We start from the raw sequence: 56991 nt of genomic DNA, 5'->3' as shown, positions 1-56991 counted from the left end.
TCACATTTCTCACACCGACCTGTGGAATTTAATCTTTCACACAAGAATTCCAGAGGTCTGTTTTCTATGCCCTGATTTTCAGATTTAAAGAAAAATGTACTTAAATTTTAACACTTATTACCCTTTATTCAACCAAAAACTTTTAAATTTAGGTTGATTTTTAACAGTGGGTGGAATTTAGTCTTTCATACGGAATTTACTTTTACAAGTCAGCAATTCGAAATCTTTTTTCAATTTATTTATCCATTCCCGTTGCAATACACACAAAATAGACTTTTTCAACTCCTGCCATAATAAGAATTTTGCTACAGGCATCTATTGTGCTTCCTGTTGTATATATATCATCCACTAAAAGCACATTTTTATAATTACTGATTTTTTCAACATCCACTGCAAATGCATCTGACATATTCATCTTGCGCTGTTCATTGCTAAGTCCCTTTTGAGGTATTGTGTCCTTTATTCTGATAAGGCTTTTGTTGTCCGTTTCTATTCCCGTATAAAAACCTAATCTGTTTCCAAATTCTTCCGCCTGATTGTATCCTCGTTTTTGTTTCTTCTTATCATACATTGGAACCGGTATAATTTTATCTATCTGCCACCTTTTAAGTAATTCTCCATATTTTTCTGCTGCAATTTTCCCATAAAAATCTCCATATGCTTTCTGATTTCCATATTTAAACCTGTAAACGGACTCTTTCATTTCTTCCTTATATTCAAATACGGCTACGCCTTTTTCAAAAGTATGATTAATTTTTCTGCAATCACCACATAATATTTCATCATTCCCTTTTAAAGGCTTTCCGCATTTATAGCACCTATTTCTTCCTATAAGAAACTTTGATATGTCGCATTTTTCGCAAACATCCCCAGAAGATTTTATTACTCGCTCACATAACGGACATACCTTCGGAAAAAATATCCCCATTAATTTTTCTTTCATATATTCCCTTTTACTCATTATAGTAATTTATAATCTGCCACTTAAGTCCTGAATACCTTTTATGCTGATCTTCATTAGCTATCATGGCTTCAAACATTTCCTTTCTTCCTACAATGCACACGCACTTCTTTGCTCTGGTAACTCCTGTATACAAAAGATTTCTGGTCATAAGCATCTGCACTCCCGAAACTAAAGGCATAATAACTGCAGGATATTCACTACCCTGAGACTTATGTATTGTAATGGCATACGCCAGCTCCAATTCCTCTGCCTGTTTTGTATCATAAGTTACATATCTGTCATCATCAAAAACAACTTCTATATAATTAGTAGTATTGTTAATTTTAGTAACAATTCCCATATCTCCGTTAAATATGCCACTGCCGGTATCAAATATTCTTCCTGAAGCCGAGCGTTGTTCCCAGCTAAGCTGATAATTGTTTTTAACCTGCATAACCTTATCACCCTCCCTGAAAATTGTCCCTGCAATTTCCTTTTCGCTTTTATCAGGAGAAGGAGGATTAATAAACTTCTGAAGTTGTTCATTTAAGGAATTGACACCTAAAATACCGTTTCGCATAGGTGTTAAAACCTGAATATCCTGTTCTTTTGCCCCTACATATCCCGGAAGCTTTGTTTTAAGAAGACCAATAGTTGCATTTAATGCCATTTGTGCATTTTCTCTTTCTATATATAAGAAGTCACCGGTACTGTTATCCAGCGCCACCTGCTGTCCTGCATTAATTTTGTGGGCATTTACAACTATTCCACTTTCTCCCGCCTGTCTGAACACCTTCGTCAGCTTAACCACGCTAAACTGTCCCGAATCAATAATATCCTTTAAAACATTTCCCGGTCCCACACTTGCCAGCTGATTTACATCCCCCACAAAAACAACTCTTGTTCCAATGGTAATGGCTTTTAACAGTGCATGCATAAGAAATGTATCTACCATGGACATCTCATCTACAATAATAACATCTGTTTCCAAAGGATTTTGTTCGTTTCGTCCAAATCTTGCAGACAAATCATCTGCTGTTACCTCATCACCACCACCGGATACTTCCAACAGTCTGTGAATAGTGCTTGCCTTATGCCCTGTAGCCTCGCTCATTCTCTTTGCAGCCCTTCCTGTAGGTGCTGCAAGGGACACTTCTAAGCCATCTGTTTCAAACATTTGGATAATGGCATTAATAGTAGTGGTCTTTCCTGTTCCGGGACCACCGGTAATAACGGAAACACCATTATTCTGGGTTTCAATAACTGCCTTTCTTTGCAGTTCATCTAACTGAACCCCTGTCAGCTTTTCAATGGTATCTAACTTAATTCCCATAATATAGTCATCTTCCGTTGTTTCTATATTAAGCTCTAAAAGCATTCTGGCAATATTCAGTTCTGTATAATAGAAAGTTGACAGAAACACCCCTTCAACATCATCTATTTCTTTTAAAATCAGTTTTTTTTCAAGAATCAGTTCTGTAAAGCAGTTGTCTAACAAATCCATATTATAGGTTCCGTCAGCACTCATGTACTGATCTCTAAGTCCCAAAAGATTAATGGTTCTTTGTGCCAGCTGTTCCTTTGGCAAATAGGTATGACCTGAGGTAGAAGCATCTGCCAAGGCATAACACATACCGCTTTTTATTCTGACGGAGGCATTTACTTCCACTCCCGCCCTTCTTGCTATTTCATCTGCTGTTTTAAAGCCAACTCCTGCCACATCATCTGCAAGACGGTAAGGGTTGGTTTTTATGATGTCATAAACCTTAGTTCCATATAATGTGTATATTTTATTTGCCAAAGCCGGAGATATACCGTAGCCCTGAAGAAAAATCATAATATCTCTCATATCTTTCTTATCTTCAACCTGCTTGCATATATCCATGGCTTTTCTGGTGGTTATTCCTCTTATTTCCGCTAATCTTTCCGGTTCTTCTTCTATTATTCTGATGGTATCTTCCCCAAAACGTTCCACAATTCTGTCTGCAAGAACTGCACCTAAGCCCTTAATAGCTCCTGAGCCCAGATACTTTTTAATAGAGAACTCATCCGTAGCAGGAATTATTTCATAGGAAATAACCTTAATCTGTTCTCCATAAATATCATGAAAAACCTCTTCTCCCTCTATTTCCACATATTCACCTTCACCTATGTATCCAAAAGTTCCTGTACACTTAATTTCCTTTTTTCCACTTAATAAAGTAAGAACAGTGTAACCGTTGTCCTCATTTCTAAAGGTAATATTTTCTACATATCCACTGATATTTTTCATTTAATGTTCCTTATCCTAACAAGGCTGTCCAAAAATGGGACAGCCTTTAGATTAATATTTATTATTTTAATTTTTCTGAATTTTCCTCGTCAATATATTCCAGATATTGTCCGGTTCCGATGGCAACTGCCGTCATAGGATCCTCTGCGGTCATGGTGTTAATGCCGGTTTTCGCCTCTATCAGTTCATCCAGTCCGTTAAGAAGACAACCACCGCCTGTTAAAACTATACCTCTTACTGCTATATCTGCTGCCAGTTCCGGAGGAGTCTGTTCCAAAACCCTGTGTACTGCATCAATAATACTTGTTGTAACATCCCTTAATGCTTCTTCTGTTTCTTCCGATGTTACTTCTATGGTTTTTGGAAGACCGGTAACTAAGTTTCTTCCCCTTACTTCCATTTTCTGATTTTCAGATTTGTTATAGCATGTACCAATTCCAATTTTAATTTCTTCGGCAGTTCTCTCTCCAATAAGAAGATTGTGTTTCTTTCTCATATATCTGACAATAGCTTCGTCAAAATCATCTCCTGCCACTTTAACTGATGTGCTGACTACTGTTCCTCCCAATGAAATAACTGCAATATCGGTAGTTCCTCCACCAATATCCACAATCATGTTACCACAAGGCTTCTTTATTTCTATGCCGGCGCCTATGGCTGCTGCTAAAGGTTCTTCCACCACAAAGACCTCCCTGGCTCCTGCCTGAAAAGCTGCGTCCTGTACTGCCTTAGTTTCAACTTCTGTAGCTCCACTTGGTATACATACACATATACGTGGTTTCTTATATGAACGTTTTCCTACCGCTTTTTGAATAAAATATCTAATCATCTGCTCAGTAACTGAATAATCAGATATAACTCCCTGCTTAAGAGGTCTTACGGCAACTATATTTCCCGGAGTTCTTCCTATCATAAGACGGGCTTCCTCTCCGACAGCTTTTATCTTGTCAGTATCTCTGTCAATGGCAACTACTGAAGGCTCTTTTAAAACAACACCTTTTCCTTTTATATAAACCAATACACTTGCTGTTCCTAAATCTATACCAATATCTGTGTTAAACATTTGACGCTCCTTATGTGTAAAAAATTTTGTTTTCATCCTTATATATATTTTAGAATATCCATACTAAACTAAAGTATAACAACTTTTTCCCATTCTGTATATGTTTTATTTTTAAAAAATTTCCATTTTTTAGATATGTTTTTCCATTTTTTTGCCTTCCTTTTCAGATAAATCGTCCTTTTTCAACCTGTTTTTTATTTTTTTTCATGTTTTTTTGTATTTTTCGTCTTTTTTCGATATTCTTTTACATTCCGTTCATATTTTGTTCATAAGTACCCTTTATTATAAACAATGTACGAGTTATTAAGTACTTTTTGCGAGTGCTAAGAACTTGTGCATATAGTTTGTATACGTCATACCCTATAATGGCGTATTTTAAGTTTTTCATACTCAACCTAGTGGGTGAAACTCCCACTAGGTCCCCCGTAAACAACAGCCTTACTGATTTATCAGTTAAGGCTTTTATTTTTTTCATATTTAGCCTTTGTTGCAAGACCGCCACGTATGTGACGTTCTTTTTTATTTTTGTCTAACACCTCTCTTACTTTAATTGCCAGTCTCTGATTAATTTGCGGAAGACGTTCAGATACGTCTTTATGTACTGTGCTTTTGCTGATTCCAAACTGTCTGGCACACTGTCTTACCGTGGAATTGTTTTCTACAATGTAATTAGATGTTTCAAGTACCCTCTCTTCAATATATTCTTTCAAAAAAACCTCTATACAACTTATACTTTGTACATTTTATGCAATGTTTTTTTATGTTATGAAAAATTAAAAACTGCCACAGTATTTTACTCCCATGACAGTTCTTATATCATCTTTTTTAGTGTGTCTTATACTTTCTAAATGGTATTTCCACATTATTTTATATTTCTGCTTTTTCCCAATACAATCTTATAGTATGCCTTACAGTTTTTAGGTACCTTAAATACTGACTTACCTGAAATTTTGCTGAAAGCTCCTTTGTTAATTTTAGCTCTTTTAGCCTTAATTGTTATGTTCTTAAGTTTCTTATCTCCCTTAAAGGCGTTCTGATAAATAATTTCTACCTTTTTACCAATATATACCTTTGTAAGATTTTTGCAGTTATAAAAAGCTGACTTTCCAATAAAGGAAACATTATTACCAATTGTTACCTTCTTTAATTTTTTCATTTTTGCAAATGCCTTTGCCTTTATGCTTATAACCTTATATGTGACATTTTTAATTTTAACCTTAGAAGGTATATTTACGGCTTTAACCTTGCTGTTCTTTGCCCCTACACACATAACAGTTTTATTTTTATCTTTATTAGTTAAAACCTTGTATTTGCAGTTTTTAACTGTATATACATTTCCAATAGCTGCTGTTTTTTTGTCAACAACTGTTACCTGACATCTGATAGGATCTCCATTATTTGTATAAGCATATACTGTGGTTGTTCCCGGCTTTAATCCATAAACCACGCCTCCATCACTTACTTCAACAACAGAATCATCTCCCACAAGGAATTTGCAGTTTTCATCAAATACTGCATTCTCCGGTTGATATTTAACTCCTAAATCCTTATATTCGTTTACTCCTATAGTGTAATCATATTCAGGAAATTCATAATATGCCTCCATAGGCATTTCGTCGCTTTCCCCATCAGTACATACATGTACTTTACAGGTAGCTGTTAATCCACTAGCGGTTTTAGCTGTTATTATTGTATCTCCCGATTTTATAGGAGTTACACTGCCATCCATAACCTCTGCCACTTCCGGATTAGATGATGACCACTGTATTTCGCTGTTTGTTGCATCAAAAGGAATAACTGTTGCCTTTATTTCCCCTTCATCACTCCACTGGTTCAGTATCATGTATTTTCTGTTTAATATAATCTTTCTTTCCTTAACATATTCCCTTTCAGAAATGTATTTAGCAGTAAGGGTAGTATCTTTAACTAATATATCTGATGATGAAAATTCACCGTCAAAATCATAGCCGTTCTTTTTAAGATTCTTTATTTCCTCAGGCTCCATAAATTCCGACAAATCCTCTTCCGTACTACCTATGTAACTTAAATACTCTTTAAAATTCATATGGAAATGAGCATTCCATCCTACAAAAACATAGCCTTTTTTCTTAGGTGCCGTTGGAAAACTGCTTATAGTTTTTCCAATGTATTCATCCTTTGTAGCAATGACCTTATTGTCCGCCATAAACTTAACCTTACAAGGCTGTGGAACAATAGATGCTACATTCTTATCAACCCATTCTGTTCTTTCCTTTATCCAGCCTCTTAACCTTTCTATTTCCTGGTCGTAAGTCAGATAATTATTTCCCTTAGAATCTTCTTCCATATCATCCTGTCCTAAATCTGACATTCCCCATTTTTCAAAGTTATATGCTGCTGTCTTAACCATCTCATCTTTGTATTTGTCAAGCTGACCACCCGGCATAATCAGTTCATTAACTTTTTCCTTTATTGACGGCCATGCATCAACTATAGCCCGGGCAAATGTTTTATCTTCAAACAATTTGTCAAACCACATATTTGTGTTTCGGCTCCAGCCTGTAACAGAGTTTCCGGAATATTCTGTTGAACCCCAGGCAACATAATCAAAGTCCCAAAGAGGCCCAAAATATAATTTTCCATTTCTTGGTTTATACAAATATGTACTTGGAGAAACAAATCCATCCCCATTCATGGAGAATTCCTGCATCCAGTAATAATATACTGCTGCATTTAAATCCATATATTCCGTATAGGATGTTCCATTAGAATCCTTGAAATTCTTTCCGTATATTGCATCTTCCGTTTTTTGAACATAATCCTTTATATAATTAAACTGTGTTTCATTGTAATAATCTTCAAACTTAGGACTTTCTAACTTAAATTCAACATTATTATTAGTTGAAAATGTCTGATGTTCAATTCTCTCATATGGAGAAAGTGCCAGCAAATATCCTCCTGATATAATGGCAGAATCCGTAGAGTTCATTGTTTCCTCCGACTCTTCCAAATCATCAATATCTACTCTTGTGCTACCTACCCTTACCTGCTGCGACAGGAAATAACTTCCGTAATATTCTCCATTCATCACAACATCTACAGGTTCACTTTTAGGAGTAAATGCCATATTAAGCTGCTGTCCTAACCAATATGTAATCTTATTTCTAAGAAGACTGTTATCATAATAGTTAGCAAGCAATACCCAGTGTTTATTCTTTCCCATTCCAAGAAGGTCTGCTTTTTTATCAAGCTTAATCTTGTATGGCTTTTTAGGAGTAGCCCATGTAGAATTTCCACGTCCTCTTATGTATTCCATATTGTAAGTTCCACCTGTTACTTCCTTGCCTGTATACTCAGAAACAAAGCCATCCGGAACCTTTATGGTCATACTCCCGTAGCACTCTACTGAATGGTCACTTGAAGCATTCATTTCTGCAATAGTTCCATCTTCTTCATTAATATTAAAGTATATTACAGGAACGGTACTTTCAACAAATTCCACAGCTCTTATAAGGAAGTTTACCTTAGATGCTGATGTAGATAATACTTTAAGGGAAACTGTATGTTCTCCTGTAAGTTTTAATTCTGACACATCAATTGAACTGTCCTTTGTGTATGTCCAGTCATTTTTCTTTCTTTGTTTATATAATTTAAAAGTTCCAACCGGTTTGCTTCCACCATCAACGAAAACTCCAACGGTTATATCGCCTCCCCTTTCGGCTATGGCGTCAAGACTTAATCTTCCTACAATTTTTCCGTCAAAATTCAACTTTTTATCAATTGTGATTTCACTATTTAAAATATCCTTATCTTTTCCTGAAACAAGAACACCCTTTCCCTTTTCATTTTCAGTAAGGGTAACTTCTGAATTGCTAGTCTTTAGCTGATTATTCTTAAGCAAAACTGCCATATTTTGTCTGAAATAATCACCTTTAATACTTTTTCCGTCATCCTTTCCGTTATCATTTCCGGTTTGTGTTTTTTCTACAACATCATCTGCTTTAACATTTGTGTGATAAACGCCTGCTCCCGGAACTACCATGGACAAAGCTAACAGAATGCTAAGGGCAGAACTGCATAGCTTTTTCATTCCCTTTCTCATATACCTCTCCCTTCTGCCTTATAGGCAAAAAAATGCTATCATCAATTGTGATACAATTTTGATAACACTGATGATAGCACTATATACAAAAACTTACAATACTGTTTTTTTAACAATTGAGATATTTCTTTAACCATTTTTTAACATTTTCCTGTAAATGTTTGGACAATTTTTCATACACCATTTGGCTATACTCTCTTAATATCTCCTTTTCTTTTCCATCTAACATGTCCATGTCAATTAATTCCATATCATAAGGAACATAGGTGAGATTTTCAAAGCATAGAAATTCTCCAAAATCCGTTTTTTCCTTCTCTTTACACAAAATAAGATTTTCAATTCGTATTCCAAATTCATTGTCTAAATAAACTCCCGGTTCATTTGACGTTATCATTCCCGGCTCAAATACAGGATTTAATTCTGGATTTTTCATTATTCTGTATCTAATGGCATTAGGTGCCTCATGAACACTTAAAAGATAACCAACTCCATGTCCGGTTCCATGATTATAATCAAGTCCCATATCCCATAGAGGCTTTCTTGCAATATAATCAAGAGTCGTTCCGCTACAGCCTTTTTTAAATATTGCCCCTGACAGCTTTAAGTGTCCCTTAAGCACTGCCGTATACATTTTTTTCATTTTTTCCGTAACATTTCCTAAACTTATGGTTCTTGTAATGTCTGTGGTTCCCTCCAAATAATGTCCACCACTGTCTATAAGTACAATACCTTCGTTTTTTATAACTACATTAGACCCCTTTGTGGCACTGTAATGTACTATTGCACCATGTTCGTTATATCCCACAATAGGTGCAAAGCTTGGCTCAATATAGCTTTCTGCCCGTTTTCTAAAATCCTCAAGCCTGTCTCCTAACTTCAGTTCATCCATATATTCCTTTCCCACATTGGTTTTAAGCCAGTACAGAAAATTTGTCATTGCCACACCATCTAAAATATGAGCTTTTTTCTCATTTTCTATTTCCGCTTCATTTTTAACTGCTTTAAGTTGCAAGGCAGGAGTCAGCTTATTTATTATTTTATTATCATTATTAATTGATTCTATGACAGCATAATTGGCGCTGGATTTATCAAGCCAGATTCTTTTCTTTCTTATTTTTTCTAAATCTGCATACACGATGCCATAATCCCGTATTTTGATATCACATTCTTTTAAGTATTCTTCTATGTTGTCCTGTAACTGAATTTTATTAACGTAAAAATTAATCTCATCTTTGGTTATAATCAAAAATCCCATAAATACAGGCGTATACATTATATCATTGCCTCTTAAATTAAGAGTCCATGCCACTTCATCTAAGGCTGAAAGAAGTAAAACATCTGCCCTTCTCTCCTCCATCATGTTTCTTATTTCATTTATTTTAGTAGCTGTATTTTTTCCCGTATACTTATCATCCAGCTTCCATATTGGCTTATGGCTGATTTCCGGACGGTCCTCCCATATTTTATCTATTAAAGCCAAATGACCATCCACTGTTACATTTTCAATATTTCTTATATTTTCTGCCATATCAGCAGACATCATTTTTCCGTCAAAGGCTACAGTGATATTTGTTTTTGCAATATTTTTAATATATTCATATACTGTATAAACTCCTGCTTCTCCGGATTTCATTAATTTAACTTCAGTATTTTTCAATTGATTTTCTGCCTGAAGAAAGTACCTTCCATCAGTCCACAGACACGCCTCTTCCATGGTGATTACCGCTGTTCCTGCAGAGCCTGTAAAACCTGTTATAAACTCTCTTGTTTTAAAATAATCCCCTATATACTCGGAGCCATGAAAATCACAGGTAGGTGCTACATATACATCCACTGCTGTTTCCTTCATTATTTCCCTTAATCTTTTTATTCTGTTATTTACTGTCATATTAAAACCTTCCCTTATAACAAACAAGAAAAGTGTAGTCGCACATAAAAACCTAACAGTTTCTTAATGCAAATACACTTTATCTTAAATATTATAATACTATTTGATGCAATTGTCCTCTATACCGTATGTTTTATTGTATATATCAATACATTTGTAAATGATTTTTGCAGCATCAAGAGGCCCGCCAAATTCATCTACCTTTGTTTCTTTTCCCTCTAATGTCTTATATATATTAAAGAAATTCCTGATTTCCTCAAAAATATGAGCCGGTAACTGATTAATGTCTGTATAACAGTTGTATGTAGGATCACCATAAGGAATGGCAATTATTTTATCATCCATATCACCACTATCCACCATGTACATAACACCTATAGGATAACATCTTACCAAAGACATGGACTCTATAGGCTCAGAACATAATACCAGTACGTCTAACGGGTCACCATCCTCATCAATTGTTCTTGGGATAAAACCATAATTAGCCGGATAATGTACTGATGAGTACAATATTCTGTCTAATATAATAAGTCCTGTTTCCTTATCTAATTCATATTTTTTCTTGCTTCCCTTACTAATTTCAATAGTTGCGATAAAATCCGAAGGTGTAATTCTCTCCGGATTAATGTCATGCATAATATTCATAAAACCCTCCTGATTAAATTTTACGTTAGAATCATTTTTGATTCTCATACTACTTAATAGATTTATTATATTTCAAATCACCGGCATTTACAATATATATTCCTGCACATACTAAAGCTAATGCAATTATAATCTGCACCTCCATATGACTGTTTTCATGCAAAAACAGAAATGACAGCAGTACCCCGAATACAGGATTCATAAATTTATATGCCGAAATCCTTGATACATTGTTGTATTTAAGTAAAATGCTCCACAATGTATAAGCTGCCGCTGAAATAAATCCCATATAAATCAATAGTAAAATACCTGCAAATCCCTCAGGTCTTAATTTTCCTCCAAAAAGAAGACCTATAACCGTCATTACCACTCCACCGAAAAAGAACTGATATCCGCTAAGCATTACCACATCACTGTTTTTGGAGAATTTTTTAATAAATGCAGAGGAAAACGCCGATGATAAAGCTGATAGTACAATAAGACCTTCTCCTAAGAAGCTTACTCCCAAATCAACGGATGTTCCGGCAACATTTACTATTACAACTCCTAAAAATCCCAATACGGTTCCTATCATCTTTTTACCTGTTAGTTTTTCCTGTCTAAACAAAAGGCAGGATACTAACACTGTAAAGAAAACTCCTAAACCGTTAATAATAGAGGATTTTACTCCTGTTGTGTGGGCTAATCCCACATAAAAAGGAACATACTGTAAAACTGTCTGAAAAAGACTTAAGGTAGCAATTCTTTCAGGCTGTGCCGGTTTTATGATTTTTTTGTTCATAATACTAAAAGTAACTATAACCATGACGCCTGCAAGAATGAAACGGTTTCCCGCAAATAATATCTGAGACATTGTATCTTTGCTTTCAATATTAAATAATTTATATCCGATTTTTATACAGGCAAAAGCCGACCCCCATAGCAGACAGCATATCATTGCCAAAAAAACTACCACAGGGGTTTTTGTCATTTTTTCTTTCATAATTAATCTCTTTGTATAATTCTTACGTTATTATATTTCTCTAAATAATCAAGGCTTATCTCCCTATATGTCTTAAGGGTATTTTCTTCAAAGTTTTTATTCATAATTCGGGAATTCATATACCGCTCTCCAAAAAGCTTTCCCTCCTTAAAATCCTTTATCATTAATTCAGGTTCTCTGTCAATAAAAACTATCTCATCTGCCCCTTTTATAAAGCGGTTTGGAATGGTTGTTTTTATCCCTACCCCTGTTGCACTTCTAAATATAGGATTCACTTCCTCAAATCTTTTTAAATTAGCAGAAGTTAAAACACTGATATTGTTTTTTATAAATGACTCTGCCACATTATACAAAAATGTATGCTTTCCAATTCGCATTCCCAGCTCATCTAAAACCACAATATCCGGTTTCATTTCTATTATTTCTTCTATGCTCTCTCTTCCTTTAAGAGGATGAATAGTAACATTTTCATTGCATTCAAAAGGCATTTTAGAGGAATCCCTATGCTGTTTGTTAATAAAAGCAATAACGACCTTTTTCCCATTTCGGCTTTCATTCATTGCTTCCTCCATCATTGCATAGCTTTTCCCTGCCCCGGGAGTATAACTGGTAAATATTTTTAACATAACTATTAATAGCTCCTTATTGTGTCTGTGTCTTCCTCACCGGTGTTTTCTATGGATTTTACCACTACATAATAACTGTAATTATCGTTTACCTTTATTTCCACCCGGTCTCCAACTTTATGTTTCATAAGTGCCTTTCCTATAGGAGATTCATTGCTGATTCTTCCTTTAACGGAATCACCCCGCATGGTACTTACAATTTTAAACTTCTCCGTTTCATCGTCTTCCTCAAAGTAAATCTCCACAGTTTTGTTTAATCCTATTTCATCATCCTTTGATTCATCAGAAATAACAGTTGCTGTTTTTAAAATTTTCTCTAAATACCTGATTCTGCTTTCATTTTTATTTTTATCCTTTTTAGCTGCGTGGTATTCAAAGTTTTCACTTAAATCTCCCTGAGCTCTTGCCTCCTTAACGGCTTCAATTGCCTTAGGTCTTACAACTAACTTTCTATGTTCAATTTCTTCTTTTATTTTTTCAATATCACTATTTGTTAATTTCATAATTACCTTTCATCAATGCTCTTATAATCATTATAATCACATATGCTAACATATGCAGGTCTCATGATTTTATCCGCATTTACCAACTCTTCTATTCTATGAGCACTCCATCCCACAATTCTTGCAATGGCAAACATCGGCGTGAATAATTCCTCCGGAATATCTAACATACTGTAAACCAGTCCGCTATAGAAATCCACATTGGCACTAACGCCTTTGTAAATCTGTCTTTCCTCACCAATAACCTGTGGTGCTAAAGTCTCAATCATGCTATACAGGGCAAAATCATCATCTCTTCCCTTTTCATGGGCAAGCTTTTCTACAAAACTCTTAAAAATTTCTGCCCTTGGATCAGAAATGGAATATACCGCATGACCCATTCCATATATAAGCCCTTTTTTATCAAAGGCTTCCCTGTTAAGTATCTTTCTAAGATACTCCTTAACCTCTTTTTCATCCTTCATGTCTGATACATTAGCCTTAATGTCCTTAAACATTTTAACTACCATAATATTAGCCCCTCCATGTCTTGGTCCCTTTAAGGAAGACAACGCCGCCGCTATAGTTGAATATGTATCAGAACCTGATGATGTAACAACTCTTGTGGTAAAGGTTGAATTATTACCGCCTCCATGTTCCATATGGAGAACTAAAGCTAAATCAAGAACCTTTGCTTCTAACTCCGTATATTTTTTGTTAGGTCTTAACATTCTTAATAAGTTTTCGCTGGTGGACAAATCATCCTTTGGCCTATGTATATATAAACTTTGATTTTTCTTGTAATGATTATATGCATGATATCCATACACTGAAAGCATAGGGAACACTGCTATTAACTGAATGCACTGTCTTATTACATTCTCTAATGATGTATCTGACACGTTTTTATCATAAGAAGCTAATGTCAGTACACTCCTTGTAAGGGAATTCATAATATCCTCGCTAGGTGCCTTCATAATAACATCTCTTACAAAATTTGTTGGAAGCCTTCTGGAATATGCCAGCATTTCCTTAAATTCATTTAACTCGTCTTCATTAGGCAATTCACCAAAAAGAAGTAAATATGCTACCTCTTCAAAACCGAATCTTTTATCATCCATAAATCCCTTAACTAAATCCTGGATTTTGTACCCTCTGAAATACAATTTTCCTTCACAGGGAACACTTTTTCCGTTAACTATTTCTGAAGACTCAACTCTTGAAATATTGGTAATTCCTGTTAATACACCCTTTCCATTTAAATCACGAAGTCCTCTTTTTACACCATATTCCGTAAATAACTCCCTGTCTACGCCGTCATTATTTTTACACACCTTTGCCTTATTTTCCGCAAATAATTTAACATCTTCTCTCTTTAATGCCATAAAATCCCCTTTCTGTTCTCAATTATTAATATATAAAGTTAATAGCGTCATGTAAAACCTTAAAGTTTACCACTGCCCTTCCTTTTTCCTTCTCACCGTCAAGAGACCAGTCTATGTCTGAGCAATCGGTAATTCTTGCTGATTTTATCTGTGCCAAAGTGATTTTTCCTGTAAATTTCTGTAAAAGTACCTGACCGCAAAGCCTTACAAACTCTGCAAAGTCTCTTGGATACTCAATAAGCATCAGTTCAAATTCACCATCGTTAAATTCCACTAAATCCTTGTCTAACTTCATTATGCCACCTACTTTTGTAGCATTGTTTATTGCCACAAAAATATATTTTCCCACATAGGTTTTATCATCAAGTTCAATTTTCAGGCGTAACTTTCTTATGTGAAATAATTCTCTTGCACCACGAAGAATGTAGGCAAAATGTCCTAATCTGTTTTTTAATTCCTGAGGTGTTGAATATGAGGTCTTAGTAAAAATTCCTGCTGATGCAGTATAAACAAAATGTCGTCCGTTAAAATCTCCTATATCAAGAGGTCTTGCCTCATTAGATATAATATACTTAGCCGCCTTTTTAGGATCAGATTCTAATCCTAAACTATTGGCAAAATCATTAGTAGAACCTGCCGGAATATATCCTAAAGGTGTTTTTACATTTCCTTCAATCAATCCCTGAATTACTTCATTTAATGTTCCGTCTCCTCCCATACATACCACAAGGTCTACTTCACTTCCGTATTTTATGGCAATGTTGGTTCCGTCTGCTCTTCGTTTTGTATATTTAATTCCTACTTTGTATCCTGCCTCTTCAAAAACCCATACAGCATCATCTATAAAATTCTTATTTTTCTTCAGTCCGGCTTTCGGATTAACAATAAATAATATTTTTTTCATGAATACTCCTTCGTATAAATTATTCAATATTCTACAATATTTTTACTTTCATTGTATTAATTAAAAATTAAGAAACTGTGAACTGCAATTCTTCCCTGTATCTATTTGGGACAATATACATATATTGTAAAACTATCTCACCTGTCCGTTGCCATATATCTTGTATTTAAAAGACTGCAATTCCGGCAATCCAATAGGTCCTCTTGCATGAAGCTTCTGAGTGGAAATACCTATTTCTGCTCCAAAACCGAACTCTCCTCCGTCAGTAAATCTTGTACTGGCATTTACATAAACTGCTGCTGAATCTACCTTGTTTAAAAACTCCTCAGCAGCTTCCTTATTTTCAGTAACTATACATTCGCTGTGACCTGTACTGTATTTATAAATATGATCCACGGCTTCATCTAAGGAATTTACTATTTTAACAGACATTTTGTAGTCAAGATATTCTGTTCCCCAGTCCCTTTCCGTTGCCTTCTCTATTCCCTTCGCTATATCAACTGCTTCCTCATCTCCAAAAAGTTCCACAGATTTTTCATCTAATTTTGCCTTTATTTTCGGCAATGCTTCCTTTGCAATATCCTTATGTATAAGCAAACTTTCTGCTGCATTACAAACTGACACCCTGTTAGTTTTGGCATTATATACTATGTCAGCTGCCATATCCACATTGGCATCCTTATCAATATATATGTGGCAGTTTCCCACTCCGGTTTCAATTACCGGAACTGTTGCATTTTTTACAACTGCCTGTATCAGTCCTGCACCGCCTCTTGGTATAAGCACATCCACATATTCATTCATTTGCATAAGGGCATTAGCGCTTTCCCTTGATGTATCTTCCACTAACTGTATAACGTCTTCACTAAGACCTGATTTTTTTACAGCCTCTCTCATTGTTTTAGCAATGATTCTGTTAGAATTTATTGCTTCCTTTCCTCCACGTAAAATAACGGTGTTTCCTGACTTTAAGCACAAAGCTGCCGCATCTGAGGTTACGTTAGGTCTTGCTTCAAATATAACTCCTATAACTCCTAAAGGTGTAGATACCTTTTTTATGTTAAGTCCGTTAGGTCTTGTAGTTTCACTTAAAACCCTTCCCACAGGATCCGGCAGTAAAACAACATCCTCAACGCCCTTTGCCATCCCTTTAATTCTGCCTTTGTCTAACTTTAATCTGTCAAGCATTGCTTCTGACATTCCATTATTTTTCCCATTTTCCAAATCAATGGTATTTGCCTGTATTATTTCATCTGCATTTTCAATTAATGCCTGTGCAATGTATTTTAGAGCCTTATTTTTCTGCTCCGTGGTAGCTATCATTAATGTTTTTTCTGCTTCTTTTGCTTTCTTTCCTAATTCCGTAAGCATTATTTTTCCTCCCTTTATTAACATTTCTTATTAAAGAAAAACAGCCATGCCTAGCGTGACTGTTCTTTGTCTTTTGCTACGAAGAAGGTTCCTACCTGGTGTCCTTCTAATATTTTATATAAATTCTCCGGATCTCCACCGTTCATAATAACAGTATCTATTCCCGCTTCCGTTGCAATCTGCGCCGCCTGAAGTTTAGTTATCATACCACCGGTTCCAAATTTTGAGCCTTTTCCACCGGCAAGTTCAAACAATCCCTCAGTTATTTCCTCTACAACCGGTATTATTCTTGCATATTCATTTTCATTCGGATTGGCATCATACAACCCATCTATATCTGTAAGTATAAACAAAGCATCTGCCTTTATAAGCTTTGCCACTATGGCTGAAAGATTATCATTGTCACCATAAACTATTTCTTCTACAGCTACAACGTCATTTTCATTAATAACCGGTATAGCACCAAATTCAAGGGTTCTCTCAAAGGCATTTATAAGATTATCTCTGCTTTCCAAATTATCCACATCTCTTTTTGTAACAAGGAACTGTCCCACCTTATGACCGTATTCTCCAAACATCTTGTCATACATAAACATAAGTTCACATTGTCCTACAGTAGCTGCTGCCTGCTTTCCTGCTGTGGTAACCGGTCTTTCCTTAAGACCTAATTTCCCCACACCTACACCAATGGCACCTGAGGATACCAATGCTACTTCAATGCCTGAATTAACTATATCGGATATAACTGTCACTAGTCTTTTCATTTGTCTTATATTTGTTTTTCCCGTACTGTGTGTTAAAGAAGATGTTCCCACCTTTATAACAATTCTCTTTACGTCTTTTAATGTTGCCATAACTTCCTCCCAAAATAAGCACTATGTCACTTATTTTAGAACAACTGCCTTCATTTGTAAACATTATGCTTTATATTTCTGTCTTAAAATGGTCTTTAAATCCCTGTCCAAACACTTCATTTGCCGAAGATACTATCATAAAGGCTCCACTGTCTGTTTGTTTTAGTATATTTCTTACCTTAACCAATGTCTGTTTCTTCATTACGCACATAATCACTTCCGTAGTTTCGTTACTGTATGCACCCTTTGCCTGAATCATGGTGGCTCCTACATTTACTTCCTTCATCATGCGTCTGGCAATAAGTTCTCTTTTTTCACTTATTATATATACAAGAGTGGCTTCATCTCCTCCGTATATTGCCCTGTCCATAACCACCGTGGACACATAAATAGCAATAGCCGCATACAACGCCACCTCCACATCCTTAAATGCCATGGCTGACGCTGCCAAAATAACCACATCCAACAAAAAATATATCTGTCCCGTTTTTAAATGGGGTTTCTTTTGTTTTATTATTTTTACAATAATGTCCAACCCTCCTGTTGTGGTATCCAATCTGAACATTAATCCCATTCCCAGTCCAAATGTAGCTCCTCCAATAACAGATGCCAGCATTTTATTATCTGTAACACCATTAACATTAAAAACTATTGGAAGAATATCTATTAACACTGATGATACAATCAGACTATACATTGTTGACAGAATAAATTTAATTCCAAACTTTTTAATTCCCACTGCCAGGATTGGAATATTTATTAATAAAATAAGCATTCCCACTCCCGGAAGTCCCGGGAACATCTTTTTTAATATAATGGCGATTCCTGATATTCCTCCCGGTGCCAAATTATTGGGATTTAAAAATAATGCGATTCCCACTGCATACAAGGCAGCAGTAAATGTAATGAAAACATATCTGAATATTTTTTTAACAACCTGCTTTTGCTTCATAGTAATTCCTTTTAAAATTTATGATGTAAGTAACAAAATTTGCCACTTGCAATTGTGCTTGCACAAATAAGCAATTATGCTTTTGCCACTTACATCATATTTATTCATTACTATTTTCTCTTATTTACAGGCTGTTATTCATTTTTTGTTAAATTTCGTCATCCCCCGGAAGTTCTTCTGTTGGTGCACAGCATGGCATAGGATTAATTGAACAGTCTGCACATCCTCTTATTACTTCCTTTCTCTTTGAGGACTCAACATTTTCATCAACCTTAAGATTAATGTGTCCGTCCCCTTTCTTTATACTTCCATCTAACATTGCTACAATGTCATCTATCATTTTTTCTTTATCACTCATGGTAATACCTCCTGTTTTCTAATTGTTAAAAGGGCTAATAAAATTATTCCTATGTCAGTAGATTATACCATAAAATATCCATCTTGGAAATTAATTATCACTGTTTTTATTCTTTGTCCATGTGTGCAACCCACATCCAATGCACAACAAAACCAGAAGAAGTAAACCAACAGTAACCACTTCTATGCCATATTCCACACCCAACAGTGGCAAAAAGAAATCCTGCCACGAACCAATGTAACCATATACCCAATCCGGACCCGATAATAATCCGCACAAAGCCATTACCGCACTAACGAAAATATAATACATATGAATAATATTTCTATCTCTCTGTGTTCTCTCCATTCTTACTGTCATTATCACTGCAAAAACACATGAAATAATAAGAGACATATTCCCTTTGTAAATATTGATAATAACAGCAAAATACATCCCATAATCATAAGGAATATATGAAGTAATTTCATATATTCCGTTTCAAAATATAATTCATTAAGTAGTTTTACATCCACCATTTTACCTCCCATACATATATTTTTTTCCTGTGTTTGTTCCCTATCTTAACTGCTTATCATTGTTATACGACACACTATTCCGTAGGATATTATACCTGCCATATGTATAATATTTGTATCGTATAAAAAAATATATAAGGGATTCCCCCATGCCTGACAAAGAGCCAAAAAAACACCGCATCCATGATTTAGTCACAGATACGGTGTTGTAAGTTTTTAATTAATATTAATTAGTAAAGTCCTGACCAACCTTCACCCTGATTTGCTGAACCTGATGTATCAGCTGAAAAATTGTTATCAGGGCTTGTAGTAATAACGTCCTTTGTATCAAAATCTACTAATTCAACTTCAGGACTTGTATATACTTCTCTCATGTTAATCCTCCCCTGTTATTTAATAAATGAAGCTACTACGTTTAACTCATCAGCACTAAGGCCGTTGTTAGCATCAGCTATTACTCTTGAAGCAACCTGGCTTACATTTCTCTTTTCAGCAACATTTGAATAATATGTTACTGATTCTCCGTTAGTATATGTAACTGTTATATAAGCTCTTGCTACAAAATCTCTTTCGTAGTTTGCTTCAACAATGTTAGCAACTGCACCAAAATATGTAAGAGTATCAGCATTAGCCCATCCTTCGTTTACAATGTTAAGAACTTTGTAAGCGCTTGTTAATGACATATCTGAATCATTATTTTCAAACAGGTCATTTGCTGTAATTAACATACCTGTTGTGATTGCATCTGACTTAACAGCTTCGTTATTATCTGTTGTAACTTTAGCCTGGAACTTAAGTCCTGTAGGAGTAGAAGTCTTTACGGCTGCACCATTTGCTGCAACTACATTAAGTGTATTTACTGAAGTAAATGTCATATCTGCTGTAACTTTAATTGCTGTTCCTGACTTGTACATCTTGCCATCTGAATAGTAACCGTAAGCAGCATCAGCAGGAAGTGTATATGTATCACCGTCAGCAACTTCTGTTGTCTGTCCGTCAACTGTTACATCAAATTTAGCTACCTTTGCAACTTTAACACCATATGTAATGTCTTTTTCTGAACTTCTGACTGTTACTGCAAATACTTTTTCATCCTGTCCACTTGGAAGTGCAAATAAGCTCTGTGCAAGGTGAACCTGATCTCCTTCAATGTAACATTCATCTGTTCCTGATGTGTATTTTACTCCGTCAATCCATACTGATTTAATCTTTCCGGCAACACTTGGATATGATGATACATAAGCTGCACCTGTTAATGTGCATCCTGCCGGGTGATAGTTTGCTGTAGCATGGTCTGTAAATATACCAAATAAATCGATGTAGTTGATATACTGATTTCTAACAGCTTCTGAAACATAATATCTTGTTCCTTCTGTTGATAAATCATTGTTACCATCTTTGTCACAAACCTTTGTGTAATCAGTTACTTCACCTAAAGTCTGATCCGGAGCAACCTCTGCCTGTGCAGGTACATACTTAACTGCAAAAGTTACTGTTTGAGCAGCACCTTCAATAGCAAAGTAGTTAATTCCTTCTTTAAATGCACTTAAAGCTATTTCAACAGAATCTCCACGGACATGAAGCATTTCTGAAGCGTTTAAATATCTTTTTCCGTTAATCCAAACAGCTCCAACCGGCTGTCCTACAGCTCCTGAAACTGCAAATGTAAAAGCTCCACCTTCTATTTTACAATTGTCAACTTCGCCATGGTACGGTGTATCAGCAGCAACACCTACTGTACCCCAAATAGCTGAGTTTACATTTGCTGTATAGTTGGCTGTATCTAAATAATATGTTCCTGATACTAAAGATGCGTTAGCTCCTATTGCCGGGCATTCTGTCCATGCTGATGTATCCACTGAAGATGCATCTGTAGGATCAGATAGCTTAACTATCTTTAATGCAAATGTTCCTGTACCTGAACCTTCTGCTGTAATTATAAATACATGTTCACTTTCCCCAGCAGGAACGGCTAAGGTATCCTGACTGATATATACACAGTCATTTCCCACATATGCCTTTGTGTTGCCTGCATCATTTAAATATCTCACTCCGTCAATAATAACTGATGAAGGATTTCCGTCTTTTGCAACAAACCCGAAAACCGGTACTGAATTCATATATGTGCTTATGTTCCATCCTACAGTCTTTCCTGCATCATAAAAGCCTCTAAGCCCCTCATTTCCGAATTTTGCAAGAGCCGCCTTTGAAATATATGCCTTATCTCCGTCTTTTGCTGTTCCTATTTGTGTCCAGTCATTAATGGCATCTACGTCAATAGTTTCCTGCGTAGCTGATTCCGTTTCGTCAGCTGCCTTTGCAGTTGTGTTATAAACTGTAACAGATGTAAAAATCATAGCCAGTGATAATACAACTGAAAGAACTTTCTTTAAAGTTTTGTTCATTTCAAACTCTCCTTTCACAATTTTTATACATTAATATTATAACCGAGGGATTTTTTATATGCAATCGTCCCAAATTATAAAAGATTTTTTATTTTTTTTAGTATATTTTGTATATAAAACCATTTTTATTTACGTTTTTCCCTTAAAACATTGGATATTTTGATTTCTTATAAAGAATAAAAATGTTTTTCTTTCTTAATTTTATTTTATTTTTATTACTCTCAAACCCATTCTTTTGCCTGATTACGTGTTACATAGAGTGTTAATTCCGGCACTTTAAAAGGCGTCCGGAAAATACCGAACGCCTTAGCATAAATCAAATTATTCAGTTAATTTTAGTAAAGTCCTGACCAACCTTCACCCTGATTTGCTGAACCTGATGTATCAGCTGAAAAATTGTTATCAGGGCTTGTAGTAATAACGTCCTTTGTATCAAACTCTACTACTTCTGCCTTTGGACTAATATATTTCTCTGACATTGTGTTTCCTCCCATAATTATTTTATAAATGAGTCAACTACAGGTATTTCTGATGCAGCAATTCCCGGATATCCGGCAGCCTTAACTGCTGATGCTACATAGCTTACGCTTCTTGTCTGACTCATTCCTGAGTAAACAGTTACTGATGTATTGTCAGTATATGTAATGGTTACATATGCTCTGGCAATGAAATCTCTTGTATAGTTTGCTTCTGAAATATTAGCTACTGCTCCGCAATATGTCATTGCGCTTTCGTCAAACCAACCTTCATTAACAATATTAAGCATTGCATATGGGCTTGTCAAGTCTAAAGCAGATGAATTATTTTCATATATATCATTTGCCGTAATTAACATACCTTCCTTAATAGCATCTGATTTAACAGCTTCTCCATTGTTTGATGAAACCTTTGCCTGGAACTTAAGTCCTGCCGGTGTTGAAAGCTTAATAGCTGCACCGTTTGCCATATCTACTGAAAGGCTGTCAATTGAAGTAAGGGCAATATCGCCTGTTATTGTAAGTACGGTTCCCGGTTTATAAATCTTACCATCTGTATAGTATCCGTACTGTGCATCACCTAATGTATAAGTGCTTCCGTCTTCAACTTCTGCAACTTTATTTCCATTAATTGTTACTGAATGTTTTACTGTCTGTGCCTTTTCAACTTTTTTGATAGAAACTTTAGCTGTTCCAAGAGCATGAGTAATCTCTACTTCGTTTATTTCCTGAGTTAAAGCAGAAAGATATACAATAACTCCTGCACCCTGAATTGTTGCTACATTTTCTTTAACACCGTTTACTGATACTTCACTAATTCCTGATGGCACATTCATATAGATACCCATTGCCGGTGACCAGCCAGGCTGCTGAATGCTTACTACTTCATTTACTGTCATATTTGCCTTATCATAATAATATGATGCAGTATCATCACTTCCTGCAATTTCAACCCAGTTAGCTTCTCCTGTAGGCTGTGTTGTAGGTGTTTCCGTTGGTTTTTCTGTAGGTGTTTCCGTTGGTTTTTCTGTAGGTGTTTCTGTTGGTTTTTCTGTAGGTGTTTCTATTGGTGTATCACCACCATCTGTTCCATTTTCATTTTTTACAATAACAGTTGCTTTTCCGCCTGCATATTCAATTTCAACAGTGTTTGTTTTCTTTGTCATTGCTGAAATGAAAACAATAACTCCTGCTCCCTGAATTTTTGCAACTTCATCACCTGTTTTTCCATTAACTGCAACTGAGCTGATTCCTGCCGGTACATTTACATATATACCTTTTTCAGGCGACCAATCCGGCTGCTGAATATTAATAACTGATGCTGTTGTTGAATCGTCATATGAGAATCCATCCCCTAAGTCTTTCCAAACCTTTACTGAAGGATCTCTTGTTGTTGTTTCACCTTCATCTTCGATTTTTAATGTTGCATTTCCTGTAACAGTAGCTGAATTTTCTGTAGCTGTTGCGCTAACAACTATCTGATATTCTCCTACTGCCAATGTGCTTACCTCTGATAAAGGAATAAACATACCATGGGCATTTGTTCCGTCAATTTTTACACTTTTTCCATTTACTGTTGTTGTAATAGAAGCAGCATCTACTTCTGTACCCCATGCAAAATGGATTCTTGCCTTGTCAAATATTCCCTGACATGTAAATCCTACAATAGTAGCATCGCCGTCTGTAACTGTGTAAATTTTTCCTTCTACAGCAGCACTTCCACTTGCTTCAACCGATGTCTGTCCATAAAATGCCATTGAACTGACAACCATAGCTATGGCACAAACATAAGCAAAAAACTTTTTCATTGAATTACTTAATTTCATCATATACTCCTTTCTATAACTCAACTTTTTTTCAGATGATGTTCCTCCTTTTTTTCGTTCAATCACCCTATTTCCATTTTAGCATATTAAATAAAAACCGATTAGGTGTTTTTTTTTATAAAAGTATCATTTTTATATTTTTTTAGTTATCTGAAAGTATAATAGCCGAGTATCAAACAAACTCCTATAGAACCTTTAAATCTATTTTATCATAAAATAAACATATTTTTTTAACCATTTTTGCAAATCCAACTATATTTCTTCCCGGTCTTTCCACTAGTATCATCGACATACGTATCTCTTTACCTCCTTCACTGATGACCAGTTGGTGTAAACCTTATTTTCATTAATTATCTTATATGCCCTAAAACGTACATAATATTTCTTTTTCTTTTTTAAATTTTTCGGCTTAAAATATACTTTCGACGTTACTGCTGTTTTTTTTCCTTTTTTAAATTTCTTATCTGTTGCATACTGAATCTGGTATCCCTTAGCCCCGGTAACTGCAACAAAAGTAACCTTTTTCCTTGCCACTTTCTTAAATTTTGCTTTTTTGACGGCAAAAAAGGCCGACCGGGTTTTAAGTGAATATCCCAAAGGTTCAACATTATACTCATTTTGAGCCATGGGATAAACATTGTAAAACTCCATAGTCTTGTACTCTTCTAAGCGGGTATGTTTATTAAAATTATCTCCTTTTAAAAAGTAACGATATTTTATTCCATTTTGTATTAGTTCAGCGTCCCAGGTTGAATCAAGATTGTAATAGTAATCTCCAAGCTTTACAATATTCCAGCCATGGCGCACATTACGACTTCCAAAACCTGCAATAACTCTTACAGATATTCCCAATTCCTTAAGTATCCTGTACATCAGCTGGGCATATCCCTGACATACTGCATTTCCCCTAAACAAGGCTGACCACGATGTATATACGATTTCATCAACTGTGCTATCAGAATATTTTACGTGTTCACACACATAATCATATACCATTTTAATTACTTCATAGTCTGTAGTTTCTTCTGTAATTTCCAATTGGCTTATAATTTCTTTCACCTTGGCATCTACCTGCTTTTTTTGCTCTAAAGTAGTGAGATACCATACTTCAGTCCTAAAGTGATAATAATAGTAGATTTTCTTTTTTTCTTTTCTTGTATAACGTGTATAGGAAGGGTATTCCCTGTCTATATCCCAATACATGTAGTCCCCTTCGTCACCCTTTGATGTGACTTTAAATGCCTGACTCTCCAGTTCATCAAACACCTCTGCCGGAACAGCATTCGTTGATTTAACATATGCGTTTACTTCATACTGATGATTTAACAGCTGTTTTCTATAACCTGTAGCTGCTTCAGCAACTGACTTATATGCAGAGGTTTTCCTGTTTCCTGAATACAGTCTTTCTCTTCTTTCAACAAGGATTAATTTTTCCCTTGTTTTCATAGTGGAAATCTCATCAATCGCATTCCTGCTAATTGTGTCAGCATAAACGTTATTGTTACACCATGTTACATTCTCCATTGGAGAACATAACATGACAGTAGCAATAATAAGACATATTATTCTTTTAATTTTTATTTTCATTTAAACTCCTGTTATTTTATTTTTCCATAACGGGTACTAAATTTTTCTCCGTTATATTTAAGCTGTCTTACCATCTTCTTTCCGCCCTTTAAAGTATATGTGAACCTCTGATTATGATTAGCTCTTAATCTGAATTTCAGCTGATAAGTTCCAATTAATATTGAATCTACCTTATTTTTGGTACTTATAACTGTATCAAATCCCAGATAGTCATTATTCTTATCTATAATTCTAAGACACATTTCGTCCTTGTAGAGAACCTGTGAAATATATATCTTATATATCTTCTTTTCTCCATTGACTTTTCCCGTATGTTTCCATGTGCCTACCCAGTATTTAACCTTACTGTTAAAGCTGCTCATTTTACTATAAAGTGCTCCTGCTTTTTTGTAGCTCTTCTTAATTGTTTCAAGGAGTTTCATTGCCTCAGAAATTTTTCCCTGTTCTCCTAATTTTACAGCCTGCTTATAAACACTTTCATTAAGGTTCTCTGACTTGGTATACTTAGATACACTATTGTATATTTCCATGCCGTTTTTTGTATCGCCCTTATCTACTAAAGCTTTAGCATAGCCATATCCATATGTCCCGTACTCTGTTTCGTAAGATTTATCCTTTGCATACACATTTTTAATTGTGTTCCATGCTGTTTCATAATCTTTTTTGAGGTAATAAATTTCTGCCATCCCGGCACTTGCCCTATTAACCAGATTCATATCTGCTGCCGCATTGCTGCTTGACTTAAATAAATCCATTGCCTTATCATATTCTTCACTTTGCAATGCCGTGGCACCTGCATAATAATCTAAAAATGCTCCGCACATTTTTCCATATCTGCTGTTTTTGTCAGAATTATACCCTTTTTTGAAATACTCAGTTGCCTTATTTTCATCTTCACTATCTAACTGATTTAATCCCAAATTATAATATGCTTGGGCTAAATATTCCTCACTTTTTAAGAAACCGTTAAGTTCATTAAAGGAATTTATAGCCTCTTCATAATTCTTATTGTTAATTAACTTTTTAGCTGCCGTATATTTCTTATTAGGAATAAAGTAAGTCATAACAGCCACTGCTGCTAATCCTGCTATAATCACAATTATAATTGCTGCCGTAATATATCTCTTACGAACCGCCTTTTTTCTGTTTACACGTCTGCTTTCACTGTTTTGCTTTCTTTCCTCATTCTGCTTTACTATGGCATATTTTCTTTTGGCATCATTAAGCAACTCTGCTGTATTCATATACCAGTAAATTCTCTTAAATATCTCTATTCCATTGGCAATGCTTGCTGAATCGTCCTTTTCAACATCCTCCGTTGCTGAAATATAGCTGTCTTCATAGTCCTTAAGCTTTGCCTTTGCAAACACTTCCACATCATCAAGTACCCCTACCGATTCACATATTGCCTCTTTTTTATTCCATACTGTTCCGTCTTCAAAAACAACACTGTCTATTTTTATTACAAATTTCTCTGCTGCTTCATTTGAAACAGTTATCTTTGCAGCTTTGCCCTTTGATTCTAAATACTTAAGTCCTAAAGCTCCATACTTATGCTGAATTTCTTCTGCATTGCCCTCATTATCACTGGCATATACAGTTATATTTAAATCCCTGATTGTCTTTTCATAAATATTGGTAAACTTAAGGGTAAGTCTGTTCTTATTGCTTACGGTATCACGCTCAAGCTCTCCTGTTTCAAACAAAACAGGACTTCCGTATGTCCATAAATTCTCTTTTAAATCTAATATTTTTTCATAACGCTTTAAGCCTTCAGACTGTGAAACTTTATTGTCGTTCGTTTCCGAATTATTTATGTTTTCTGAATTACTTAAAGCTTCCGCACTATTTTCCTGCTGATTTGCAGTATCTTCTATAATATTTTCATTCATCTTTTCTTCCATATTAGTCTCCAATAATAATATTTTTAAGATTATAGTATCAATGGCTATTGTATCACATTTGACAAAATAATACACCCCAAATGTTGATATCTGCTCCAACACTTAGGGTGTATAAAAATTTGTATGAGATTTTAAAATAATTTATTTTTTAATTTTTACATGCTTAACCTTTGACCAGCTTCCATATATCTTTTTGCCTTTATATACCTTATATGCTCTTACCTTAACATAGCAGGTACTTTTCTTTTCAAGTCTCTTTAACGTATACTTTGTTTTTGTAGTATTTTTTTGTATATAGCCCTGAAATCTTTTATTGTCGCAATATCTGATTTGATATCCCTTGGCATCTTTTATCTTCTTAATGGTAAGGCTTACTTTTCTTCCCTTTACATTTTTCATGGATTTAACTGTAGCCCTTGCCGGTTTCGCCTTTGCTTTCTTTTCCGCCTCTGCTTTAGCTGCAGCAGCCTTCTTTGCTGCTTCTTCCTTAGCTGCCTGCTCTTTTTCGTCAGCAATATCCTGAGCTGTCTTGTCTCTGTAATATCTTACATAGTCTACTTCCATTGTTGCCGGAAGTGCTGATGTTGCAGGCAATTGATTAGAAGTTAAATTTCCTCCTACTGCCACATTTAATAACATATAGTAATTATCTTTTAATTCTTCCATTCCGGCTACATATGTATAAGAACCTATTAATTGATTATCATAGAATACTCTTATTTTGTCGTCAGTTCTGTAAACGCCGTATGTATGCCACTGGGTTTTATCAAAATTCGGGAAACCGTATGCTGTCGGGAACTTACTTTCATAATGATCCTTTGTAGGTGCTGCCACTGTTGTCCAATGCATTGTTGCATATGGGAACTGGTTGGTATTTATGGATTCCATTATGTCAATTTCACCACACATAGGCCATGTCTGTCCGTTAGTTCCTAACATCCAGAATGCCGGCCATATACCTTTTGCTGAAGGAAGTTTGATTTTTGCTACAACGTAGCCGTTTCCCACTTCCACTTTTCCTGCTGTTTTAATACGTCCCGAGGTGTAATTTTTTCCACCTACAGACTGCTTTCTTGCAGATATTTTTAAAGTTCCGTTGTTTACATATACATTATCTGTGGAACTTGTATAATATTCCTGTTCGTTGTTTCCCCAACCCCAGTTTCCATTTCCAATTTCATAAGTCCAGTTGTTTGTATTAAGTGCATCTCCTTCAAACTCATCCGACCATATTAACTTCATGTCACTTGGATCAATAGTAAGTGTGTCCTGATTATATGAAGCACTTACACCGGTGCTTGCTGCCAAAATTCCCACCATTGTAGCTATAACTGCTAATGCCTTTCTCATATGTTAAACCTCCATTGTATAATAAATGAAAACCTTTTTATGTTCACTTTCATATTACACAATAACGTTTTTATTCTCAACAGTGTCTAAAATATGCTAACCAATTATAAAATTTTTACACCTTTTATGGCACCGGTGTCTGTGTTCGTTTATGATGTAAGCAGGACAAAATTTTGCCACCTCTGATATCCGGATTACTTCATTGCCAGCCAATTTCTCTAATCCCTAAACAGCTTAACATTACTTCACCACATTGTTTTCAATAAGATTTCCCATTTCAAAAGATTTGGCATTCTCTAAAGTTGTGTAGCTTATTGCCTCTAGTGCCTCTTCTGTTAAAAATGCCTGATGAGAAGTAACTATTACATTTGGAAACGACAAAAGTCTTGATGTTATGGATGTCTCTAATATATCATCTTCCCTGTTTTCAAAAACATTCTTAGTTTCCTCTTCATATACATCAAGACCTACACTGTGAAATTTGTGCTCCCTTATTCCCTGTATCAAATCCTGAGTATCAATTAAAGCTCCCCTTGATGTATTTACTAAGACCACGTTGTCCTTCATTTTTTTAATAGTCTTTTTATTTATCATATGATAAGAATCATCTGTCAGTGGACAATGTAGGGAAATTAAGTCGCTTTTTTCTAATACTGTATCTAAATCCGTATATTCCACAAAATTCAAATCCGGATTTTTGTAAATATCATATGCCATAACCTTCATTCCAAATCCTCTGCAAATACGACACATTGCCGCTCCGATTTTTCCTGTTCCAATTATTCCTGCTATTTTTCCATAAAAATTAATTCCCGTAAGTCCCACAAGGCTGAAATTATTTTCCCTGACCTTAATATATGCCTTGTGAATATGTCTGTTACTGGCAAGGGCTAATGCCATGGCATGCTCTGCCACAGCTTCCGGTGAATATCCCGGAACTCTTAACACCGTAATTCCATATTTTTTTGCAGCCCCTACATCCACGTTATTATATCCCGCGCAACGCATAAGAACTAACTTTACGCCACATTCTTTCAATATTTTTAATACTTTTTCACTTACATCAGAACTTACAAAAGCACATATGGCATCATATCCTTTTGCATATTTTGCAGTTCTTTCACTTATATCTTCCTCCGCATACTCTATTTGAATGTCCTTATATTCAGGGATTATTTTATCAAAGGATTCCCTGTCATATTTTTTTGTGTCATAAAATAAAATTTTCATGTATTTATTACCTCCTTTTAAAACATAACATACCATATGGAAGTTTTATAGATATCAGAAAACACAAAATAGCGAAGCAAAAGCTCCGCCATTAATTGTTACATAATATTCATATAGATACTTACATATCCTCTTTCCGTCTGGCTTCCACTGCTTCTTCTAACATCATATCCTTAACCTTCATTAAACGAATCTGGGTACTTCTCTCATTTTCATCTAATTTCATGGTTATATATTTTATATTGTCCAAAGCCTGAGGAATTATTACATGTTCTAATGCATTTACCCTTCGTCTTGTTTTTTCTATTTCCGATGCCATAAGCTGACATGATTTTTCTATTTCAGCAAGCTTTATCATATCAGAAAAAACATTAGACAATGAGTATACTGCATCATCTAAATCCCCGGCAGTGAAAGCATATCCATAAGAATATATATCCCTTCCGCCAATTTCAGTTTTAGCACAAAATTGTGGAATGTCAACACTCATTATATTTTTGTAATCCTGCTTTATTTCCAACGACTTATTATTAGCCATAAGGGCTGTGTTTAAAACCTCTTCACTCATTCCTGCCCTGGCCACGGCAAACTCCCTGTTTGCCCTTTTAAGTCCCTCTTCAACTTTAAGTCTGAGCCTCATATTTTCCTTTATCATATCCATAAACTGTCTTACTAACTCGTCACGTTTATCCTTTAACAGTTTATGTCCTCTTGTGGCAGACATAAGCTTCTTTTTTTGCCTTGTAAGCTCCATTCTCGTTGGATTTACACGTGTAGATGCCATAAAACTTCCCACCTTTCGTTAACAAATCCGTTATATGTCCTACTTGCTAATATAGTATTTATCAAGGTATTTTTCGTCAATACGCTTTAATTCTGATTTTGGAAGCATTGACAAAAGTTTCCAGCCTACATTCATTGTCTCCTCTATGGATCTGTCTGTATCATATCCCTGGGAAACATATTCCTTCTCAAATTCATCTGCAAACTTAGCATAAATAAGGTCAATATCAGACAATGCTGCCTCACCTAAAATTGTCATAAGTTCCTTGGCATCCTTACCTCTTGCATAGGCAGAAAACAGCTGATTCATTACATTACTGTGGTCAGCTCTTGTTTTTCCTTCACCTATACCTTTATCCTTTAATCGTGAAAGTGAAGGCAATACATCAATAGGTGGTGTAATTCCCTTTCTATATAGTTCACGGCTTAAAATAATCTGTCCTTCCGTTATATATCCTGTAAGGTCAGGAATAGGATGGGTTTTGTCATCCTCAGGCATTGTAAGAATAGGAATCATGGTTATACTTCCGTCTTTTCCTCTCTGACGGCCTGCACGCTCATAAAGTGTGGCAAGGTCAGTGTACATGTATCCCGGATAACCTCTTCTTCCAGGGACTTCCTTTCTTGCTGCAGATACCTCACGAAGGGCATCTGCATAGTTAGTAATATCAGTAATAATTACCAGTACATGCATTCCCTTTTCAAAGGCAAGATATTCTGCTGCTGTAAGTGCCATTCTAGGGGTGGCAATACGTTCAACTGCCGGGTCATTGGCAAGGTTCATAAACATTACAGTTCTGTCAATGGCTCCTGTTTCCTTAAAGCTGTTGACAAAAAAGTCTGATTCCTCAAAGGTAATTCCCACTGCTGCAAAAACTACTGCAAAAGGCTCATCTGTTCCTACTACCTTTGCCTGTTTTGCAATCTGAGCTGCCAAATTGGCATGAGGAAGACCTGATGCGGAAAATATAGGAAGCTTCTGTCCCCTTACTAATGTATTTAAGCCGTCAATGGCAGATATTCCTGTCTGAATAAATTCTGAAGGATAATTTCTTGCTGCCGGATTCATGGCAATACCATTAATATCCTTTCTTTCATCAGGTAAAATATCCGGACCGTCATCTATGGGATTTCCAAGACCATCAAATACTCTTCCTAACATGTCCATTGACACTCCAAGTTCCATGCTTCGTCCTAAAAATCTTACCTTACTGTTTGAAAGGTTAATACCTGTTGAATCTTCAAAAAGCTGAACTAATGCATTGCTTCCGTTTACCTCTAAAACCTTGCATCGTCTTACCTCTCCATTTGCCAGTTCTATTTCACCTAATTCATCATAAGTTACTCCTGAAACGTCCCTTACCAACATAAGAGGTCCGGCAACTTCCTGTATGGTTCTGTACTCTTTTGGCATATTAGAACTCCTCCTTCTTTAAAGTATTGGCAATCTCAATATCCAGTCTGTCGTTTATTTCTGCAAATTCTTTATCAAGCTCATCTTCATGAGTATATTTAAAACGTCCGATTGCCTCACGGACAGGCATTTTTATCAGAGCTTCCACATCTGCTCCATTGTCCAATGCCTCCTTAGATTTCTCATAAAATCCAATTACTAATTCCATCATCATCTCCTGTTTCTTAAGAGACGTATATGTGTCTACTTCGTGGAAGGAATTTTGATGAAGATAATCCTCTCTAATAGAACGGGCAGCTTCCATTTTTAGTCTGTCCGGTGCAGATAATGCATCCATACCTACCATTTTTACTATTTCATCCAGTTCTGACTCATCATGTAAAAGACTCATTAACTTTTGTCTTAAAGTAAGCCAGTTCTTATTAATATTTTCCGTAAACCATCCACCTATGCTGTCTACATAAAGTGAATAGCTTGTAAGCCAGTTTATTGCCGGGAAGTGACGCTTATATGCCAGATTAGAATCCAGACCCCAGAATACTTTTACAATACGAAGGGTTGCCTGGGATACCGGCTCTGAAATATCTCCTCCCGGAGGTGATACGGCACCGATAACTGATAATGCCCCGTCTCTTCCTTCTTTTCCCAGGGTAACCACATCCCCTGCCCTTTCATAAAACTGGGCAAGACGGCTACCTAAATATGCCGGATATCCTTCTTCACCAGGCATTTCTTCCAATCGTCCGGACATTTCACGAAGGGCTTCTGCCCATCTTGAAGTGGAATCAGCCATAAGGGCTACTGAATATCCCATATCACGGAAATATTCCGCAATGGTTATACCTGTATATATGGAAGCCTCTCTGGCTGCTACAGGCATATCTGATGTGTTGGCAATAAGAACTGTTCTTTCCATAAGGGAATGTCCTGTTTTAGGATCCTTTAACTCCGGAAATTCATTTAAAACATCCGTCATTTCATTTCCACGCTCGCCACAGCCGATATATACTACAATATCTGCCTCAGCCCACTTAGCAAGCTGATGCTGTATAACTGTTTTTCCGCTTCCAAATGGTCCCGGAACTGCTGCCACACCACCTCTTGCAATAGGAAACAGTGTGTCAACAACTCTCTGACCTGTAATAAGAGGTTTATTAGGTGCCTTCTTTCTCTTGTAAGGTCTGCCTTTTCTTACCGGCCATTTCTGCATTAATGTAAGTTCCTTTTCACCATCTGAAGTTTTTATTACTGCAACGGTTTCAGTTACATCGTAGGTTCCTCCGTTTATTTTTACGATTTCACCCTTAATTCCATATGGAACCATTATTTTCTGTGTAACTACGGCAGTTTCCTGTACGGTTCCAATAATATCTCCTGCCTCAACCATATCTCCTACCTTTGCCGTAGGAACAAATTCCCATTTTAATTCTCTTTTAAGTGACGGAACCTGAACTCCCCTCTTTAAAAGATTTCCGGAAACCTTCATAATGTCATCAAGAGGTCTTTGTATACCATCATATATGCTGCCTATTAATCCCGGACCTAACTCAACAGACATTGGTGCACCGGTGGATACAACCTCTTCTCCCGGTCCAAGTCCTGACGTTTCCTCATATACCTGAATAGATGCCCGGTCATCATGCATCTCTATTATTTCACCTATTAATTTTTTATCGCTGACCCTTACCACGTCAAACATGTTAGCATCACGCATTCCGTCAGCAATTACCAAAGGTCCTGCTACTTTTCTAATAATTCCCTTGCTATGTTCCATGCTTCTTCCTTTCCTGTCATCAGGTTACCTGTCAACATTTTCTAATTATTTCCAAATACAATGTCAGAGCCTATTGCCTGTTCCACTGATTTCTTGACTCCTGAAACACCTTCTCCGGTGTTACCAAGTACACCGGGAATCAAAATAATTGCCGGGGTTACTCTTTCCCTGTATCTGTCTATTTCTTCGGAAATTTCTGCCGCTAATGATTCAGTTATATAAATAATTGCATATTCATTATCAGCTAACCTTCTAAGTTCCTTTATTGCCAAAACCTTGTCATCTAAAGGAAATATATCAACTCCTAAGGCACTAAATCCGTATATGCTGTCATAATCACCCATTACTGCTACCTTATACATACATTTCCCTCATTCTTTCTCTGATAAACCCGTTATCAAATCCATTTAACTTACATGTTAAAATTATCTTTATGGTCTTAATTTCCATTTCCTTTGCTATGGCATAGGCTATAATTGGGCCTACAGTAAAGGAATTGTATTTTTCGGATTTAATACATTGGACAATTTTGTTATCACACCAGCATTCAAACACTGACATGGATTTCTTTAGTGCATCTACCCCATCTTTAAACCCTGTGCTTTCCAGATAAGTACACACACCTTCCATGCCTCCATCTACTGATGCTGCTAAATCCCTTATGCTTATTCCGTCACAGCTAACAACGCATTTTTTTACAAAATCACTGTTTTTGCCTGTGGCGGCACATCTTACTGCAATTTTTATATTAGCAATGGTAACTGTCGTATCGGCATATTTTCTAATTAACTTACTTTCGGAATTTTCTCCCATTTCCTTTATTTTCTCAAGAGCTGCCTTATCAATTATTACATCGCATATCTGTCCGCTTCCTGTCTGAATCAATGTATCTGCCGCTTCCTTAGCCGGCTTTTCCATATTTTCAGTTAGTTTCTGATACTTTCCCTGCCTTATGGATTCCATAATAATCTCCGGAGACAATTTAGTTCCTTCATAGAAAATATTGTCATTATTACTGTCTGTACAAACCTGCTTAATTGCCGCCTTTAGGTTATGATACTCGTCACCTATCATAAGAATATCCATTTCATTACTGTCATCTGATAATTCTTTTATAAGTTTAGATGTATTCTTTTTTTCTATGGAAATCATTTTCTCTAAAGAATCTGCACCATTTCCCCAGCCCTTGGACTTTAGAAATGCAATGCACTGACTGTAATCACTACACTGCAACAGTGCCGTCATATCATCATCAGAAAATAGCTTTCCCTCTAATGCCCTTATTCTGGCAACACCGTAAGTATAATCCTTTTCCATGGCATTACCTCCTAATTTCCGGTACCAAATAATACTTTATTGGCAACATCTTTAAGCTTATCTGAATTTGCCATAAACAGAGATTTTACCGTGCAGTTTTCTTCAATATCACCGTAAGTTAAAATAAATCCTCCATCAATGTTTTCAGGCATTTCATTTATTTTAATTTCTCCGCCTTTTTCCTTTGCTGCCTGATTAATTTCATCCTTAAACCATTGAGGCATCCGGCTTAAATCCTTTTCATTAAACAGGATTTTCCCCTTTTCACATGTTACATTAGCCTTAAATAATTCAAGCATTAGTTTAAAGTATTCTTCACTTTCAAGTTCTAAAAAAGTCATTTCTGCTTTTTCAATTACTTCATTAATGCAGCTCTGTTTTGCCATAAGTATGGTTTTTCTTTTTCTAAATTCACCACCGGATTTTGTTTTTTCCTCATATAACTTTCTGTCAGCTAAAGATTTTTTATTGATTTGTTCTACCTGTACTGCTACGTCAGCTTTTATACCATCCATATACTCGTTGCAATATTCTTCAGCTTCATTTAAAATCCGGTTTGCTTCCTTCTGTGCCTGAGAATGAATTTCCTGCACAATGTTGTCTAATCCACTCATACACTTCTCCTTTTCAACGTATCTCCTTTAATACCGTCTCCTACAATGAAATTCCGTTAATTGCCAGGAATGAAATAAGAAGTGCTAAAATAGCATATGTTTCAACCATTGCAGGGAATAACATTGCCTTTGCAAACTGTTCAGGTCTTCTTGCAACAATTCCGATACCTGCTGCTGCTGTTTTTCCCTGTGCCTTTGCAGAAATAAGACCTACAATTGCAATTGGAAGACATGCCGCAAGTATTTCAAGTCCCTGAAGAGATGATACCTGTACGGAAGTTCCTCCAATGATTCCGATTTTTGATAATGTAACGAAACCGATTAATAATCCGTAAAGTCCCTGAGTACCCGGAAGTAACTGCATAACTAATACCTTAGCAAACTTTGACGGGTCTTCAGTCATAACTCCTGCCGCCGCTCTTCCTGCTATACCTACACCAATGGCTGAACCTGCACCTGCCATTAACACTGCTAAAGCTGCACCTAATAATGCATAAAATAATCCTAAATTTTCAAAAAAATCTCCAAATGTCATAATTAATTCTCCTTTACATTAATGTATTTTGTATTTTCCTTAAAAGGCTTAAACTCTCTGCTTCCGCCTTCATAAAACTTTCCAAAAAATTCAACGTACTGTAATCTGTTGGTGTGAACATAGGAACCTAAAAGATTAATTGCCAGGTTAAATGTGTGACCAAATACAAATACCACTATAAAAAGTATAACTCCGCCTATACTTTTTCCTCCCATGGCTGCCATGGTGTTAATAACCTTTGCAATTACTCCTGTGGCAAGTCCTAATGCCAATAGTCTTGAATATGACAACAAATCACTGAGCCAGCTGGTTGTGTCATAAAGGCTGTAGGCTCCTAATAACAGTCTCTTTATAGGATTTTTTGCCCTTCTTCCTGCCATTAAAAGTATTCCCAACATTCCACCTAATGCCATTACCTTTGCCAGCATATTTATACCTGCCGGAAAAACTATTGTTGTTCCTGAAAGGGATGCAAATAATGATGTTGGAACTAATAGCAATATCAGTCCTATTAAGAACACGTACCATAAAACCACGTCACACACAAATGCCATTACATACTTTTGCTTAAGCAGCTGGTATCCCTTTATTGCCAGTCCTGTAAATAAATGTATAATCCCGAAAATCATACAGTATATTAACATTTCCATTGGCTTTTCTATAGGTTCAAACCATAATGCCGGAATGGTTATTGTGGTGTCAAAAAAAGTTTTGGCAATAACCTGTATTGCATCTCCAAAATATCCGCCAAATAATATGCCCCATACCAATGTGGAAATTCCACAGTTTTTAAACATTCTAAGAGTCTTTTCCATGGTTGGTGACATTCCCGGATATTTTTTTAGTGCAAACAGACAACCTAGAAATATTATTAAACCATAGGCTGCATCACTTAGCATAATACCGAATAGTACATAATAGAAAAATGCCGTAATGGCTGTGGGGTCGATTTCGTTTTTGCCCGGATATCCGAAGGATGTTACCACATCCTCCACTGCCGCAGCAGTCTTATTATTTTCAAGAAGTACGGGAACATCTTCATCTTCCCCTACCTCTTCCGTATCAATAGCCACAACAAACTTTTTTTCCAGCTCCTCAATTAACTTTCCCGATTTTTTCACCGGAATAAATCCACTAACAAAAAACGTGTGCTTTGACTGAAGAATGGTTCCTACAACCCGGTATTTATCAGCCCTTACAGTGTAATAGTCTGAAACACTTTCTATTGACTGTCTGCTTAATGCCTCCCGGGCAAGTTCAGACTTAATTTCAGCTATGTCGCTGTATAAATTTTCAATGCGCTTCCCTCTGTTTTTAATTGAAACAGCCGGCGTGTGATGTGCCACCACCTGAGGCCTGGTAAATCCCAGCTGCCTTAACGCTTTCTCCGTTTCTTCCGTCTTGTCCTTAATACATATACAGGTAATGTATGTCTGGAATTTATCAGCAGCTACTACCTGAATATATACTTCCTTTGGAAACTCTTCTATTTTTTCAATTTCTGAAATTAAAATCTCCTGAGTGTAACTTCCTAAGATACTTCCTAACATAAACACCGTATCCTTTGTTCCCTGATAATTCATTGGAACATCAAGATTTTTCCATATGCTTAATGCCTTAATTTCATCCTGATACTTTGCAATCTGACTTTCCTTTTCATCAAGATTTTTCTTTTGCTGAATAATCCTGTTCACTAAAGACATTATTTCCTGTTGGTCGCTAATTGTCTTTAAATATTCCGAATCAGATATCTGTTTCTTCCCCTCTAGAGAAGATAACATTGACTTCTTTTCAGGTGCATACATATCTAAAATTTCCAAGGCATTTTCAGCTAAAGAAACATTCCTTTCAAAAATTGAAATCTGGGTAGCCGTATTGGTTTTAGTAAAAACCTCATCTTCCTTATCCTTTTCAATTATCTCCAGACAACCACGTTTTTGTAGTAGCTCAAGAATTTTCTTCCGGTTTGCTTTCATTGCGCATATATTAATTTTTTGCATTTGCAAAACTGCCATAAAAACCTCCTAAAACAATGCATCAATTACAGCTTTTACTGCCTCTGGCTGCCTTTCTGCTGCCTCTTCCTTTAGTTTTATTACCTGCTTGTCAATTTCTGCATTAAATTCTCTGTCTGCCTCGCTGCAACTTTTAATGGTTTCTTCCATATCCCTGCGGGCTTTATCTTTCACTTTATCTGTTTCCTCTTCCCTATATGATTGTGCCCTTATCTTAATGTCATTTTTCATGTTCATTGCATTATCCTTTGCCGTCATTACCGTTTTTTCAGCATCTGACTCTGCAATTCTAATTGCATCCACGGTTTCTTTAATCAATACAGGCTCCTCCTTTCTATCCACATTGTCTTTATAATTTCATTTCTTATCAAGTATGATATATCATAGAATAATTATATACAAGTATCATTTTATAACAGTTGTTGTATATTTTTACTATTTCGTATTTTGTATGCTTTTATTACTATTTTACATAATTGTTTTTATGAATTATTTCCTAAAACAATTATGCGTAAAAGTCCTTTTTTTATTCCTTTTATGACTACGGAGTGACTATTGTATTTCCCCAATCATAATCTATTTCTTTTGCATCCTTATTAACAACTTTAACTATTTTATTAAAAAGATAGGCATGAGCTTCCTTTGTATTCATCTTTACATTTTCATAAAGATTTTTTGCAACATCGTAAATAGAATATTGTGAAATATTGTCTCCATATACATAGGTACCATCATCCAGTACGGCATATGCCCTGACCATATACTTTGATGTAAATTCCTTAGTGGAAAATGCTCCGAACTTTATTGTTCTTACATAGTATGTTGCCGTATCGGATTCTCCAAATTTTTGTGCAGCAGTTCCATTAGCGGTAGATTCAAAGCTTGCAATATATTTATTACTACTATTAACGACCATCTCTGATTCCTTAATATTGGTTTTTATACCGTCTACTTCTGACACACCATAAATAAATCCCCACTTTACAACTTGTTCTTCATTTATTTTGGGTTCAACAGACGCAATAGTTCTTATTCCTCCTAATGTTGTACTTATCTGGTATCCCTCTATTTTTAGTTCAGGGCTTGTTACAATATTATATATTGCACCTTTAGGCAAAATTTTGCTTCCATCTGCTGTTAAAAACCTGAATTTTTCTTGATTTCCTGTCACTTTATCTGCATTAGCCAGAATATACATTTCTTCATCTTCAGGGTCAACTAACAGGTATTTACCTGTCTTAACAGATTTTATTGCCACCGATGTATCATCTGATTCTTCATTTAAGTTTTCAACTATAAATTTTGACTCATCATCAATGGTATCTGCATTTGCAGTAATATAATATCCATTTGAGCCATATGCTGCCCTTATATATTTTTCAGTAACTAAAGACTTAAATGAAACTGTACCATCAGAATTATTAACTATACCTATTTGCTCCCAATCTCCTCTACTGGTACTTCTTGCTAAAATAGTTGTATCTTTTGTTCCATTTTTCAACTGGGCATATTTATCATTAGACTCTGAATAAAGAAACATATATCCCTGGGAATTATCTGTTGCCTTTTCAAACTGTATATAGTCCAAATTACATACATGTTCAGTATCTGACTTGAAAATGACATATAAATTTTGTACACCCTTTACTCTTGCTGTATCAACAGAAATTTCTCTCCAATCACTCCAGTCACCTGTATTATCTAATGGAACACTTGCAATTATGGTTCCATTTGTAGAACCAAGCCTTATTTCTATTCTCCCCTTTTTTTCTGCATCTTCTGTTTTTCTTGAATATCTAAGTTTAACTTTTGAACATCCTGTTTTTCCAAAATCAACGTTATAGTATGCAGTGTAATCTCCACTATTAATTCCACCCAGACTTCTTCCTCCACTGCTGTTATCACTGTTTTCAGAAATCAAACCTTTAGTATAGTCCATATCCTCTGCTTCTATAAGTGAATATGCATCTCTTTCAAGTCTGTCAGAATATGTAGGCATATTTGCCATAAGAGATATGGCATTATACGCTGTGTAGCATTCCCATGTTACATCTTCTGATGTTTTCTTATTCCATACACACCATTGCAAATTCTTTGAGTTTTTATTCATCCATGCTATTTTTGCATTGTCCCGGAAGAATGATAAATATTCCGGTCTGTTGAAATCCACTATGAACTTTCTTAAATATCTCATTAAAATTCCACGCATTTTTGAGTTGTCTGTGATATATGCATCTTCCTTAATTAATATATTGTTATAACACAAAGCTTTCATTGTATGATTTACAGCATTGCAGGCATCTTCATAATAACTATTGTCTCCAAAGTGTTCATAAAGCATTGTTGCCGCCCCAATAAATGTCCCCTGATTATATGTTGAGCACCAGTATTCATGCATTGTATCCCAGACATGCCCTATTTCCTCTCCTTCTCGTACATACATAGAACTGTTTCTCCAGGCTGAATACAGTTTTTTTGCTTTTTCATAATAAGACATATCCCCCGTTGCTTCAGCCAGATAGCATGCCCCCACTGTTGCAGGTCCATTAATACAGGATGTTGTATCATCATTCTCATGATTCATTTTCCATATAAGCATTCCGTCGCTTCTCTTATTTGCTCTTTCGTACATTAAATCATAATTATGTTTACCATATGTTAAGTATTGTTCATCACCAAACAAAATATATGCTCTAACCGATGCCAAGACTGCCCATGCCAAATCGTCATTCCAATCCTTCCATGCCCAATCTTCTCCGTTGGTTGCTATAAAATCTTTATAAGTTGTAACAAACATATCTTTATATATTGCTTTACCTGTTGTTTCATAGCCATCAAGAAGTGCTTCCATTATTTCTGCCTCTCCCCAAAAACCATCATCACTACTATGAAATGTCATATACCCTGTTTTTTCATAGTATTTATAATAGTAATCTTTAAACGCATTTACCATGGTGTCATTCATTTCCTCTGTAAATCCATTATATTCCACACTGGTCTTTTTTAACTTCCATATTTGTCTCGGTTCATAATCTATACTTTTTGCTTTAGTCCACAAACGAACCTGAGCACCATCTTTATCCCTTTTGTCATCATCACTGATAATTTCCGCACATTCCTCCTCACCGTTGTCGTTTTTTACAGCAGACACAATATAATAACAACCTTCATATTTGCCTTCTGTTATAGGAACCAGTTTCCATTTGTAAATATCCGTACCATCATTTCCATTAAAATCCAGCTTATCACCATTACTTTTTCCTGTTATTTTCATAGTTTTGTCCGTAACAGTATTTGTAAATGTATAATATTCTCCTTCTTTCTTTACATTAAATCTCGCTAAGTCACTTATGGCATCAGTATTCCATACAACGCAATCAGCATAATAATTTGATACATCTGTCTGGGTTATTGCTTTTTGGTTATAGACCGATTGAATAACATATACTCCGTCATTAATTGCTCCTTCATCTTCCGCCTTCACATTTTTTAAACCGTTTTGTCCCGGCAATGATGTTATAATCAATGCAACAGCAAGACACAATATCATTAATCTTTTTTTCATAAATGTATACCTCCTACTTTTTATATATATTCAACATAACACATTTAATTTTTCCAAACAATTAAACCTAAAATATGATATCCCTAAAAGAAATATGACATAACTTCACAAAAATATGACATATTTTTCTTGACAGTGAAATCTAATTATGGTATAAATATCTTTGTTGTGCAAAATTGCAAATAGGGGTGTAGTTCATCGGTAGAATAAGAGTCTCCAAAACTCCAGAGGTGGGTTCGATTCCTACCACCCCTGCTATTTAAAGAGTTCTGAGTCCTTTTTAAAGGTATTCAGAACTTTTTCTTTTTAGGCAGCTTATATTACATTAGCTGCCTCATTTATATTTCTTACACCAACTAATTCAATTCCTTCCGTATTTTTCAAATTTCCCACAGATACTTCAGGCACAATACATCTTTTAAATCCCAGTTTTTTTGCTTCCATTACTCTTTGCTGTGCCTGAGACACCGCTCTTACTTCTCCTGCTAAGCCTACTTCCCCAAAAACAATGGTCTTAGAATCTAAGGGACGGTTTTTGTAGCTACTGATTAATGCCATAACCAAAGCTAAATCAAGAGCCGGCTCCGTTATTTTCATTCCTCCTGCAATATTAACATAGGCATCATAATCTCCCATTTGTATTCCCATTTTTTTCTCAATAACTGCCATAAGAAGATTAACCTTGTTGTAATCAGTACCTACAGATGTTCTTCTTGGCATTCCAAAGTTAGTATGGGATATAAGTGCCTGAACCTCTACTAATATAGGTCTTGTTCCCTCCATAAGGCATGCCACCACAGAACCTGATGCATCCTCCGGTCTTCCTGAAAGCATAAATTCAGAAGGATTAAGCACCTGCTTTAGCCCATCCTCTCTCATTTCAAAAACACCTATTTCATTTGTGGAACCGAATCTGTTTTTTACGCCTCTGATAATTCTATATGCAGCATGTCTGTCCCCCTCAAAATAAAGTACAGTATCTACCATGTGTTCAAGGACTCTTGGACCTGCCACTACGCCTTCTTTTGTTACATGACCTACTATAAAAACGGGAATGGTATTTCCCTTCGCTATTTGCATAAGAGTATTAGTTGACTCCCTTACCTGACTTACACTTCCCGGAGCCGAACTAATGTCTTCCCTAAAAATGGTTTGAATGGAATCTATTACCACTGCATCAGGCTTTACCTCTGTTATCACACTTTCAATGGAGTCAAGACTGGTTTCTGCAAGCAGCTTAAGATTGTCACTAAACTTTCCCATTCTGTTAGCTCTAAGTTTTATTTGTTTTAAGGACTCTTCTCCTGATATATAAAGTATGTTTTTTCCTGCCCCTGACATATTTCTACATACCTGAAGTAAAAGTGTGGACTTTCCTATTCCCGGATCTCCCCCTACCAAAATAAGTGCTCCGGGAACTATTCCGCCACCTAAAACCCTGTCTAATTCAGTAAATCCCGTAGTTATTCTTTCTTCATCATTAGCCGTAACTTCATTAATAGCCACAGGCTTGCTGTTTAACAGACTTCTTTTTGTCTGCTTACCGTTATTTTTAACCAATTCTTCCACAAAAGTGCCTACTTCCCTGCACCCCGGACACACTCCCATCCACTTTGAGGATTCATATCCGCACTCTTTACAGAAGAATACTGTTTTTCCTGATTTTGCCATATTTTTCCTTTTCCCAATTAGTTTATTATATAAAAAACAATGCTGCTGTACTAATGCAAAATTATATTCACATTAATACAACAGCTTCGTTAATTTCGTACCTGTTTATGCAGCTACAACTTTAACCACGGTCATACTGCCTTTTTGCAAGTCAACGTCAAATGTAATCTTTCCTCCAACATCAGTTTTAGAAACGCCTAAATCCTTGTCATCCACAAACACACTGTATTCCTTGTTTGATTCTAATTCTAATGTGATCTGTGTCTGTCCTGTACCTTCAACGAAGAAAGTAACCTCATCTGCTGTCTCTTTAAAAACATTTACTGCTGTTCCCGGAATTGATTCATACACAAAAGTTCCGTTTCTTTCTAATTTTGTCATTTCATTCCATGTCTTTACCTTATACAAGTCACCTGCTACCTCAAAATCTGCAAGTTTCTTCTTTTCCGGTAAATCATAGTTACCAAAACTAATTGATCCGTTACTTTCTTTTTTGATTAATTCCTTGACTGTTGCCATTTCATCCTCCTGTTCACTGTCACTTTGGTGACCTTTCTCTAGATATGAACATTGTACCATAAAACTACAAATAATTGCGAAAAAAGTATGAATTTTTTATAACTTTTTTTCAATTAATTTTCCTGCTTATTTTCCCTGTCCACCTTAAAGGTTACCTTTCCATTTTTACATGAAACAGTAACTTTATCATTGTTATTTACATTGCCGGAAAGCACCTCTTCTGCTAAAGCATCCTCCACCTTTGACTGAATTTTCCTTCTAAGTGGTCTTGCTCCGAATTTTTTATCATAGCTTTCCTTAGCTATCATATTTTTTAAGGTCTCCGTAAATTTAAGTTCTATTGCCATTTGCTCTTTTACCTGTTTTGCCAGATTTTTAAGCATTATGCCTACGATATTTTTAACCTCTTTTTCAGTAAGAGAATGGAATACTATTATGTCATCAATTCTGTTGATAAACTCAGGCTTAAACATAAGCTTAACTTCTTCCATAACGTCAGATTTCATTTTTTCGTAGTCCTTCTTTTCGTCATTTACAACACCAAAGCCTAATTTTTTCGGATCCACAATTCTGTTTGCTCCCACATTACTTGTCATAATGATAATAGTATTCTTAAAGCTTACTTTCCGACCCTTTGAGTCTGTAATATGACCGTCATCTAACACCTGTAAAAGTACATTAAATACATCCGGATGGGCTTTTTCCACTTCATCAAAAAGAATAACAGAATAAGGATTTCTTCTTACCTTATCACTGAGCTGACCGCCCTCATCATATCCCACATATCCCGGAGGTGAACCTATCATTTTTGAGACACTGTGTTTTTCCATATATTCAGACATATCAATTCTGATAATGGAGTCCTCGGTGCCAAAAACAGCTTCTGCCAAAGCCTTTGAAAGCTCTGTTTTTCCCACACCTGTAGGCCCTAAAAACAAAAATGAACCTATAGGTCTGTTAGGATTTTTAAGTCCTACACGACCTCTTCTTACGGCTTTTGCCACGGCACTTACTGCCTCATCCTGTCCTACCATTCGTTTATGCAAAACTTCTTCCAGTTTAAGAAGTCTCTTTTGCTCATTTTTTTCTAATTTAGTAACAGGAATACCGGTCCACATTGATACTATATCCTCAATTTCCCTGTCAGTAATCTTCTGTCTGTTTTCCTTCTCTGATAATTCCCACTTTTCATTTTCAATCTTTACCCTGTTTTCTAATTTGTCCAGCTTCTTTTTAATTTCTGCTGCTGTACTAAAATCAGCATTTCTAACATACATATCCAATTCTAATTTAAGTTCAGCTATTTGTGTCTCTTTATTTCTAATAGCCCTAGGCTTCGGATCCTCATGAATACGTTTCTTTGAGCAGGCTTCATCTATTAAATCAATTGCCTTATCCGGCAGATTTCTGTCGTTAATATATCTCATTGACAGTTTTACCGCTGCTTCAATGGCTTCATCAGTAATGTTTATTTTGTGGAAATCCTCATAGGACTTTCTTAGGCCTTTAAGAATTTCTATTGCATGCTCCTTAGTTGGTTCTTCTACTGTTATTGGCTGGAACCTTCTTTCTAAAGCAGCATCCTTTTCAAAATATTTTCTGTATTCATTAATAGTTGTGGCACCTATTACCTGCAAAGTTCCCTTTGTAAGGGAAGGCTTTAATATATTAGAAGCATCCATTGAGCCTTCAGCACTTCCCGCCCCTACAATCATATGAATTTCATCAATAAATATTATTACATTTCCTGCTGCCTCAACTTCATCTATGATACTTTTTAATCTGTCTTCAAATTCTCCTCTGTACTTAGCCCCTGCCACGGTGCCGGTTAAATCAAGACTTATGATTTCCTTGTCCTCCATGTTTTTTGGAACTTTTCCCTCCACAATTCTTGTGGCAATTGCCTCAACGATAGCTGTTTTTCCAACTCCCGGCTCTCCAATTAAACAAGGATTGTTCTTTGTTTTCCTGCTAAGTATCTGCAATGCTCTTTGAATTTCAATATCCCTGCCTATAACCGGGTCTAACTTGCCTTCTCTTGCTTCTTCAGTTAGATTTCTTCCGTATTTTTCCAAGGCTGTTTTTCTGCTTTGTCTGCCATTTCCTTTTCTGTCATCCTTAAAATACTTCTTTGCCTCACTTTGACTGCGACCACAAAGCCTTAATATATCCATACATACTTTCTTTGTATTAACATCATAACTGGTAAGTATTTTGCCGGCTTCACATGTTCTGTCTGTAACCATTGCCATTAAAATATGCTCGGTTCCTATTTCCTTAAGTCCCTGCATATTGGCTTCACTATAGGCATTTTCCAATATTAAATTAGCTTTATAATTATATTCTAACTGTCTTTTATCCGGTATAACGTCCTTCGCCTTAATATCCACGTCATAACCTGCTTCCATAAACCCGATAACATCTGAATATGTGAATTTGTAGTGACTAAGCAGTTTAGCCGTAACACTGTCTGCCACTCTGCACATACCGGCTAAAATATGTTCTGTTCCTATATATTTAATTTTACAAAGGTGAGCAATATAATTAGCATAGGCTAATGCCCTATCAGCCTGTTGCGTAAAAACATATTTTCCCATCTGTTCTTCCTCCATCTTATTGTCAGATATAAAGTATAACCATTATTTATGGCAAATATTTAAACTGTTTTTTAAGAAAGGAGTAACTCTAACCTGTATTTTTGTTAGAATCACTCCTTTGTTATTATCTGCTACTTATTAATTAATATCAATAAATTCAAAATCATCATCGTCCTCTTCTTCATCATCAGCAAGCATGGACTTTAATGTTTCTTTTATATCTTCTTCCGTTTCTTTTTGAGCTGCCTTTGTATCATTTTCAATTTTTTCTTCTTTTGAAATTGTCTCCGGTGCTTTCTCCTGATTATCTTCTACAGTTTCAGGAATTTCTTCTACGGTTTCATCCTCTGTAATATCAATGAAAACTTCTCCGTCTTCATCATCTTCTCCACCGTAAAATCCTTCATCAGATTCTAAATCCGAACCAAAAGTAGGCTGGTCACCATAAGTTCTTGTCATAACATCTCTTCCAAAGAACTTTGATGAATCATCTTCCTCTTCCGGTGTAAGCTCATCTGATTCAAGGTTAAATGTAGGAGCCTCTTCATTGTCTTCCTGCACATTCTCCTGTATATCTTCCGGAATAAATTCCTCTACAGGCTCTTCAATTTCTTCTAAAGGCTCTTCAGAATCAATATTATCTATATCTTCTTCCTCTTCTGCCTTCTTTTCTTTCTTTGACTTCTTCTTTTTCTTTTTAGGACTCTCTTCTTTTGTTTCCTCTACATCAGGCTTATAATTGTTGTCTTTGTCTTTCTTAATCCTCTTTTCCTTTTTGTTTAAACCAATGTTAATACACAGGAAAATCAAAATAATTATAACAACAACCAATCCACACATAACTTTTAAGAAAATATTATATTTTTCCACAAGCTTGTTATAATCTTTTTCAAGGTTATTATAGGCTTTAGCTGCTGCCTCTGACTGATTATTTGCATCATTTGATACTAAATATCTCTGGAAGCACTTCTCATTATCATCATAGCAGTAAAGATTTGTTTCTCCATTCCAGTTCATGGCATAAACTAAATACATTCCCTGCTCTTCATCTAATGCCCAGGCATTTACTTCATTATCAACTATTGTTATTTTCTTCTTGTCATAATTCTTAAGAATACCATCTGTTTTTTCCGGTTTTACAATGGTATACATTCTGCTTTTGATTTTTATATTATACATTGGATAAAATACATCTTTATCCTTGTCATATATATAAAATCCCTTTGTATCATCATTATAAAGGTAAAATGCAGTGATTTTCTTTACTTCGCCTTTGATACATGTATACTTCTTATCATTGTATTTTTCACTTGACTTTGTAAATCCGTCAGGAATATCTGCTTTTGGAAAAGATGAAGATATTTTCATCTGTTTCTTTCCTACTTTTACCGTTGTTTCCTTAGAACTGCTGTCTGTTTTCGGAGTGTCAGATGTATTTGAACCATCTCCATTTTCTGCCTTATATGATTCATCTTCATCAGCAGTCAGCTTTGTTGTATTCAAAGTATATTTCTGAACAGTTCCACTTGTTGATGTTACAGATACTTCTGTTAAGTTTTTTCCTGTATCCATCTTTGTGTTTGCCCACTCTTTTTCAACAACAGCTTTAGATGTGGAATCAGCCGGCACTGCTTCTATCTGAATTTTTTCAGTAGTAGACAACACTGTAAGATTATACGTATAAGTAGTTGAATTAAAATTCATCTTAACTTCTGTCTTATTTCCTGCTGCATCTACTGCATATACCTTTAGTGAAGACAAATCCGTTGCCTGGTCTGCACTTACACATGTAGCAGTTCCAATAACTAAAACAAATAAAGTTACAACCGTTACCCACAGATTTCTAATTTTCATCATATCATTACCATCCTTTTACAAAAGATTCTTGTGTATCTTTTATTATTTATTCTTAAACCTTAATTATATGACAATTATGCCTCGTCTATAGCCTTTCCTATGTCATTACGCATATATTTATTTTCAAAATCAATTAATTTTGTTGCTTCATATGCGTTGGCTCTTGCTTCTTTAAGGTTAGCTCCCTTAGCTGTAACACCTAGGACACGACCTCCATTAGTAACTATTTTCCCATCAGATAATTTAGTTCCTGCATGGAAAACATAATATCCTTCTTTGTTTTCAAAGTTTTCCAATCCTTTGATTTCAAAGCCCTTTTCATAAGAAACCGGATATCCGTCGCTGGCTAAAACGACACAAACTGCTGCATTATCCTCAAACTCTAATTCAATCTTATCAAGAGTCCCGTCAATACATGCTTCAAAAACATCAACAATGTCATTTTTCATTCTTGGAAGAACTACCTGTGCTTCAGGATCACCGAATCTTGCATTGTATTCAAGTACCTTTGGTCCATCTTCAGTAAGCATAAGTCCAAAGAAAATAATTCCCTTAAATTCTCTTCCCTCAGAAGCCATTGCATCAACGGTTGCCTGATATATATATTTCTTACAAAATTCATCAACTTCTGGTGTGTAAAACGGACTTGGTGAGAATGTTCCCATTCCTCCGGTGTTAAGTCCCTTATCACCATCCTTTGCACGTTTATGATCCTGTGCTGATGTCATAATTTTAATTGTTTTTCCATCTACATAAGAAAGAACTGAAACCTCACGTCCTGTCATAAATTCTTCTATAACAATAGTATTTCCGGCATTACCAAACTTCTTATCAAGCATCAGTTCTTTAACACCATCCATAGCTTCTTCCTTTGTCTGACAGATAAGCACCCCTTTACCAAGAGCCAGCCCGTCTGCCTTAAGAACTATAGGATACTTGGAAGTTTCAAGATATTCCATTGCTGCCTCAGGTGAAGTAAAGTTCTCATATCCTGCTGTAGGAATATTATATTTCTTCATTAAATCTTTTGAGAAAGCCTTTGAGCCTTCAAGTATTGCAGCATTTTTTCTTGGGCCAAACACTCTAAGTCCTGCCTCTTCAAACTTGTCAACTATACCACCAACTAAAGGATCATCCATTCCTACTACCGTAAGATCAATTTCATTTTCCTTTGCAAAGTCAACTAACTTGTCAAATTCCATTGCACCAATATTAACACATTCAGCTATCTGTCCGATTCCTGCATTTCCCGGTGCACAGTAAATCTTATCAACTTTGCTGCTTTTTGCAACTGAAGTTGCAATAGCATGCTCTCTTCCACCACTTCCAACAATTAAAACTTTCATCTTTGTCTCTCCTTAAATATGTAACGCCTCCTACCTTCGGTGGTTGGCAATTCGTCGGAAACATTCCTAAAAATGAACTTCTTCATTTTCTATAAACGTTTCCTCCTCAAATAATTCCGTTTGCTATGTCGTTGATGGCCTTTGGTAAAATCTTCCATTCAGCCTGCTCCATAACACGCTTCTGCAAAATTTCCGGTGTATCTCCCGGCAATACTTCAACAGCCTTCTGGTAAATAATAGGACCTGTATCTGTACCTTCATCTACAAAATGCACCGTGGCACCTGTAACCTTAACACCTCTTTCTAACGCTTTTTCATGAACATGTAATCCATAAAATCCGTTACCGCAAAATGATGGTATTAAAGACGGATGAATATTTATAATTCTGTTTCTGTATTTTGCAATAAGTTCAGGCGGCAACACAACTAAAAATCCGGCTAATACAATAAGGTCTAAATTGTATGAATCAATCTTTTCTATTAAAGCATCATTAAACTTTTCCCTGCTTTCAAAATCCTTTATACATACTGATTCAGCTGCTATGCCATTTTCCTTTGCCCTTGTAAGGGCATATGCATCTTTTTTATTACTAATAACTACTTCTATTGAAGCATTTGTAATGTCTCCACTTTTAACTGCATCAATTATTGCCTGAAGGTTTGTTCCTCCACCGGAAACTAAAACTCCAACTCTTAACATAATTCAACACCTTTTTCTCCGGCTTCAACATATCCTAATTCATAACATGTTTCGCCTGCTGCCTTTAATGCTTCCATTGTCTTTTCTACATCTGTTTCATCAATTGCCAGTACCATGCCAATACCCATATTGAAAGTATTGTACATCATTTCCTCTGCAATATCTCCCTCTTTTGCAAGAAGGTCAAAAAGTGCAGGAACCTTGTAGCTGTCCTTTTTAACTACTGCCTTTACGCCATCAGGTAACATTCTAGGAATATTTTCATAGAATCCGCCACCTGTAATATGGCTGCATCCCTTTATTTTAACTCCTGCATCCTTAACATTTCTCAATGCCTTAACATATATTCTTGTAGGAGCAATTAATGCCTCTCCTAATGTCTTTCCTAATTCATCATAATATGTATTAAGAGTTTCCTCTGTCATGTCAAAGACTTTTCTTACAAGGGAAAATCCATTGCTGTGAACACCTGTTGAAGCAATACCAATAAGCTTGTCTCCCGGTTTAATGTTTTCTCCTGTAATTAAATCCTTTTTATCTACCACACCTACTGCAAATCCTGCCAAATCATATTCATCTACCGGCATAAGTCCCGGATGTTCTGCTGTCTCGCCACCTACAAGTGCTGCCCCTGACTGCTTACAGCCTTCTGCCACACCACTTACAATAGTAGCAATCTTTTCAGGATAGTTCTTTCCACATGCAATATAATCAAGGAAGAATAAAGGCTCTCCACCTGAACATGCAATATCATTAACACACATGGCAACACAGTCAATTCCTATTGTGTCATGCTTATCCATAACAAAAGCTAATTTTACTTTTGTACCACATCCGTCAGTTCCTGATAAAAGAACAGGTTCCTCCATTCCTTTAATTTTGCCCATGTCAAATGCACCGGCAAAACCACCAATACCACCTAACACTTCCGGTCTCATTGTTTCCTTAATGTGCTTTTTCATTAATTCAACTGACTTATATCCTGCTTCAATATCTACTCCTGCCTTCTTGTAATCCATATTAAACTCCTTCTTGTTTTCTCTAATAATTCTTGTATCCGGTTTCTTTTAACCTGGCGTCTTTTTCAACAACAGAATCTTTCATCTCCCTGCTGAAATCTTTTAGTTTATTTAAAATGTCATTATCTGATGTGGCAAGAATCTTTGCTGCCAGGATTCCTGCATTCTGTCCCCCATTAATGGCAACTGTAGCCACAGGAATGCCTGATGGCATCTGTACGATAGAATATAGTGAATCAACTCCTCCTAAATCAGAAGTCTTCATAGGTATACCAATAACCGGCATTGGGAATAATGCTGCACACATTCCAGGAAGATGAGCTGCCTTTCCTGCTCCTGCTATTATAACCTTAATTCCTCTTTCTTCTGCACCTTTTGCCCATTCAAAGAATATATCCGGCTCTCTGTGAGCTGAAATAATGGTCATCTCATAATCAATTCCCATCTTATCAAGGAATTCTGCTGCTTTGCTCATTACCGGCAGATCTGAATCACTGCCCATTACAATACCTACTTTAGACATTTTGCTCTCCTTTTTCTTTTCGATAAATATGTTATTTTTTCAACAATCTTCATTGTATCATAATACTTACAAATTATGAAGAAAAAAATCATACTTATAACGGTTTATTTAACATTTCCGTGCCGTCAAGTACAAATTTTCCATTCTTTATAATGGTAATCTCTTCTCCTGCCTTAGTTACAGCCGTAATTTCACCTATTTCATCATAAGGAATGGTTATATCTGTATGACATCCGAAATATGCCTTTGAAATATCAGTTTTTCTAAGAGCCGATACTTCATTTTCCCTGGCCACGATTTCTTTTCCGTCAGGGTTATAGGTTTTAATTTCTTCCTCATAACTGTAACAGGTATCTCCCACTGCAAAATGAGGACCCATTTTTTCCACAATTAAAATAGGAAGCTTATACACTGCCCCAAACTTTCCTGCCATAGCATAAGCTGTTGTATTAGTACCAATGGCAAATTCACCTATAGGAAGAGTTTCATGATTATATAAAACATTTTCTTTTATATATATTTTATTTTCCTCTTCGCTATCAAAGTTGCTACAGTTATAATCTTTAACCTTTCCATCTTCAAAGGTCATTTCAAAATTTTTATATTTAAGTTTTCCTAAATAAACTTCACTTACATGTAATAGTCCCTGAGTTCCCTTAAGCTTAGGCGATGTAAAAACCTCCCCTAAAGGAATGTTTACGTCTGCAAGACAGTTTTCAAAGTTAGTTTCTTTTTCAGGATTTGCCAGTTCATGCATCATAACCTTAATATCTGTTTTGTTCCTGCCCTGACCTTTTACTTTCACATAAACTGCTTTATCTAAGGCATCAATTAAACATTGCTGAACCTTTGCATATTTTTCCTCATCTAATGTGTTAATTTCCACTGTGGCATCAAACATTTCCCTGAAATTCTCACCAAATTCCGGTATTGGAAATGCTATAATGGTAAAACTTCTTTCGTCCCCTTTTATATATTCCTGAACGATTTGCTGATACTCCATGGTAAACTCAACCTTAAGCTTCTGCTGCTTTCCATCAAGGGAATATGCCTCTTTTTTGTTTTCCGGTTCAAAAGGATTTTCACCAAACACCTCTATTACAGCAGGACCTGCCATTTTAGAAGCCATTTCTTTTCTGTTTTCAAAAGCCTGTTTAGAAACTTCCAGTTTTCTTTTTACATAAGCCTTATCTAAATACAATGCTTCGTCAAACTTGTGGTCAAACCAGTATTGCCTGTTAAAATTTGTAGACCCATATCCTCTAGGGTAAATAACCGGCTTAAGTCCCATTTTTTCAAAATTTTTAATGGCCGCTTTTACAATTCGCTCAAATCCAATATTGTATCTTATATCAACAGTTTCTTTAATTGATAAATCTTTTCCGGTATTAATAAATCCCTTTCTGTACCCTTCCGTGTATACAAAGGCTAAACTGTCGATTTTATCCTGATCTAATGAATTAAGATATTTTGCCATTTCTATTTCATTATATCCCACGTGTTCTCCGTAATAATATAAATATCTCAAGTCCTGCAGGTCGCTTTTTGTAACAATATCCGTTGCAAAGGTATTGTCAGGATTAATCATGGCATCAACTGAAGCTTCAGTAAAAATCTCAGTATTATCTCTCATAAAGGAACAGAGAGTTTCCCTGACTCCATCTACGGTTATGTCCTCCATAGCCTCAAAATCAACATATATTTCTATAAAAAGTTCAAACCATGATACTGAGATTTCTTCCTGTTTTCTATAAAGATTTCCGATAGTTTTCCTTATTTGTTCATACAGAAAACACAGCATCTTTCCATAGTCATCTCCAAGCTTTTTCACTGCAAACTCAGGATTTGCATAGCTTTCACTATAATTTTCATTATATACATCACTATATAAATCATAGTTAATGCGTTCTAATTCCCTAAGCTCTAACTTTTTTATTTCACCGCTGATTATTTTCTGATATATGTTGTCTAAATGACAAATAAACTTTGCAGTTCTTCTGAAATAATCTCCATAAGGCTCTTTTATGAGACTTTCACCGGCAATTTCATTAATTCTGCTTATTGCCATATCATAACGTTCTCTTACGATATCCATACACGCACCTCATTAAATATAAATTAAATACATTCCCAAAACTCCAAGCCATATAACTGCATTGGCAATGGTTCCAATGTATGTATACATCATAAACTTATTCTCTTCTTTAAAGCTGTTTATCCCTACAATAAACCCTGCAATAGATGTAATAAAAGCAAACAAAGTCAAAAGACCTACGTAAATTCCTGCTTTTCCTTTCATTGCCACGGAAATTGCAATTGCCAAAATAATAACCAGCAAGCTCTCAATGGCAATAAGTGTAGAGGATTTTCCACCTTTTGTATACTTTCTAAGAGGAATTTTTTTTGCTTTTTTATCTTCTTTCTCTTCTAATCTTACTTTCTTGCTCTTTCTCACTTATATTTACCCTCAATCTGTTTTTTATGCACCTTTATATATGCTTTCGCACCCTTGTAAATTTCATTGTCACATAACCTAAAAAGCCGCCTATGGTATTTAAGAAAATGTCGTCAACGTCAAATGCTCCAACCTTTAATAAAAGTTGTGCCGTCTCTATTCCCAAACTAAAAAGCATGGCAAGAAGTGTAACGCTAATAACATTTTTGCATATTTTCTTCTTTGAGATAGTCGGAATTAAAAAGCCAAAAGGCATAAAACATATAACATTTCCAACTAAGTTTACAATGGTTACATTCCAGCCGTAGGTATGCCGCATATCCCAAAATCTTGTTATTTCTTTAAACAACGTAAGATTATACCTGTAATTTTTACTAACCATTGACCTGTCTAAGGTCTCTGATAAAAACATAAAATAAAGGGCGGCAAGCATATAAAGTACAAAAAATAATCTGCCAAAATTTCTGACTCTTCTATCTGTTTTTGTCAACTTGCATCTCCTGACTATTTAGCACCATACTGCTCATAATACTTATCAATTGCTGACTTTATCTCATCGTTAATCACAACTTTTCCGTTGCATTCTCTGTTGTATAAATGCTCCACAACATCTGCCATAGTAACAATGGCATTAGTTTCAAATCCGTAAAGATCCTTTACTTCATCAAGGGCACATTTTTCTCCACCTTTTCCAACTTCCATTCTGTCAAGGGAAACCATAAGTCCTACAATGGTAACATCTGCTGCTCCCTTTACTTTTGGAACTGTTTCCTCCATAGACTTACCTGATGTTGTAACATCTTCAATCATTACCACTCTGTCACCGTCTTTTAAAGTGCTTCCAAGGAAGCTTCCCTTGTCTGCTCCGTGGTCTTTCTCTTCTTTTCTATCTGAACAATAACGGATTTCTTTTCCATATAATTCATTAAATGCAATAGCTGTAACCACTGCAAGGGGTATTCCCTTATATGCCGGTCCGAAAAGCACGTCAAAATCATCACCATATCTGTCGTGTATTGCCTTTGCATAATACTGACCTAATCTGTGAAGCTGGGAACCTGTAACATAAGCTCCTGCATTCATGAAAAATGGAGACTTTCTACCACTTTTAAGTGTAAACTCTCCAAACTTTAAAACATCACTTTCTACCATAAATTCTATAAACTCACTCTTATATGCTTCCATTGTTAAATCTCCTTATTATAAATATTCAATTTACTTAACACTTCCTATCAGATTGTTTATATCTTCAACTCCATGTCTTTCCATATAATCCTCAATTCCTTCAATAACTTCTATTGTGGTATTTGGATTGTTAAAGTTGGCCGTTCCTACCGACACTGCCGTGGCACCTGCTAATATAAATTCAAGAGCATCCTTAGCACTTGCAATTCCGCCCATTCCAATAATAGGAACTTTAACCGCATTTGCCACCTGATATACCATTCTTACAGCTACAGGTTTAATTGCAGGACCTGATAATCCTCCTGTTTTGTTAGCTAAAACAAACTTCTGTCTTTCAACATCAATCTGCATTCCTGTTAATGTATTAATTAAAGACAAAGCATCTGCGCCACCTGCCTCTGCAGCTCTTGCCATTTCCGTTATGTCTGTAACATTTGGACTTAATTTCATAATAACCGGCTGTTTTGCAACCGCTTTTACAGCCTTGGTTATAGCCTCAACCGCCTTTGGATCCTGACCGAATGCAATTCCACCATGCTTTACATTCGGGCATGAAATATTTATTTCCAACATATCAACACTTTCGTGTCCTAATTTTTCCACTACGTCAATGTAATCTTCCGTAGTTCTTCCACATACATTTACAATTATATTGGTATCATAGTTCTGTAAATACGGAATATCTCTTTTGGCAAATAAATCATATCCCGGATTTTGAAGTCCCACTGCATTAAGCATTCCACCGTAAGTTTCTGCAATTCTCGGTGTAGGATTTCCTTCCCATGGTACATTTGCCACACCTTTTGTAACTACTGCTCCAAGTCTGTTTAAATCTACAAACTCTCCGTATTCAGCTCCGGAACCGAAAGTTCCTGAGGCAACCATAACCGGATTTTTAAATTCAACTCCCGCAATATTAACTTTTGTGTTCATTACAGTTCTACCTCCTCTGCCAAAAATACCGGACCATCCTTACAAATACGTTTGTTGTTTACAT

The 56991-nt window shown here is 35.7% G+C and carries 50 protein-coding genes and 1 tRNA gene (1 of these 51 cut by a window edge); 1 reads left to right on the top strand and 50 read right to left on the bottom strand.

All coding sequences use genetic code 11. The annotated features are described in order from the left end of the window. Positions 1-235 precede the first annotated feature (235 nt). The 36 genes from H8S00_RS11605 to H8S00_RS11430 all read right to left on the bottom strand — a co-directional run bounded on the left by H8S00_RS11605 (position 236) and on the right by H8S00_RS11430 (position 42122). The gene (locus tag H8S00_RS11605; protein ID WP_021952243.1) at positions 236-943 is read right to left on the bottom strand and encodes a ComFC family protein; all 708 of its coding nucleotides are present in this window, start codon (positions 941-943) and stop codon (positions 236-238) included. Between the two features lie 10 nt (positions 944-953). Continuing rightward, the gene (gene recD2 / locus H8S00_RS11600; protein WP_021952242.1) at positions 954-3215 is read right to left on the bottom strand and encodes an SF1B family DNA helicase RecD2; all 2262 of its coding nucleotides are present in this window, start codon (positions 3213-3215) and stop codon (positions 954-956) included. A gap of 61 nt (positions 3216-3276) precedes the next feature. Then, positions 3277-4278, bottom strand: coding sequence for a rod shape-determining protein (locus H8S00_RS11595; RefSeq protein ID WP_021952241.1), 1002 nt, complete (start codon positions 4276-4278; stop codon positions 3277-3279). A gap of 449 nt (positions 4279-4727) precedes the next feature. Continuing rightward, complete coding sequence (gene spoIIID, locus H8S00_RS11590) at positions 4728-4988, bottom strand: sporulation transcriptional regulator SpoIIID (protein WP_021952240.1); 261 nt, start codon at positions 4986-4988, stop codon at positions 4728-4730. A gap of 152 nt (positions 4989-5140) precedes the next feature. Beyond that, complete coding sequence (locus H8S00_RS11585) at positions 5141-8359, bottom strand: CotH kinase family protein (protein ID WP_118589769.1); 3219 nt, start codon at positions 8357-8359, stop codon at positions 5141-5143. Between the two features lie 109 nt (positions 8360-8468). Beyond that, entirely contained in the window at positions 8469-10247 is a 1779-nt protein-coding gene (locus H8S00_RS11580) for an aminopeptidase P family protein (RefSeq protein WP_186840601.1), read from the bottom strand. 99 nt (positions 10248-10346) lie between these two features. Then, positions 10347-10895 (bottom strand): inorganic diphosphatase, encoded by a 549-nt coding sequence (locus H8S00_RS11575; protein ID WP_186840600.1) that lies wholly within the window; start codon positions 10893-10895, stop codon positions 10347-10349. Between the two features lie 49 nt (positions 10896-10944). Further along, a complete protein-coding gene (locus H8S00_RS11570; protein ID WP_243169589.1) occupies positions 10945-11877 on the bottom strand; it encodes a DMT family transporter in 933 nt (310 codons plus the stop codon). A 2-nt stretch (positions 11878-11879) separates the two neighbouring features. Then, the gene (locus H8S00_RS11565; protein ID WP_118589771.1) at positions 11880-12503 is read right to left on the bottom strand and encodes a hypothetical protein; all 624 of its coding nucleotides are present in this window, start codon (positions 12501-12503) and stop codon (positions 11880-11882) included. 5 nt (positions 12504-12508) lie between these two features. Next, on the bottom strand, positions 12509-13006 hold the full coding sequence (gene greA / locus H8S00_RS11560) for a transcription elongation factor GreA (protein ID WP_118589772.1): 498 nt from the start codon (positions 13004-13006) through the stop codon (positions 12509-12511). A 2-nt stretch (positions 13007-13008) separates the two neighbouring features. Next, positions 13009-14370, bottom strand: a complete 1362-nt coding sequence (locus tag H8S00_RS11555; RefSeq protein ID WP_118589773.1) for a citrate/2-methylcitrate synthase — start codon at positions 14368-14370, stop codon at positions 13009-13011. Between the two features lie 25 nt (positions 14371-14395). After that, the gene (locus H8S00_RS11550) at positions 14396-15274 is read right to left on the bottom strand and encodes a diacylglycerol/lipid kinase family protein (protein ID WP_021952232.1); all 879 of its coding nucleotides are present in this window, start codon (positions 15272-15274) and stop codon (positions 14396-14398) included. A gap of 132 nt (positions 15275-15406) precedes the next feature. Continuing rightward, complete coding sequence (locus H8S00_RS11545; RefSeq protein WP_118589774.1) at positions 15407-16645, bottom strand: glutamate-5-semialdehyde dehydrogenase; 1239 nt, start codon at positions 16643-16645, stop codon at positions 15407-15409. A 50-nt stretch (positions 16646-16695) separates the two neighbouring features. After that, complete coding sequence (proB, locus tag H8S00_RS11540) at positions 16696-17499, bottom strand: glutamate 5-kinase (protein ID WP_021952230.1); 804 nt, start codon at positions 17497-17499, stop codon at positions 16696-16698. 70 nt (positions 17500-17569) lie between these two features. Further along, positions 17570-18451 carry a YitT family protein gene (locus tag H8S00_RS11535; protein WP_118589776.1) on the bottom strand — a complete coding sequence of 294 codons (882 nt, stop codon included), beginning with the start codon at positions 18449-18451 and terminating at the stop codon, positions 17570-17572. A gap of 148 nt (positions 18452-18599) precedes the next feature. Then, positions 18600-18809, bottom strand: coding sequence for a hypothetical protein (locus H8S00_RS11530; protein WP_021952228.1), 210 nt, complete (start codon positions 18807-18809; stop codon positions 18600-18602). A 90-nt stretch (positions 18810-18899) separates the two neighbouring features. Next, positions 18900-19169, bottom strand: a complete 270-nt coding sequence (locus H8S00_RS11525; protein ID WP_118589777.1) for a hypothetical protein — start codon at positions 19167-19169, stop codon at positions 18900-18902. Between the two features lie 2 nt (positions 19170-19171). After that, positions 19172-19327 (bottom strand): hypothetical protein, encoded by a 156-nt coding sequence (locus H8S00_RS11520; protein WP_186840599.1) that lies wholly within the window; start codon positions 19325-19327, stop codon positions 19172-19174. A gap of 230 nt (positions 19328-19557) precedes the next feature. Next, positions 19558-19701, bottom strand: coding sequence for a hypothetical protein (locus H8S00_RS11515; protein WP_158576826.1), 144 nt, complete (start codon positions 19699-19701; stop codon positions 19558-19560). 15 nt (positions 19702-19716) lie between these two features. Next, a complete protein-coding gene (locus tag H8S00_RS11510; protein WP_118589778.1) occupies positions 19717-21732 on the bottom strand; it encodes a hypothetical protein in 2016 nt (671 codons plus the stop codon). A 335-nt stretch (positions 21733-22067) separates the two neighbouring features. Beyond that, a complete protein-coding gene (locus tag H8S00_RS11505; RefSeq protein ID WP_021951992.1) occupies positions 22068-22211 on the bottom strand; it encodes a hypothetical protein in 144 nt (47 codons plus the stop codon). 17 nt (positions 22212-22228) lie between these two features. Next, positions 22229-24058 carry a hypothetical protein gene (locus H8S00_RS11500; protein WP_147365654.1) on the bottom strand — a complete coding sequence of 610 codons (1830 nt, stop codon included), beginning with the start codon at positions 24056-24058 and terminating at the stop codon, positions 22229-22231. A gap of 258 nt (positions 24059-24316) precedes the next feature. After that, entirely contained in the window at positions 24317-25621 is a 1305-nt protein-coding gene (locus H8S00_RS11495) for a transglutaminase domain-containing protein (RefSeq protein WP_186840598.1), read from the bottom strand. Between the two features lie 11 nt (positions 25622-25632). Next, positions 25633-27525, bottom strand: a complete 1893-nt coding sequence (locus H8S00_RS11490) for a tetratricopeptide repeat protein (RefSeq protein ID WP_186840597.1) — start codon at positions 27523-27525, stop codon at positions 25633-25635. Between the two features lie 141 nt (positions 27526-27666). Then, complete coding sequence (locus tag H8S00_RS11485; protein WP_021951873.1) at positions 27667-28875, bottom strand: glycoside hydrolase family 16 protein; 1209 nt, start codon at positions 28873-28875, stop codon at positions 27667-27669. A gap of 240 nt (positions 28876-29115) precedes the next feature. Next, complete coding sequence (locus H8S00_RS11480) at positions 29116-30105, bottom strand: 2-hydroxyacid dehydrogenase (RefSeq protein ID WP_021951872.1); 990 nt, start codon at positions 30103-30105, stop codon at positions 29116-29118. Between the two features lie 121 nt (positions 30106-30226). After that, on the bottom strand, positions 30227-30889 hold the full coding sequence (locus H8S00_RS11475; protein ID WP_021951871.1) for a V-type ATP synthase subunit D: 663 nt from the start codon (positions 30887-30889) through the stop codon (positions 30227-30229). A gap of 39 nt (positions 30890-30928) precedes the next feature. Beyond that, positions 30929-32302: a V-type ATP synthase subunit B gene (locus H8S00_RS11470; protein WP_021951870.1), complete on the bottom strand. Its 1374-nt coding sequence runs from the start codon at positions 32300-32302 to the stop codon at positions 30929-30931. A gap of 1 nt (position 32303) precedes the next feature. Next, a complete protein-coding gene (locus H8S00_RS11465; RefSeq protein WP_186840596.1) occupies positions 32304-34076 on the bottom strand; it encodes a V-type ATP synthase subunit A in 1773 nt (590 codons plus the stop codon). 41 nt (positions 34077-34117) lie between these two features. Beyond that, complete coding sequence (locus tag H8S00_RS11460) at positions 34118-34438, bottom strand: V-type ATP synthase subunit F (RefSeq protein ID WP_021951868.1); 321 nt, start codon at positions 34436-34438, stop codon at positions 34118-34120. After that, positions 34431-35393: a V0D/AC39 family V-type ATPase subunit gene (locus H8S00_RS11455; RefSeq protein WP_186840595.1), complete on the bottom strand. Its 963-nt coding sequence runs from the start codon at positions 35391-35393 to the stop codon at positions 34431-34433. Before H8S00_RS11455 ends, H8S00_RS11460 begins: the two co-directional genes overlap by 8 nt. A gap of 11 nt (positions 35394-35404) precedes the next feature. After that, positions 35405-36007 carry a V-type ATP synthase subunit E gene (locus H8S00_RS11450; RefSeq protein WP_118589784.1) on the bottom strand — a complete coding sequence of 201 codons (603 nt, stop codon included), beginning with the start codon at positions 36005-36007 and terminating at the stop codon, positions 35405-35407. A 40-nt stretch (positions 36008-36047) separates the two neighbouring features. Then, positions 36048-36542 (bottom strand): V-type ATP synthase subunit K, encoded by a 495-nt coding sequence (locus H8S00_RS11445; RefSeq protein ID WP_021951865.1) that lies wholly within the window; start codon positions 36540-36542, stop codon positions 36048-36050. Positions 36543-36544: 2 nt separating this feature from the next. Beyond that, positions 36545-38557 carry a V-type ATP synthase subunit I gene (locus tag H8S00_RS11440; protein WP_118589785.1) on the bottom strand — a complete coding sequence of 671 codons (2013 nt, stop codon included), beginning with the start codon at positions 38555-38557 and terminating at the stop codon, positions 36545-36547. A gap of 9 nt (positions 38558-38566) precedes the next feature. Continuing rightward, on the bottom strand, positions 38567-38875 hold the full coding sequence (locus tag H8S00_RS11435) for a hypothetical protein (RefSeq protein WP_118589786.1): 309 nt from the start codon (positions 38873-38875) through the stop codon (positions 38567-38569). A 223-nt stretch (positions 38876-39098) separates the two neighbouring features. Beyond that, positions 39099-42122 carry a glycoside hydrolase family 76 protein gene (locus tag H8S00_RS11430; protein ID WP_186840594.1) on the bottom strand — a complete coding sequence of 1008 codons (3024 nt, stop codon included), beginning with the start codon at positions 42120-42122 and terminating at the stop codon, positions 39099-39101. A gap of 184 nt (positions 42123-42306) precedes the next feature. On the opposite strand from H8S00_RS11430, the gene H8S00_RS11425 reads away from it, so the two are divergent. Next, positions 42307-42377: transfer RNA gene (locus H8S00_RS11425), tRNA-Trp, on the top strand. Between the two features lie 60 nt (positions 42378-42437). Here the strand turns inward: H8S00_RS11425 and radA are convergent. The 14 genes from radA to H8S00_RS11355 all read right to left on the bottom strand — a co-directional run. Continuing rightward, positions 42438-43793 (bottom strand): DNA repair protein RadA, encoded by a 1356-nt coding sequence (gene radA, locus H8S00_RS11420; RefSeq protein ID WP_186840593.1) that lies wholly within the window; start codon positions 43791-43793, stop codon positions 42438-42440. A gap of 105 nt (positions 43794-43898) precedes the next feature. Further along, positions 43899-44312 (bottom strand): hypothetical protein, encoded by a 414-nt coding sequence (locus H8S00_RS11415; RefSeq protein ID WP_021951860.1) that lies wholly within the window; start codon positions 44310-44312, stop codon positions 43899-43901. 113 nt (positions 44313-44425) lie between these two features. Further along, positions 44426-46909 (bottom strand): ATP-dependent Clp protease ATP-binding subunit, encoded by a 2484-nt coding sequence (locus H8S00_RS11410; RefSeq protein WP_186840592.1) that lies wholly within the window; start codon positions 46907-46909, stop codon positions 44426-44428. 138 nt (positions 46910-47047) lie between these two features. Continuing rightward, positions 47048-48766 (bottom strand): cadherin-like beta sandwich domain-containing protein, encoded by a 1719-nt coding sequence (locus tag H8S00_RS11405; RefSeq protein ID WP_118589789.1) that lies wholly within the window; start codon positions 48764-48766, stop codon positions 47048-47050. A 74-nt stretch (positions 48767-48840) separates the two neighbouring features. Continuing rightward, complete coding sequence (purD, locus tag H8S00_RS11400; RefSeq protein WP_021951857.1) at positions 48841-50112, bottom strand: phosphoribosylamine--glycine ligase; 1272 nt, start codon at positions 50110-50112, stop codon at positions 48841-48843. A 106-nt stretch (positions 50113-50218) separates the two neighbouring features. Continuing rightward, positions 50219-50812 carry a phosphoribosylglycinamide formyltransferase gene (gene purN / locus H8S00_RS11395; RefSeq protein WP_118589791.1) on the bottom strand — a complete coding sequence of 198 codons (594 nt, stop codon included), beginning with the start codon at positions 50810-50812 and terminating at the stop codon, positions 50219-50221. Further along, complete coding sequence (purM, locus tag H8S00_RS11390) at positions 50806-51831, bottom strand: phosphoribosylformylglycinamidine cyclo-ligase (protein ID WP_118589792.1); 1026 nt, start codon at positions 51829-51831, stop codon at positions 50806-50808. The genes purN and purM overlap by 7 nt, the downstream gene beginning before the upstream one ends. Positions 51832-51853: 22 nt before the next feature. Next, positions 51854-52354 (bottom strand): 5-(carboxyamino)imidazole ribonucleotide mutase, encoded by a 501-nt coding sequence (purE, locus tag H8S00_RS11385; protein WP_118589793.1) that lies wholly within the window; start codon positions 52352-52354, stop codon positions 51854-51856. 94 nt (positions 52355-52448) lie between these two features. After that, positions 52449-54449 (bottom strand): aminopeptidase, encoded by a 2001-nt coding sequence (locus H8S00_RS11380; protein ID WP_186840591.1) that lies wholly within the window; start codon positions 54447-54449, stop codon positions 52449-52451. 12 nt (positions 54450-54461) lie between these two features. Continuing rightward, complete coding sequence (locus H8S00_RS11375) at positions 54462-54809, bottom strand: DUF6142 family protein (protein ID WP_021951852.1); 348 nt, start codon at positions 54807-54809, stop codon at positions 54462-54464. Between the two features lie 34 nt (positions 54810-54843). Further along, complete coding sequence (locus H8S00_RS11370; RefSeq protein WP_021951851.1) at positions 54844-55299, bottom strand: VanZ family protein; 456 nt, start codon at positions 55297-55299, stop codon at positions 54844-54846. Positions 55300-55313: 14 nt separating this feature from the next. Next, a complete protein-coding gene (gene pyrE, locus H8S00_RS11365; protein ID WP_118589795.1) occupies positions 55314-55994 on the bottom strand; it encodes an orotate phosphoribosyltransferase in 681 nt (226 codons plus the stop codon). Positions 55995-56024: 30 nt separating this feature from the next. After that, a complete protein-coding gene (locus H8S00_RS11360) occupies positions 56025-56927 on the bottom strand; it encodes a dihydroorotate dehydrogenase (RefSeq protein WP_021951849.1) in 903 nt (300 codons plus the stop codon). Continuing rightward, a protein-coding gene (locus H8S00_RS11355) for a dihydroorotate dehydrogenase electron transfer subunit (protein WP_186840590.1) crosses the window boundary here: on the bottom strand, positions 56927-56991 show its final stretch. The gene runs 703 nt beyond the window's last position; 65 of the gene's 768 nt are visible here — the last part of the coding sequence; its start codon lies beyond the right edge, outside the window; it ends in the stop codon at positions 56927-56929. The genes H8S00_RS11360 and H8S00_RS11355 overlap by 1 nt, the downstream gene beginning before the upstream one ends.

Origin of the sequence: Eubacterium segne, from assembly GCF_014287775.1 — a bacterium.
GTDB classification, from domain to species: domain Bacteria; phylum Bacillota; class Clostridia; order Lachnospirales; family Lachnospiraceae; genus Eubacterium_G; species Eubacterium_G segne.
The sequence above is the reverse complement of the archived record's forward strand: the minus strand, read 5'-3'. Positions and strand labels throughout refer to the sequence as shown.

What these genes read in the sequence shown, in the direction of transcription:
- H8S00_RS11475 (WP_021951871.1), bottom strand. Translation starts at nt 30,889, where the DNA reads ATGGCATCTACACGTGTAAATCCAACGAGAATGGAGCTTACAAGGCAA.
- H8S00_RS11605 (WP_021952243.1), bottom strand. Translation starts at nt 943, where the DNA reads ATGAAAGAAAAATTAATGGGGATATTTTTTCCGAAGGTATGTCCGTTA.
- H8S00_RS11405 (WP_118589789.1), bottom strand. Translation starts at nt 48,766, where the DNA reads ATGATGAAAATTAGAAATCTGTGGGTAACGGTTGTAACTTTATTTGTT.
- H8S00_RS11545 (WP_118589774.1), bottom strand. Translation starts at nt 16,645, where the DNA reads ATGCTTACGGAATTAGGAAAGAAAGCAAAAGAAGCAGAAAAAACATTA.
- H8S00_RS11580 (WP_186840601.1), bottom strand. Translation starts at nt 10,247, where the DNA reads ATGACAGTAAATAACAGAATAAAAAGATTAAGGGAAATAATGAAGGAA.
- H8S00_RS11380 (WP_186840591.1), bottom strand. Translation starts at nt 54,449, where the DNA reads ATGGATATCGTAAGAGAACGTTATGATATGGCAATAAGCAGAATTAAT.
- H8S00_RS11410 (WP_186840592.1), bottom strand. Translation starts at nt 46,909, where the DNA reads ATGGGAAAATATGTTTTTACGCAACAGGCTGATAGGGCATTAGCCTAT.
- purM (WP_118589792.1), bottom strand. Translation starts at nt 51,831, where the DNA reads ATGGATTACAAGAAGGCAGGAGTAGATATTGAAGCAGGATATAAGTCA.
- H8S00_RS11455 (WP_186840595.1), bottom strand. Translation starts at nt 35,393, where the DNA reads ATGGAAAAGGATTATACTTACGGTGTTGCCAGAATAAGGGCATTAGAG.
- H8S00_RS11440 (WP_118589785.1), bottom strand. Translation starts at nt 38,557, where the DNA reads ATGGCAGTTTTGCAAATGCAAAAAATTAATATATGCGCAATGAAAGCA.
- radA (WP_186840593.1), bottom strand. Translation starts at nt 43,793, where the DNA reads ATGGCAAAATCAGGAAAAACAGTATTCTTCTGTAAAGAGTGCGGATAT.
- H8S00_RS11530 (WP_021952228.1), bottom strand. Translation starts at nt 18,809, where the DNA reads ATGAGTGATAAAGAAAAAATGATAGATGACATTGTAGCAATGTTAGAT.
- H8S00_RS11575 (WP_186840600.1), bottom strand. Translation starts at nt 10,895, where the DNA reads ATGAATATTATGCATGACATTAATCCGGAGAGAATTACACCTTCGGAT.
- proB (WP_021952230.1), bottom strand. Translation starts at nt 17,499, where the DNA reads ATGGCAACATTAAAAGACGTAAAGAGAATTGTTATAAAGGTGGGAACA.
- H8S00_RS11550 (WP_021952232.1), bottom strand. Translation starts at nt 15,274, where the DNA reads ATGAAAAAAATATTATTTATTGTTAATCCGAAAGCCGGACTGAAGAAA.
- H8S00_RS11460 (WP_021951868.1), bottom strand. Translation starts at nt 34,438, where the DNA reads ATGTATAAGGTAGCAGTAATGGGTGATTATGACAGCATATACGGATTT.
- pyrE (WP_118589795.1), bottom strand. Translation starts at nt 55,994, where the DNA reads ATGGAAGCATATAAGAGTGAGTTTATAGAATTTATGGTAGAAAGTGAT.
- purN (WP_118589791.1), bottom strand. Translation starts at nt 50,812, where the DNA reads ATGTTAAGAGTTGGAGTTTTAGTTTCCGGTGGAGGAACAAACCTTCAG.
- purE (WP_118589793.1), bottom strand. Translation starts at nt 52,354, where the DNA reads ATGTCTAAAGTAGGTATTGTAATGGGCAGTGATTCAGATCTGCCGGTA.
- H8S00_RS11495 (WP_186840598.1), bottom strand. Translation starts at nt 25,621, where the DNA reads ATGAAAATAAAAATTAAAAGAATAATATGTCTTATTATTGCTACTGTC.
- H8S00_RS11505 (WP_021951992.1), bottom strand. Translation starts at nt 22,211, where the DNA reads ATGTCAGAGAAATATATTAGTCCAAAGGCAGAAGTAGTAGAGTTTGAT.
- H8S00_RS11465 (WP_186840596.1), bottom strand. Translation starts at nt 34,076, where the DNA reads ATGGAACATAGCAAGGGAATTATTAGAAAAGTAGCAGGACCTTTGGTA.
- H8S00_RS11470 (WP_021951870.1), bottom strand. Translation starts at nt 32,302, where the DNA reads ATGCCAAAAGAGTACAGAACCATACAGGAAGTTGCCGGACCTCTTATG.
- H8S00_RS11525 (WP_118589777.1), bottom strand. Translation starts at nt 19,169, where the DNA reads ATGACAGTAAGAATGGAGAGAACACAGAGAGATAGAAATATTATTCAT.
- H8S00_RS11555 (WP_118589773.1), bottom strand. Translation starts at nt 14,370, where the DNA reads ATGGCATTAAAGAGAGAAGATGTTAAATTATTTGCGGAAAATAAGGCA.
- H8S00_RS11515 (WP_158576826.1), bottom strand. Translation starts at nt 19,701, where the DNA reads ATGAGAGAAGTATATACAAGTCCTGAAGTTGAATTAGTAGATTTTGAT.
- H8S00_RS11570 (WP_243169589.1), bottom strand. Translation starts at nt 11,877, where the DNA reads ATGAAAGAAAAAATGACAAAAACCCCTGTGGTAGTTTTTTTGGCAATG.
- purD (WP_021951857.1), bottom strand. Translation starts at nt 50,112, where the DNA reads ATGAAAGTTTTAATTGTTGGAAGTGGTGGAAGAGAGCATGCTATTGCA.
- H8S00_RS11565 (WP_118589771.1), bottom strand. Translation starts at nt 12,503, where the DNA reads ATGTTAAAAATATTTACCAGTTATACTCCCGGGGCAGGGAAAAGCTAT.
- H8S00_RS11485 (WP_021951873.1), bottom strand. Translation starts at nt 28,875, where the DNA reads ATGAGAAAGGCATTAGCAGTTATAGCTACAATGGTGGGAATTTTGGCA.
- H8S00_RS11480 (WP_021951872.1), bottom strand. Translation starts at nt 30,105, where the DNA reads ATGAAAATTTTATTTTATGACACAAAAAAATATGACAGGGAATCCTTT.
- H8S00_RS11430 (WP_186840594.1), bottom strand. Translation starts at nt 42,122, where the DNA reads ATGAAAAAAAGATTAATGATATTGTGTCTTGCTGTTGCATTGATTATA.
- H8S00_RS11415 (WP_021951860.1), bottom strand. Translation starts at nt 44,312, where the DNA reads ATGGCAACAGTCAAGGAATTAATCAAAAAAGAAAGTAACGGATCAATT.
- recD2 (WP_021952242.1), bottom strand. Translation starts at nt 3,215, where the DNA reads ATGAAAAATATCAGTGGATATGTAGAAAATATTACCTTTAGAAATGAG.
- H8S00_RS11490 (WP_186840597.1), bottom strand. Translation starts at nt 27,525, where the DNA reads ATGGAAGAAAAGATGAATGAAAATATTATAGAAGATACTGCAAATCAG.
- H8S00_RS11535 (WP_118589776.1), bottom strand. Translation starts at nt 18,451, where the DNA reads ATGAAGCAAAAGCAGGTTGTTAAAAAAATATTCAGATATGTTTTCATT.
- H8S00_RS11520 (WP_186840599.1), bottom strand. Translation starts at nt 19,327, where the DNA reads ATGGTGGATGTAAAACTACTTAATGAATTATATTTTGAAACGGAATAT.
- H8S00_RS11585 (WP_118589769.1), bottom strand. Translation starts at nt 8,359, where the DNA reads ATGAGAAAGGGAATGAAAAAGCTATGCAGTTCTGCCCTTAGCATTCTG.
- greA (WP_118589772.1), bottom strand. Translation starts at nt 13,006, where the DNA reads ATGAAATTAACAAATAGTGATATTGAAAAAATAAAAGAAGAAATTGAA.
- H8S00_RS11360 (WP_021951849.1), bottom strand. Translation starts at nt 56,927, where the DNA reads ATGAACACAAAAGTTAATATTGCGGGAGTTGAATTTAAAAATCCGGTT.
- H8S00_RS11510 (WP_118589778.1), bottom strand. Translation starts at nt 21,732, where the DNA reads ATGAACAAAACTTTAAAGAAAGTTCTTTCAGTTGTATTATCACTGGCT.
- H8S00_RS11450 (WP_118589784.1), bottom strand. Translation starts at nt 36,007, where the DNA reads ATGAGTGGATTAGACAACATTGTGCAGGAAATTCATTCTCAGGCACAG.
- H8S00_RS11595 (WP_021952241.1), bottom strand. Translation starts at nt 4,278, where the DNA reads ATGTTTAACACAGATATTGGTATAGATTTAGGAACAGCAAGTGTATTG.
- H8S00_RS11445 (WP_021951865.1), bottom strand. Translation starts at nt 36,542, where the DNA reads ATGACATTTGGAGATTTTTTTGAAAATTTAGGATTATTTTATGCATTA.